Source organism: Mesorhizobium kowhaii (genome assembly GCF_042431665.1).
Taxonomy (GTDB): Bacteria; Pseudomonadota; Alphaproteobacteria; order Rhizobiales; family Rhizobiaceae; genus Mesorhizobium; species Mesorhizobium kowhaii.
The window spans coordinates 1-41,019 of sequence record NZ_JBHLYT010000037.1 but is presented as its reverse complement, the minus strand read 5'-3'; the positions used below and the strand labels follow the sequence as shown (position 1 = coordinate 41,019).

40 protein-coding genes and 1 pseudogene are annotated in these 41,019 nt (G+C 60.0%); 8 read left to right on the top strand and 33 right to left on the bottom strand.

The window, feature by feature from the left end:
* From ACFFNA_RS22725 to ACFFNA_RS22705, 5 genes are all read left to right on the top strand, one after another.
* Positions 1-219, top strand: a 219-nt coding sequence (locus ACFFNA_RS22725) for a hypothetical protein (RefSeq protein WP_378921791.1), incomplete at its 5' end; no start/stop codon positions are given.
* Positions 220-237: 18 nt separating this feature from the next.
* Positions 238-549 (top strand): PAAR domain-containing contractile injection system baseplate protein, encoded by a 312-nt coding sequence (locus ACFFNA_RS22720; RefSeq protein ID WP_378921789.1) that lies wholly within the window; start codon positions 238-240, stop codon positions 547-549.
* A gap of 531 nt (positions 550-1,080) precedes the next feature.
* The gene (locus ACFFNA_RS22715; protein WP_167392285.1) at positions 1,081-1,224 is read left to right on the top strand and encodes a hypothetical protein; all 144 of its coding nucleotides are present in this window, start codon (positions 1,081-1,083) and stop codon (positions 1,222-1,224) included.
* A gap of 314 nt (positions 1,225-1,538) precedes the next feature.
* Complete coding sequence (locus ACFFNA_RS22710; RefSeq protein WP_245331265.1) at positions 1,539-1,811, top strand: type II toxin-antitoxin system RelB/DinJ family antitoxin; 273 nt, start codon at positions 1,539-1,541, stop codon at positions 1,809-1,811.
* 18 nt (positions 1,812-1,829) lie between these two features.
* On the top strand, positions 1,830-2,144 hold the full coding sequence (locus ACFFNA_RS22705; protein WP_210200184.1) for a type II toxin-antitoxin system YafQ family toxin: 315 nt from the start codon (positions 1,830-1,832) through the stop codon (positions 2,142-2,144).
* Between the two features lie 325 nt (positions 2,145-2,469).
* Here the strand turns inward: ACFFNA_RS22705 and ACFFNA_RS22700 are convergent, their stop codons facing one another.
* The 14 genes from ACFFNA_RS22700 to ACFFNA_RS22635 form a co-directional block, all read right to left on the bottom strand.
* Positions 2,470-3,957 carry an NAD-dependent succinate-semialdehyde dehydrogenase gene (locus ACFFNA_RS22700; protein ID WP_095090173.1) on the bottom strand — a complete coding sequence of 496 codons (1,488 nt, stop codon included), beginning with the start codon at positions 3,955-3,957 and terminating at the stop codon, positions 2,470-2,472.
* A gap of 2 nt (positions 3,958-3,959) precedes the next feature.
* Positions 3,960-4,796 carry an HpcH/HpaI aldolase/citrate lyase family protein gene (locus ACFFNA_RS22695; protein WP_095090175.1) on the bottom strand — a complete coding sequence of 279 codons (837 nt, stop codon included), beginning with the start codon at positions 4,794-4,796 and terminating at the stop codon, positions 3,960-3,962.
* The gene (locus ACFFNA_RS22690) at positions 4,796-5,656 is read right to left on the bottom strand and encodes an HTD2 family dehydratase (protein ID WP_378921785.1); all 861 of its coding nucleotides are present in this window, start codon (positions 5,654-5,656) and stop codon (positions 4,796-4,798) included. The genes ACFFNA_RS22695 and ACFFNA_RS22690 overlap by 1 nt, the downstream gene beginning before the upstream one ends.
* A gap of 12 nt (positions 5,657-5,668) precedes the next feature.
* On the bottom strand, positions 5,669-6,826 hold the full coding sequence (locus ACFFNA_RS22685; RefSeq protein WP_095090180.1) for an acyl-CoA dehydrogenase family protein: 1,158 nt from the start codon (positions 6,824-6,826) through the stop codon (positions 5,669-5,671).
* Complete coding sequence (locus ACFFNA_RS22680) at positions 6,826-8,160, bottom strand: MmgE/PrpD family protein (protein WP_095090184.1); 1,335 nt, start codon at positions 8,158-8,160, stop codon at positions 6,826-6,828. Before ACFFNA_RS22680 ends, ACFFNA_RS22685 begins: the two co-directional genes overlap by 1 nt.
* Positions 8,157-9,323: a CaiB/BaiF CoA transferase family protein gene (locus ACFFNA_RS22675; protein ID WP_095090511.1), complete on the bottom strand. Its 1,167-nt coding sequence runs from the start codon at positions 9,321-9,323 to the stop codon at positions 8,157-8,159. Before ACFFNA_RS22675 ends, ACFFNA_RS22680 begins: the two co-directional genes overlap by 4 nt.
* Positions 9,324-9,443: 120 nt before the next feature.
* Positions 9,444-10,406 (bottom strand): LysR family transcriptional regulator, encoded by a 963-nt coding sequence (locus tag ACFFNA_RS22670; protein WP_378921782.1) that lies wholly within the window; start codon positions 10,404-10,406, stop codon positions 9,444-9,446.
* Positions 10,407-10,483: 77 nt separating this feature from the next.
* A complete protein-coding gene (locus tag ACFFNA_RS22665; protein WP_378921780.1) occupies positions 10,484-11,434 on the bottom strand; it encodes a LysR family transcriptional regulator in 951 nt (316 codons plus the stop codon).
* A 12-nt stretch (positions 11,435-11,446) separates the two neighbouring features.
* A complete protein-coding gene (locus ACFFNA_RS22660) occupies positions 11,447-13,324 on the bottom strand; it encodes a hypothetical protein (RefSeq protein ID WP_378921778.1) in 1,878 nt (625 codons plus the stop codon).
* A complete protein-coding gene (locus ACFFNA_RS22655; RefSeq protein ID WP_095090196.1) occupies positions 13,321-13,767 on the bottom strand; it encodes a hypothetical protein in 447 nt (148 codons plus the stop codon). The genes ACFFNA_RS22660 and ACFFNA_RS22655 overlap by 4 nt, the downstream gene beginning before the upstream one ends.
* Positions 13,768-13,795: 28 nt before the next feature.
* Positions 13,796-15,991 carry a flotillin family protein gene (locus ACFFNA_RS22650; protein ID WP_095090197.1) on the bottom strand — a complete coding sequence of 732 codons (2,196 nt, stop codon included), beginning with the start codon at positions 15,989-15,991 and terminating at the stop codon, positions 13,796-13,798.
* A gap of 60 nt (positions 15,992-16,051) precedes the next feature.
* On the bottom strand, positions 16,052-16,741 hold the full coding sequence (locus ACFFNA_RS22645) for a bacteriorhodopsin (RefSeq protein WP_095090198.1): 690 nt from the start codon (positions 16,739-16,741) through the stop codon (positions 16,052-16,054).
* 9 nt (positions 16,742-16,750) lie between these two features.
* Positions 16,751-18,154 carry an ABC transporter permease gene (locus tag ACFFNA_RS22640; protein ID WP_095090199.1) on the bottom strand — a complete coding sequence of 468 codons (1,404 nt, stop codon included), beginning with the start codon at positions 18,152-18,154 and terminating at the stop codon, positions 16,751-16,753.
* Positions 18,151-19,353 carry an ABC transporter permease subunit gene (locus tag ACFFNA_RS22635; protein WP_378921793.1) on the bottom strand — a complete coding sequence of 401 codons (1,203 nt, stop codon included), beginning with the start codon at positions 19,351-19,353 and terminating at the stop codon, positions 18,151-18,153. The genes ACFFNA_RS22640 and ACFFNA_RS22635 overlap by 4 nt, the downstream gene beginning before the upstream one ends.
* On the opposite strand from ACFFNA_RS22635, the gene ACFFNA_RS22630 reads away from it, so the two are divergent.
* On the top strand, positions 19,352-19,492 hold the full coding sequence (locus ACFFNA_RS22630; protein WP_378921795.1) for a hypothetical protein: 141 nt from the start codon (positions 19,352-19,354) through the stop codon (positions 19,490-19,492). The two genes, ACFFNA_RS22635 and ACFFNA_RS22630, sit on opposite strands and share 2 nt — an antisense overlap.
* 58 nt (positions 19,493-19,550) lie before the next feature.
* On the opposite strand, the gene ACFFNA_RS22625 is transcribed toward ACFFNA_RS22630, so the two are convergent.
* From ACFFNA_RS22625 to ACFFNA_RS22540, 18 genes are all read right to left on the bottom strand, one after another.
* A complete protein-coding gene (locus ACFFNA_RS22625; RefSeq protein WP_095090200.1) occupies positions 19,551-20,507 on the bottom strand; it encodes an alpha/beta fold hydrolase in 957 nt (318 codons plus the stop codon).
* A gap of 21 nt (positions 20,508-20,528) precedes the next feature.
* Positions 20,529-20,816 (bottom strand): hypothetical protein, encoded by a 288-nt coding sequence (locus tag ACFFNA_RS22620; protein WP_378921774.1) that lies wholly within the window; start codon positions 20,814-20,816, stop codon positions 20,529-20,531.
* 153 nt (positions 20,817-20,969) lie between these two features.
* A complete protein-coding gene (locus ACFFNA_RS22615; RefSeq protein ID WP_167392287.1) occupies positions 20,970-23,144 on the bottom strand; it encodes a YbhB/YbcL family Raf kinase inhibitor-like protein in 2,175 nt (724 codons plus the stop codon).
* Between the two features lie 97 nt (positions 23,145-23,241).
* Positions 23,242-24,402 carry an ABC transporter substrate-binding protein gene (locus tag ACFFNA_RS22610; protein ID WP_095090203.1) on the bottom strand — a complete coding sequence of 387 codons (1,161 nt, stop codon included), beginning with the start codon at positions 24,400-24,402 and terminating at the stop codon, positions 23,242-23,244.
* Positions 24,403-24,874: 472 nt separating this feature from the next.
* Positions 24,875-25,978, bottom strand: a complete 1,104-nt coding sequence (locus ACFFNA_RS22605; protein ID WP_143748876.1) for a cyclase family protein — start codon at positions 25,976-25,978, stop codon at positions 24,875-24,877.
* Positions 25,979-26,186: 208 nt separating this feature from the next.
* A complete protein-coding gene (locus ACFFNA_RS22600; RefSeq protein ID WP_095090206.1) occupies positions 26,187-26,411 on the bottom strand; it encodes a hypothetical protein in 225 nt (74 codons plus the stop codon).
* Positions 26,412-26,415: 4 nt separating this feature from the next.
* Positions 26,416-26,661, bottom strand: a complete 246-nt coding sequence (locus ACFFNA_RS22595) for a hypothetical protein (RefSeq protein ID WP_378921771.1) — start codon at positions 26,659-26,661, stop codon at positions 26,416-26,418.
* A gap of 96 nt (positions 26,662-26,757) precedes the next feature.
* Positions 26,758-28,182 (bottom strand): amidohydrolase family protein, encoded by a 1,425-nt coding sequence (locus tag ACFFNA_RS22590; RefSeq protein WP_167392288.1) that lies wholly within the window; start codon positions 28,180-28,182, stop codon positions 26,758-26,760.
* 199 nt (positions 28,183-28,381) lie between these two features.
* Positions 28,382-30,301 carry a TRAP transporter large permease gene (locus ACFFNA_RS22585; RefSeq protein ID WP_095090513.1) on the bottom strand — a complete coding sequence of 640 codons (1,920 nt, stop codon included), beginning with the start codon at positions 30,299-30,301 and terminating at the stop codon, positions 28,382-28,384.
* Positions 30,302-30,308: 7 nt separating this feature from the next.
* On the bottom strand, positions 30,309-31,361 hold the full coding sequence (locus ACFFNA_RS22580) for a TRAP transporter substrate-binding protein (RefSeq protein ID WP_095090209.1): 1,053 nt from the start codon (positions 31,359-31,361) through the stop codon (positions 30,309-30,311).
* A 431-nt stretch (positions 31,362-31,792) separates the two neighbouring features.
* On the bottom strand, positions 31,793-32,875 hold the full coding sequence (locus tag ACFFNA_RS22575) for an SDR family oxidoreductase (RefSeq protein WP_095090210.1): 1,083 nt from the start codon (positions 32,873-32,875) through the stop codon (positions 31,793-31,795).
* A 23-nt stretch (positions 32,876-32,898) separates the two neighbouring features.
* Positions 32,899-33,801, bottom strand: coding sequence for a carboxymuconolactone decarboxylase family protein (locus ACFFNA_RS22570; RefSeq protein ID WP_095090211.1), 903 nt, complete (start codon positions 33,799-33,801; stop codon positions 32,899-32,901).
* 48 nt (positions 33,802-33,849) lie between these two features.
* Positions 33,850-34,689: a fumarylacetoacetate hydrolase family protein gene (locus ACFFNA_RS22565; protein ID WP_095090212.1), complete on the bottom strand. Its 840-nt coding sequence runs from the start codon at positions 34,687-34,689 to the stop codon at positions 33,850-33,852.
* A 53-nt stretch (positions 34,690-34,742) separates the two neighbouring features.
* On the bottom strand, positions 34,743-36,152 hold the full coding sequence (locus tag ACFFNA_RS22560) for an FAD-binding oxidoreductase (RefSeq protein ID WP_378921767.1): 1,410 nt from the start codon (positions 36,150-36,152) through the stop codon (positions 34,743-34,745).
* Between the two features lie 99 nt (positions 36,153-36,251).
* Entirely contained in the window at positions 36,252-37,049 is a 798-nt protein-coding gene (locus ACFFNA_RS22555) for an IclR family transcriptional regulator (RefSeq protein WP_095090214.1), read from the bottom strand.
* A gap of 26 nt (positions 37,050-37,075) precedes the next feature.
* Entirely contained in the window at positions 37,076-37,960 is an 885-nt protein-coding gene (locus ACFFNA_RS22550) for a beta-keto acid cleavage family enzyme (protein WP_378921765.1), read from the bottom strand.
* A gap of 500 nt (positions 37,961-38,460) precedes the next feature.
* Positions 38,461-38,637, bottom strand: coding sequence for a hypothetical protein (locus ACFFNA_RS22545; protein ID WP_378921763.1), 177 nt, complete (start codon positions 38,635-38,637; stop codon positions 38,461-38,463).
* Between the two features lie 61 nt (positions 38,638-38,698).
* On the bottom strand, positions 38,699-39,190 hold the full coding sequence (locus tag ACFFNA_RS22540; protein ID WP_378921762.1) for a hypothetical protein: 492 nt from the start codon (positions 39,188-39,190) through the stop codon (positions 38,699-38,701).
* 325 nt (positions 39,191-39,515) lie between these two features.
* Here ACFFNA_RS22540 and ACFFNA_RS22535 point away from each other — a divergent pair, with 325 nt between their 5' ends.
* The gene (locus ACFFNA_RS22535) at positions 39,516-40,409 is read left to right on the top strand and encodes a Fic family protein (protein ID WP_378921760.1); all 894 of its coding nucleotides are present in this window, start codon (positions 39,516-39,518) and stop codon (positions 40,407-40,409) included.
* Positions 40,370-40,702, top strand: coding sequence for a hypothetical protein (locus tag ACFFNA_RS22530; RefSeq protein WP_378921758.1), 333 nt, complete (start codon positions 40,370-40,372; stop codon positions 40,700-40,702). The genes ACFFNA_RS22535 and ACFFNA_RS22530 overlap by 40 nt, the downstream gene beginning before the upstream one ends.
* Before the next feature lie 214 nt (positions 40,703-40,916).
* Here the strand turns inward: ACFFNA_RS22530 and ACFFNA_RS22525 are convergent.
* A pseudogene (locus ACFFNA_RS22525) lies at positions 40,917-41,019 on the bottom strand (IS5/IS1182 family transposase); the annotation flags it as partial.

The window sequence follows — 41,019 nt, the reverse complement described above, 5'->3', positions numbered from 1 at the left end:
GAGCACGAAAGCTTGATCATGTCACCGCTGTTGGCAAATGTCTCGTGGTGTTCTCGCGTCGGTCATTCGCGTCCTGAACAGCTCGGAAATGTCTGGTCGAATGGCCCTAGCCGCGGCGTCCGGGCTCCGTCGAAGTCGAGAACGGTCGTCGTGCCATCAGCTCATCTTGAAATCGCCGGATGGCTCCTGTGGATCTCGATCAACTTTCTGGGAGCATAATGGGACGGGACTGAGAAGATGGACATGGTTGGACAACTTGTTAGCCTCAAAGGCCACATGCATATCTGCCCCCTGGTCGAGCCTGGACCACGGCCGCATATCGGCGGCCCCGTGATCTTGACCGGTCAGAATTTTGTCTGCGTGGAGGGCGTTCCAATCGCCACCGTGAGCGACAGATGCCTATGTTCCGGCGCGCCGACAACCTCCGACAGCATTAAAGAAGGCTCTTCAATCGCGCGGATCAACGGCAAGAGGATTGCGCGGATGGGAGATTCCTGTTCACACGGTGGGCGCTTGGTTCAAGGCGTGCCGTGGATAACGTTCGAGTAACATCGCCGGCGAACGCGCTGGCGCCGACTCGAACTTCGAGACGCCGCGGCATCGTGCAGGGCAACGCCACGCCGCCGCTCGTGCCGATGCCGGAGGCGATGAAGCGAGAGCTTGAAGAATACCCCGGGCGTATTTGCGACCAATTCTGCGGCGGAGCGGGCAACAACTCAGGATGCGGGCGGCCGAGGCCGAGCACGACTGCGAGGACCACGTGATCGTTGCGATGCGCCAGACGGTGGTCTACTCCTGTGAGCTGAAATTAGACGATCTGGAATATTCAAACAGCTTGAAGGCTGTAGCCTCCCGCATTCAGCACCGGCAGACGTGGCGGCCGCGCAACGAGGGCACGCAAGCGCCGACGATACTTTAGTGGAGTGCGTACATAAATGGTCCCGTGCTCGCCACCCACGAACTGCCGTTGCAGAGAGGACGTGAAGCCGCTCCACGTTGGCACGGTGCCGTCGCCGACGTCCTCTTCCTCGATCGAGCGGGACGCAGTTTGCCGAGATGGACCGACGTGCTTGAGACGGCATGATCCGTGTCGTCTGGCGTCACTGGGTTAACAACGTCGGACGTCTGCGCCCCGGTAAGCTGGCAGATCCATTCCATAACATCGGCAGCAAACGCCACCAAACAGCGGCCGAAATCCTGATGGAGGTCGCACGGGACTTTTGAGGCCGATCGCGCTTCATGGTTTGCGATCAAAGGCTGGAGCTAACCAACCCGAGTGCTGGCTACATCGCCAACCATATGTCATTCATGCTCGATCTCCTGAAGGTGCCGCGTCCGCACGCAGGTGCCGTCGACGGCCGCAGACATCTTTGGGCAGTCGCAGCCTGGATTGCCGCCTTTCACTCCGGTAGGCGCAGGAGTCGCCACGAACTTCAATAGCCCTTGACTGTATCGCAATTGAGACACATATAGGGGGTCATATCGCCATTCGATGTGAGTGGGCCACCGGCGAGTTGTTCGTTATAAGGAGTCTTGATGTGGCTGCCACTAAAATGATTCATGTTCGGGTCGAAGATGACATTCGTGAAGAGGCTTCCTTGGTTCTTGGGTCGTTCGGTCTTTCGCTTTCGGATGCCGTTCGGGTGTTTCTTCATCGAGTTGTGGCGAGCCAAAGCTTTCCTCTCGAGCTCAAGGTTCCCAACGAAACAACCCGCGCCGCCCTGACGGAGGCTCGTGAGATCAGGAAGGCCCGTAAGGCTCGCTTTATGACACCGGATGAGCTTTTCGCCGAGCTGAACGGCAAGAAGTAAATTCAGCGAGCAAGCAGCTTGAAGAAACCGAGCGACGTCAGACGCACCTCCCTTCCAAGAGCATCGGAATACACCAGACAATTTCGAAAGGACTGGAACCGATACAATAAGGCCGGGAAAATGGATATGAGTCGCGCAATCGAATTGATGACGCTGATCATTCTGAAAAGGCCACTCGGCGCTGAGTGGGCCGACCACGAGCTCTCAGGTAGAGAGTGGAAAGTGGCGAGGGAAGCACATATCGGTGGTGACTTTCTCCTTGTCTATACTGCCGATGACGACTTCGTCGAATTTGTCAGGCTTGGCTCACATTCAGAGCTGTTTGGAAGATAAGGCGCGGCGCTGGCGCGCCCGACATCGCGATTTGTATACCGCAAAAAGGGCAGAGCCGCCCAAGGGAGATTGGGGGCTTTTGCTATCCAATGCCGCATATCTGCTTGTCACGAGCACAAGCGGTAGTTCTCGTCCAGGCTCGGGGATAATGGTTACCGCTTCGCGCGTCGAATAGAAAACCGCAATCGCCGCGGTAGTCCCATCCTCTTCGACGCGCTCAAGGTGGTATGCATCCCGCCGTTCCGGTCTATTTTTGTCAGTTAACTGTAAGCGGTTTCCGACGGCCGAACGCTCGCCCGCGAGTGGAGAAGGCTTGCGTTGCGCCTTAGCTCGTGAGCCCCCCAAAACACAAATATTTCAGGTCCAGGTAATCATCGACGCCGTATTTCGAACCTTCCCGGCCAAATCCTGACTGCTTGATACCCCCGAACGGCGCGACCTCAGTCGAAATGAGCCCGGTGTTGATGCCAACCATGCCATACTCCAAGGCCTCCGCGACGGCCCACACACGGCTCATGTCCTGGGCGTAGAAATAGGCCGCAAGCCCGAATTCGGTGTCATTTGCCATCTCAATGACGTCATTGACCGCATCGAAGCGGAACAAGGGCGCCAACGGCCCGAAAGTTTCTTCGCGGGCGACCGCCATCTTGGAGGTTACCCCGGTCAGGACAGTCGGCCAGATGAAATTGCCGCCAAGAGGGTGGTCTGGCCCACCCGCCACAATGCTGGCGCCCTGAGAGACTGCATTCTCAATGTGACGCCTGACCTTGGCCACGGCGCGGTCATCGACCAGCGGGCCGATCTCGGTGCCTTCCGCAAAGCCGTCACCAACTTTGAAGGCTTTGACGCGATGCGCGAGCTTGTCGGCGAACTCTTCGTAGATACCGCTCTGCACGTAAAGGCGATTGGCGCAGACACAGGTCTGGCCAGCATTGCGGAACTTGGAGACGAGGGCTCCTTCGACGGCCGCATCGACATCGGCGTCGTCGAAGACGATGAACGGTGCGTTGCCGCCCAGTTCCATGCTGAGCTTCATGACTTGCGCCGAGGCTTGCGCCATCAGGGTGCGGCCGACCTCGGTCGACCCGGTGAACGTGAGTTTGCGAACCTTCTCGTTTTCGCAAACCTCATCGCCGAAGTCCGAGCTCTTCGTGATCGGGACAACGCTCAATAGCCCGGACGGCACCCCTGCCCTTTCCGCAAGTACGGCGAGGGCCAAGGCGGAGAGTGGCGTCAGGGCTGCCGGTTTGAAGACGATCGAGCAGCCCACCGCCAGCGCCGGAGCGATCTTGCGCGCCACCATCGCCGAGGGAAAATTCCAGGGCGTAACAGCGCCGACGACCCCGACAGGTTGCTTGATCACGACGATCCGCTTGTCACGGGCATGACCGGGGATAGTGTCGCCATAGACGCGCTTGGCCTCTTCGCCGAACCACTCGATGTAGGACGCGCCATAGAGGATCTCGCCCTTGGACTCGGCGAACGGCTTCCCCATTTCAGCGGTCAGGATCGTCGCCAGGTCATCAAGATTGGCGATCGTCAGATCATACCAGCGCCGAATGACTGCAGCGCGCTCCTTGCCGGTACGGGCAGCCCACTCCTTCTGGACGACATAGGCCACATCGATCGCATTGGCGATGTCGGCTCGGGTAAAATCGGGCAGCCTGGCCAGCACTTCGCTGGTCGAAGGGTTGGTGACCTCGAAGGTTTGTCCGGACCGGGATTGGCCGAGCCACTCCTTGCCGATCAATCCCGCTTCCCGGATCAGATCCTTGTCCTTGATCTTGTTGAGGAGTGTCGCTGATACGGCCATGGTTAGACACCTTCACTGAGTTGCGAACGGCCCCGCGCGAGAAGTGCCCGGGCCTGGGCGATAATGGGAGCGTCGATCATCTTGCCGTCGACAAGGCGCGCTGCGCCGTCCCGGGCCGCGTCGACGACGCGCTGCGCCCAGCGCAGTTGCTGTTCACTCGGCTGGAAAGCCGAGATGACATGGGAAGTCTGGGCAGGGTGTATGCAAAGCTTCCCGCCGGCCCCATGATCTAAGGCCTGCTGGCATTCGGTGGCCAGTCTGGCGGTGTCCGTGACCTCGAAGGATGGGCCATCCAACGGCAGGGGCATGCCGGCGGCCCTGCTCGCCACCGCCAGCCGCATCATGGCATGCGCTTTGAGGTCATTGGAGGCGGGCACACCCAAGTCCAGCGCAAAATCTGCGGGTCCGAAGGCCAGTCTCGCGACATGCGAATGAGCGGCCAGCGCCCCCGCCGCCTGCAGCCCTCGCGCCGTCTCGATCAGCGCCATGATCTCGATGTCGTCACCCAAAATCCGAACCATCGCGTCGAGGATCGCCGCGGACTCCGCTTTTGGCAGGCAGATGCGCCGAAGCCCGAGCGCCCCGACTGCAGCAAGGTCAGTCGTGTACCAGCTGCTGTCTTGGCTGTTGATCCGAACGTAGGTGGGGTTCCGCAATGTCAGGGCATGGTGAAGGTTGGACCGGGCGCCATCCTTGGCGGCGGGCGCAACGGCGTCCTCAAGATCGATAATAATCGCGTCGGCTCCGGACCGGTCGGCCTTTTCAAAACGCTCTGGCCGGTCGGCCGGAACGAACAAAGGCGCGACAGGCGTAAAATGCAAGTCACCCTGCGCAGACATCAGGCCACACCCCGGTCGATATCGGCTTCCATGTGCACGGCGCCGCTCCCGCCTTGCGTCCAGAGTCGCTGACCATCGATGCCGACCCTGACGGTCAGTTCACGGTCTACAATCGCCGGAGCTATCCCGCGGTAGCGAAACGTCAGGGGTATACCGGCGCCTTGGGACGCCGCGAGGTTGAGGAGAAGCGTTGCCTGGAGGGGGCCATGGACAACCAACCCCTCATAGCCTTCAGCCTCGGTCGCGTAAGGCAGATCGTAGTGGATACGGTGACCGTTAAAGGTGATCGCAGAGTAGCGGAAGAGCAACGTGGACGAAGGAACGACAGACCACACTTGCGCTGCTGGCCGGATTGCCGTGGGCTCGGCCGGTGAGGTGTTTCGAGACACGCCATTTCCCGAGATCGCAGCTTCCCGATAAACGATGTCCTGCCGTTCACTCAGTGCGAGACCACGATCGGAATGATAAGCGTGGCCGACCGCGACGAACCAGAGTTCACCGGATCGGCCTTGCTTGCGCACTATGTCCAGGATGGTGGACGCCTTGCGGACTTTGTCACCGACCCTAAGGTGATCATGCAGCTGAAGTTCACCACCAGCCCACATGCGGCGCGGCAGCGGCACAGGCGGCAACGACAGGTTCTTGGCGGGGTGTCCGTCAGCACCCAACTGGTCCATGCCGGCGATTGCCGGCGACAGGCACCAATGGATGCCCAACGAGGCGGCATCTGCGGGCAGCGGCGCTAGATGCGGTTCGAAAATGGCGCGGAAGCTCATCACGAGGCGCTCCGAAACGACATCGATGCTTTCGCTCTGACGGCCAATCCATTCTGCCGATAGCTTCTGTTCGGTCGCGTCCACTGGCCTTTACCGTCAGTACGAACGTGGCATCCCGAGCACATGCTCGGAGAGGTAGGACAGGATGAGGTTCGTCGAGATCGGCGCAACCTGGTAAAGCCTGGTCTCGCGAAACTTGCGTTCGACGTCATATTCTTCAGCGAATCCGAAACCGCCATGCGTCTGGATACAGGCGTTCGCGGCTTCATTGGAAGCATCAGCAGCCAGCATCTTGGCCATGTTCGCTTCAGCGCCGCAGTCCTGACCGGCCTCATAGAGCCGCGTGGCTTCGCGGACCATGAGTTCGGCTGCACGCATGTTCGCGTAAGCCTTAGCGATGGGAAACTGGACGCCTTGGTTGGCGCCGATGGCCCGGCCGAAGACGTTGCGGTCGCATGCGTAAGTGGAAGCCTTGTTGATCAGCCACTTGGCGTCGCCGACACATTCGGCGGCGATCAGGATCCGCTCGGCATTCATCCCGGAGAGGATATACCGGAAACCCTTGCCTTCCTCACCGATCAGGTTTTCGGCAGGGATCTTCACATTATCGAAAAAGACCTCCGTCGTGGAATGGTTCATCATCGTCCGGATCGGCCGGATTGAGAGACCCTGCTTGAGTGCTTCCTGCATATCAAGAATGAACACAGATAGGCCGTCAGTGCGCTTTGCGACCTGATCCTTCGGGGTGGTCCGGGCGAGCAGCAGCATGAGATCCGAGTACTCGGCCCGGCTGGTCCAGATTTTCTGACCGTTGACCACGTAGTGATCGCCGTTCTTCCGTGCGAAGGTACGGATTGAAGTGGTGTCGGTGCCGCTGGTCGGCTCGGTTACACCGAACGCCTGCAGCCTCAATTCTCCGGAGGCGATTTGCGGAAGATAGCACTGCTTCTGCGATTCATTGCCGTGGCGAAGCACCGTGCCCATGACATACATCTGCGCATGGCAAGCCGCACCATTGCATCCCGCCCGTTGAATCTCCTCGAGCACGGCGGCCGCTGCCGAAAGCGTCAAGCCCGACCCGCCATATTCCTCGGGGATCAGCGTCGCAAGGTAGCCGGCCTCGGTCAACGCGTTGACGAAATCCACGGGGTAGGCGCGGCCGGCATCGAGCTTGCGCCAGTATTCGCCCGGAAACCGCTCGCAGAGCCGGCGCACGGCGTCGCGGATGTCCTCGTTGTCAAAGTCCTTGAACATCAGGCGCTCCGCGCGGCATGAACCTGGGGAGGCGCGTCCCCAGCGGTTTCAAACAGACCCAGCGAGCGCACCGGACGGTTGTCGGTAAGGCCCAGGATAGCGCCGATCAGGTCGTCGGCACGGGCTTGCGAAGTGCCGCCGGCGACGAGCTGCGTGCGCGCCTTCTGAGACAGCTCGGCTGCCGTCACCGGGTTATCGGGATCGCCCTTGGCGTCGTGTCGGGCGGCGAAAAAGCGTCTGCCGGAAGCCGTCTCGACGATCACCTCGGCACCCCACGATTCCGGATAGGCGGCATCGATCGACGGCGCCAGCTCGACCCTGACCTTCTTGCGTTCGCCGACCATTCGTTGCCGTGCATCAGCATCGAAGCTGGCCTGATCGACGCGGCCGTCCGCGAGCGCTATCGCCACCGTGTGCTGCAGCGAGAATTTGGCACTGTACGGATCTTCCGGAATGGGCCGGTCGCACACGTCAAGGGCCGCCCGGTAAGCCCCGACATGAACCCTTGCGATGGCTTCCCCGGCGATCTCGTTGTGCAAGGCGATCGCGCCGTCGATCGCCGGATGGGTGTGTCTGCAGCACGGCCATGGCTTGATCGAGGTCTTGATCAGTTGCCAGGCCCGCTCAGGCCCTGCCGTGACGGCCTCCGGAATCGGGTCCGGACACAGACCGGCGTAGAAGCCCTTCTCGCCTTCCAGGATGTTCTGCGCGCCCGTGAATCCTTCCTTGGCCAGGAACGAAGCGATGACGCCTGATTCCGCAGCCCTGGCGGTGTGGAGATGCTTGCTCATGGCGCCTTCGGCAAGGAACTCCCAAAGACCCGATGACTGGGTACCCGCATTCCCAAGCGCCCATACGGTCCTGGTGTCGTCGAGGCCGAGGAGCTCCGCCACGGCAAACGCCGCACCGAACGGCCCGCAGGTCGAGGTGTTGTGCCAGACCCGGTAATGCTTCTTGCCGACGGAGGTGCCGACCCGGCAGCAGGCCTCGTATCCTGCGAGAACCGCGCGAAGAAACGCTTTACCGCCAAGATCGTGGTCGTGGGCTACCGCCCAGGCCGCAGGAATGACGACACTGCCGGGATGGGTCACCGAGTCCCGGTGGAGGTCATCCATCTCCAAGATATGTGCTAGGCCGCCCAGGTAGAACGCCTTGCGGGCGGTATCGGTTTGCGCCGGCGGGGCGACCACCTTCAGCATGCGGGCGGGCTCGGTTGGCAATGCGCCGAGGGCGCAGCCGAGCGTATCCAGGACGAATAGCGATGCCCATTCGAGGTCGCGGTCGGTCACTGGCTTTTCACGGATCAACCGTGTCAGGTCGCGGGTCAAGCTCATAGTGCTGCATTTCCTATCCGTTTGGGACCTACCATATCTGGAGGACCGAACTCTTGCCGCAAAGCCCCATCGTGTTCCCCGAGCGAAGGCACACTGCCAAGCACGGGACGCATGCCATTGACAGTGACCGGCGGCGCAAACAGCTCAACCGGACCAACTGCGGTCTCAACCGATACTTTGGTGGCACTGCGATGCACCGCCAGTTCCGCCATGGTCGACACACGGCCATAGGCAATTCTGACGTTGTCAAGCAATTCGCATAATGCAGACATGGTGTAGGTCGCCAAGATCGCCTGCACGCATGCGTCAAGCGGCTCGCGGTTTTTGATGCGAAGCACGTTGCGCTCGAATCTCGGGTCCGTTGCAACCGACGGCCGGCGCAGGACACTGTCGCAGAAGACGACCCATTCGCGTTCGTTCTGGACGGCGATCAGGATTTCCCCGTCACTCACCTGAAACAGCCCGTAGGGCGCGATCGAGGGGTGGGCGAGCCCAAGCCGCCGCGGCTCCTTGCCACCGTAGTGGCGCGCCAGATATGGCACGTTCATGTATTCGGCGAGGGTGTCGAAAAGGGAAAGCTGCAGGTGAGCCCCGTCCCCAGTTCGGCTGCGCATGATCAGGGCTTCGAGGATAGCGGCGTAGGCCCCCTGTCCCGTAGCGATATCGGAGATCGATATGCCGACCCGGGTCGGGCCAGAAGTTGCGGACCCAGTGACCCCCGCCAAGCCCGCTTCCGCCTGGATCAGCAGATCGTAGGCTTTCCGCTCGTGGTCGGGTGTTCCGGGTGCGTAGCCACCGATGTCACACACGATTAGCCTGGGGAACCGCCGCCTGAGGTCGGCGCTGCCGATGCCCAACCTGTCGGTTGCGCCAGGTGCGAGGTTCTGGACGAACACGTCGGCGGTGGCGAGCATGGATTCGACCAGCGCAAGATCATCCGGCTGCTTCAGATCGACGGTGCAGGATTGCTTGCCGCGGTTGTTCCAGATGAAATAGCTGGAGAGGCCGTGAACATAATCGTCATAGCCGCGCGCGAAGTCGCCCTCGGGGCGCTCGAGCTTGATGACCCGCGCGCCCGCGTCGGCCAGACGGGACGTCGCCAAAGGCGCGGCCACGGCTTGCTCCAGCGAGATGACGGTCGTTCCCTCCAGCGCGCCTGGCATGGCTCGCTCCTTATGCTGCTTTTCCGATACCATCGCACCGGAAGGGGTCCTTCCGTCAAATAGCGTTTTGTAATGGGAGGTATAGCGAAACGGTACAGTCGGCCGCCCGCCTGCAGCACCCTAGCCGAAGAGGTTGGGTCGCTGGTTTTCGTTGGGTAGCTCTGCGCTCCAGACCTGGTCCTTGACCAGCTGGCGAAGGATCTCCCACGATAGCTGCCCGACGGCGCGGGGCGCTGTCTGCAACGCCCGTTCGGTCGAGTAAGCCAGGTACACTTTACGTGTAATTGGCGGGTTTTGGAAACTCCACGCCCGAAACAAGCCGGCCTGCGCCTCAGCGTTGATCGCCATCCGCGGCAGGATCCCGTAACCGATGCCACGTGTCACCAATCTCTTGATTTGGGTGTAGGAGTCGATTTCGATCGCCGGGTTGATGGCGACCTGGACTGACGTTGCCACGGCTTCGATCAGTTCTCGCAGGCCGTGGCCCGGGCCCGGCACAACGAGGGGCAGTCCGGCGACGTCACGAAGCTCCACAGAAGAGCCCTGCAAGTCGGCCTGGCCCTGCATCGACGGGCCGGCAAAGAGACAGATTTCCTCGGACAAGCCGTGATGTACCGCGAGCCCCCGGGGATCCGAAGTTGCATAAATCATCGCGAGGTCAACCTCCCCGCGCTTCAACCATTCCAGAATGTAGCCGCTCATCGCCTCAACGATGCGGATGCGCACCTCGGGGAACCGCTCGCGGGCGGCCTCGATCAGCGGCGCCGCAAGAAGCTCGCTCACTGTACCCGGTAGGCCGAAACGCACTTCGCCGCGAGGGGCTATGGCGGCGCCCCGGACACTGTCGTTAATTTCGGCAAACTCGGCAAGGATGCGCTTGGCATGCACCATCAGCCGCGTGCCCGCTTCGGTCGCACTGACGCCGTGCGGCCCGCGATGCAGGAGAGCAAGGCCAAGCTCCTCTTCCATGTGCCTGACATGCTGGCTCAACGCGGGTTGTGCTACATGAAGCTGCGTCGCGGCTTTCGAGAACGAGCCGCTCTCGACGACCTTGGAAAAATATCTTAGCTGCCGAAGATCCAAAACGCCTCCCTACGCTCTACGGAGGGCTAGCGTATAACATTTCGTTATTGAGGGAACGACAAAAACCGGCGGTCCGTCTATCCCTGTCCCAACAAGACCACGTCGGCGCTGCCCATGGATCTTTTGATCCGTCCCGCCTGCCGGCGGACTTCGTCAATCAAGGCGGTGAGCACCACTTTCCGGGGGCTGCCTCCCTGGGGCCGCACCACGGCTATAGTGCGGACCATGGCGCTGTCGGCGATCGCATAAGCGCTCAGCACGTGCCCGGCCAGTTCACGCGTGACGCTCGAGTGCGGCAGAATGGTTGCGTACTGGGTGGTTTTGTCCGCAATGACAGCTTTTACGGCGTTGAGCGAGTCGAGTTCGAGTTCCGGCTGCAGCGCGATGCCACGCTCGCGATAGACCCGATCGATGATCCGCCGCAGTTCATGGATTTCGCTCGGCAATATCAACTTTAACCGGCTGATGTCACTCAGCTGGCGCGGCGCGTCGACCTGAGCGCGGGTATAAGAGGTTACCAGCACGAGGCGCTCTGCGAACAGATCCACGATGTCGAGCTGATCCGTCGCACTCGGCCGATAGGTGAGCGCAGCGTCGAGGCGGCCGCCGCGCATGAGACTGGCAAGGTCGCCGCTGTAGGCTTCGACAACATTCAGCGTCACACCCTGATACTGGGCTTCAACAAAATTGCGTATGTCTTCCAGAAACAGCGGCACAATGGTCGGGCATATGCCAAGTGAGATCTCGCCTTTGAGCTTATCCGAGCGCTGGCGCACCTCACGGACCGCATGATCGAGCCCATCGATGTGCAGGCGCGACTGGCCAAGGAGGAACCGTCCTTCGGCCGTAGGCTCGGCACCGCGCCCACTTCGGTTAATCAACGAGATACCGACTTCCTTTTCGAGCAGCTTGATTTGTCGCGTCAGGGACGGCTGGGCGACCCCTATGGATTGGGACGCGCGGGAGAAGCCGCCGTGCTCGCAAACCGCGATGAAATAGCGCAGACGCCTGAGGTCGATGCCTTCCATGCCCTGCCCCGGTTACCGGCCGGTCACGCGGTCGAGGAGCCGTGCGATCCACGGGGTCGAAACTGGCTCTAACAATGGGTTCACCTCCGGCACGAGGACGATCCCGTGGCTAGGACGTTCATCGATAACGGACAGGCGTCCTTGATAGGCCAACCACCACACGATGAATACGCCGACAAACCAGAACAGGACCTGCCAGATCAGCAGCGAAGGCACTCCCGGTGCCACCACCGTGCCAGCAAAAATCGGCTCGCTGAAAAATGTGTTGCCGAGGATTGCACCGGGGCCGAGCGCGAAAAACGCCCACAGAAGTGTCAGGGCCCATTTGGCCGTTGTGGCCGCCTGGCTCCCGTTACGCGCCGGCTGGCTCTCCTCAAAGGCGTCATGGAGGCGATCCCTGCGATCCCGCTCGGCGCCGCTGCGAGTAAACAGGGACACAAGGAGGCACGCCGTAAAATTGGTCGCAAGTCCCCATCCCGCCGAATGGACCGACAAGGGCCAGCGACCCCATGGCAGGTCGACGAAGAGCCGCTCGAACAGCACCAGCCCAAAGCTCTCGGTGAACACCACACAAAGGCTTCCGACAATCAAACCGGCCAGAACACCGCTGCGGCTGATCCAACGCATCCAGCACAACCCGAGCACCGCAGGCAGCAGCTGCATGGACAGGCTGAGCGTGAGGGATGAGAAGATTGTAGCGCTGAGGGGCGCAAAGCTCGCGACGGCAGCGACTGCTCCGTAGACGAGCGCCAGGGTCACGCGCGCGGCAAACCGCGTCGAACGCTGGTCCATGCCCGGGATAATGTATCGTGACGTCAGCTCGATGGTGCACACCGATGCACCTGATCCGGCAAAGAATGCGACGGCGATCTGGCTCGACGCGACCAGAAGAAGTGTAAAGCCCACCGCCACCATCGGATCGAGCGTTGCCAGTCGTGTCGTGAAGGCTGTCAGCGAGCCACTGGCCGCAATCTCCGCGGCCAGAACCGGCCCGATCAGTATCAGGGTGCCAGCCGCGAGGCCCGCGATCATCCAGACCTGGCCAAATGCAAGGCCGCGGCGCGGCGCACTTGTCACGCCCAGAAAGCTGAAGCCGGGACTGATGGCGATGCCGCCCAGAGACAGGGCGAACGTCAGTCCCGCGAAGGTGGTCCAGAGCCCCCCGGCCGGCAGCTCCTTGCCAATGCCGGCGCTAAACTGGATCACGCCCGGGATCTTGTCCGGCAGCACACCGCTGGCTGTACCAATCCCGTTGACGGCGAATGCCAATTTGTCGAGCGTAATGCCCGTGAACCCGCCGAAAAATACCATGAGGGCCAGGACCAGCAGGGACTGGGCGGCGACAAGATAGGCAATCCCGCGCCAGCCTCCGATCACGCTGCAGAGGAACAGGACGAACGCGATCGACCAGATTGCGAGACCGGACGGAACGTCGTTGGCGGTCGCGGCGCTCACCAGGGCACCCGCCTGAGACAGGCACATCGCTGCAAAGGGGATGCTGAAAAGGAACAGCACGAGCAGCAAATAGATGCGAAGGGTCGTGCTACCGAAGTAATCGCCCAGCAGGTCACCAAGCGTGCGCAGCGAGGTCAGCCGGGCGGCAAGCCAGACCCGCTTCTGCGTGATGGCAGCGCAAAGGGCGATACAGATGAGACCGACTGCAACCTGGTTATATTGAAGGCCGAAGGTGGCGAGTAAAAGCAGGTGATCGGGAAGGCTGAGGCTGGCCAAGGTGATGCCGGCGCCGGCGAAGATGGTCACCCATGGCGGCAATGCCAGGCCCGCGTCGACGAAATCACCGGGTTGCTGGGTGTGACGGCCGCTGATGGTCGCAAGGTAAAGGCCCAGGACCGCGACAATGCCGAGCACGGAAACCAAGAGCGGGGTCATATATGGTCTCCCGGCGAGCGTGAGCGGAAGTCCCGGATAACGTCGAACGCTGCGAAGGCCTGCCGTGCCCCGTACCGGGTGATCAGGTAGAAAACGACCACGGCCCCCGTTGTGATAAAACCGATGCTCAGCGGCAAGAAGTTGTGCGCGGCAAACGACGCGCTAACCAGCGAGAGGACAACGAACAACACAAGCGCGAGTCCGTAGATGACCAGGCCGAGCCCCAGTTCTCGGGGCGAGAAACCCGTCCCGTAGACCACATTGACGATCACGTGGGCGACAAAGCCTGCCAGAATGGCCGCGAACCCGGCAAGGATATAGGGTGTTCCGCCCCGGCCAAATCCATACTCAAACAGGATCGCGGCGGGCATGGCCGCTGCCAACCAGCAGGCCATGACCAAGGCGTGGCGGTCCAGCGCTTCGTTTTTGCCGAGCGGGGTCATCGGTTGCTCTCGCTAGTTTCGTACGCGCTCAGTCGTCCTTGTCCTTCGGCGCATCCGGACCCTGGAAGTTCCGGAACGACATGCCGCCGGCGCTTCCGAGGTTTTCGATCGGCAGTCCCAGGTCCTTCATGAGACCGTCTACGAAGGCGACCTGAGTGCGATACTTCATGGCGGAATTCACCACACGGTCTGTCATGTTGCCGCCGCCAGAGCCGCCCTCTCCCCCGCCACCCATCTCGGACGGGCTGTTGAGACCCGGCAGCCCGTCGACCTGGAGGATCTTGATCGATTCGATGTTTTCCATCGGCTTGACCGTTTCGCGGATGATGCTCGGCAGATTGCTGACGAGGTTTTCGTAGATGGCACTGCGTCTGCTGGCATCCGAACGGGTGTTTTCGGACTCGTTGAGCATGCGCTTCCCGGCGGCGTCCTTGGCATAGCGGACCTCGGCCGCATTGGAGTCGGCGATTTCCGCCAGCGCCCTGAGTTCCGTGGCTTCCTTCTCGGCCTTTGCCGAAGAAACGACGCGTTGGGCGTCACGCTCGACCCTGGACGAGGACTGAATGAGCTCGATCCGCTTGATGCGTTCGGCCACCTCTTCTTCGCGTGCGCTGTTGACCTGCTCTTCCTGTTCAACCTGTTTTTTCAGGGCTTCCGCAGCCTCGGTCTTTGCGTAGGCTTCCTCGATCGACTTGTTGATCACCGCGATCAGGCGCTCCTTGTCGATGATTTCGACTTCCTTCTGCTGCTCGATCTCAAACTTATCGACAAACTTCCGCGCAGCGATGCGCAACTCGTCGATCTGGCGGTTGGCGGCGATCGACGCGTCCTGAATCTCCTGAAACGCCTTGGTTTCGGCGAGCTTGATCTTCTGGTTTTTCTCGATCTCGAGCTGCACGATTTCCTCGTCGACCCTCAATCGTTCGACATCGACATCGTAACGTTTCTTCAGGCGCGCCTTTTCCTGGTCAGCCTCAGCAAGTTCGTTGCTGATGCGAACCTCTTTCGACTTCGCCACGGCGAGCAATTCAATGGTTTTATCGGTTTCAATACGGTGCGACTCGGTTATCCGCTGGTTCTCCAGTTTGGCCTGGTCGATCTCTGCCGATGACGTCGTCTCGATGATCGACAGCTCCTGACGCGAACGGATTTCAAACTCCTTCACATGCTGCTCGTTGTCGATCCGCTCCGCCTCAACTTCCCGGCGGTTCTGGATCCTCTGCATCTCGAGCTCACGGCGCGACATAATCTCCGTCAATTCGGTCTCTTGCTGTTTCCTGATCTCCAATGACCGCACCTCCGACTGAGTGTTGATCCGTTCGGAATCGATGAGCCGGTCCTTGGCGATACGAATCCGCTCGCCTTCTTGTTCGCTGCGGATCCTGGCGTTCTGAATACTGATTGTGGAACTAGATCTCTCGGCCTCAATCTCGGCCAGTTGGGCGGCTTTACGGATTTCGATCGCTTGCGTCTGTTCGATGCGGGCGTATTCGAGGTCACGCTCGATCTCCAGAGACCGCTGCTCGGTCTCGAAATCCTTGAGCTTGATGCCGATCCGCGATTCGTTTTCGATGCGGTTGCGAAGCTGGCGGCGCTCTTCGATCTGCTCGGTCAGCTGCGTCAGGCCTTCGGCATCGAACGCATTGGAGGGATCAAATACGGAGATGTCGGTCTGGTTGAGGCTCGTCAGAGAGGCATTTTCAAGCTCGAGGCCATTCGACCCCAGGGTCGTCGCCGCCAGGGCGGCCGCCTCACTCATGTAGCGGCCGCGATTGGTGTGGATTTCATCCATGGTCATCGTGGAGGCGATGGCCGACATCGCATCGATGAACCGGCCCTGAACGATCTCCTTCAGCGCGGCAGGGTTCTGGGTGCGGTCACCGAGGGTGCGGGCCGCAGTCGACACCCCGGCTTCCGTCGGCACCACCCGCACGAAGAACTCGGCGATGATGTCGATGCGCATTTTGTTCCTGGTGATCAGGGATTGCTCGCCGAGCCTCCGGATCTCCACCGGGATCGCGTTCATGTTGACGCGCGTGATGTCGTGGACAATCGGGATGATCAGCGCACCACCGCCCATGACCACCCGCTCGCCGCCGAGGCCGGTTCGGACGAAGGACTGGTCTTTTGACGAGTGTCTGTAAAGCCAGTGCAGCAGATAGACACCGATCGCGATGATGATCGTTATGAGAATAACGACTGCGATCACATCAGAGCCATTCATGGGACGATCCTCCACTTAACCGCGGGCGCCGAGCAGGTTGGCGCGAAAGATTGACAGCCTTCAGAAACGCTCCTCGCCGGCGACGGCGAGGACGATCATTGAGACAGCGATGAGATTGATAAGGTCAGCAACGGTGTAGAGCACAATGATCGGTGCCACGTGTCCCGTGCCGATAACGACATCCACGAAATGCAGGATCGGGTAAATCACCCAACCGATGGTCATGATCAGCCTGATCCAGAAATAACCGAGCCGGATGGGCCGCGTCGACTTGCCAACGGCATCTGCCATGGCGCCGAAATACAATTCACCCAGGATATAAAGCCAGAACGCGATCGACAGCAGCACGCCAAGGGTTGGGTTGAAAAGCCGTGCATCACCGAGGTAGCGAGCAAGCACCATCAGGATTGCCGCGGCCAGTGTCCGCCAGAACACGCCCACGGGCACTTTCCCTGCAATGCAGGTAAAGAAAAACACCGATGCGACCTGCATCGGCTGGACCACGAACCACGCGACGTAGCGTGAGGCGGCGCTGAGCTGCTGGCCCACCAGCCAGATGTTGGAGGCAGCATAGTATTCAAGGCCCGACGCCAGGAGCGCAACGGCTGACAGCGCCAGGGGAACCCGCCAGCGCTCTGACGTCCATGTCAGGCCCAGCATTGCCAGGGCAGCTGTGGCAAACATGGCAAGGGTTGCAACGCTGAGCGCGGTGCTGACCACGGCGCTGGACTGAAAGAGTGTTCCAAACATGGGCTTTCCCTAGACCTGGGCTCTGATGTGAGGGGCGCGGCCGTAGAGCGCGACCATCGGCAGGATCAGAAGACCGAAAATGAATTGTTGCCATTCGTATTTGAGCCCGATGCCAATCAGGAAGGCGCTCAGGACTTGCAGGACGAGTACCCCGATCACGGTGTAGCCATAGCCGCCATATCCGCCCATGAGCGACGTCCCGCCGATCACGACTGCGGCCAGGGTTGTGAAAAGATACTGGTCGCCGACCCCGATGAAGCCACCCCCGCTCCAACCGAGCAGGAGCGCCCCGGTCAACGCCGCGGAGAAGCCGCTGATGGTGTAGGCGAGTGTCCAGTATTTGAACTCGGAGACGCCGATCAGCTTGGCCGAGCGGCGATTGCCGCCCAGGGCGTAGATGTAGCGGCCGAAGGCGGAATAACGCAGGCCAACGATGACTATGACCGCGATGACAATCCACAACAGGATCGTTGGCGGGACAGCCAGGCCGAAGGTACGACCGTTCATGGCGGCGAGATTTTGCAGCCATTTCGGAACGGTCCCAAAGACGTTGCCGCCAAAGGACGATCCAATGCTGGTCAGAATCTGGACAAGCCCAGCGATTGCAAATCCCATTCCGAGGGTGAGGATCAATGCCTGACCTTGCAGGCGGTAGGACAGAACGCCGTTCAAGAAACCCAAGGCACCGCCGATGATCAGCACGAACACCACCGCGAGCCAGGGCGGTACGCCAAGACCGATCAGGAACAAAAGCCCTATGTTGGACGCGCCGATAACAAACGGGATCGAGAGGTCCAAGCCGCCGAGCAACGCCACCAGCGTTTGCCCGACGCAGGCAATGCCCAGGAAGGCTGCAAACAGCAAAATTGCTTTGATGTTGGCTGCGGAGAGGAACCCGTTGATCGTAAAGGAACTGATCACAATCAGCGCCAGCAGCACAATCAGTCCAATAAAGGCGCTGCGGCCATGGGCGAAACGGTTACCGACCTTGAACGCAAAGACCAGGATCGCTTCCAGCAGCAGGAAGGCTATCAGGTTGCCAAGGGATCTGAAGGACGGGACCGTGGCCGTGATCAGCAGATACACGATCAACATCACCGCCATGGTGATGATCAGAACTCGGTTGCCGGCCCAGACGCCACCGGCGCCAGCCGGGGCTGCAGTGTCGGTTTCAAGAGACGAAGATCGGGACTCGAAGATGACGGCGACGTAGTTGATCAGCCAGAACAGCACGGCGGCCAGAACGATGGTGTAGAGGATGACGATCTGGGCGCTGAGCCCCTGCCAAAAACCCAGGCTGAAGCTGATCGCCGCCACCACGAACGTGACGGCGAGGTTAAGCCACACCAAGGCGCGCGAATGGGGGATGAAGAGACCGCCATTGCGGCCGCCGTCGCCGAAAGTCTGACTCATGGCCCGATCCCCAACGATTGTCCTGTCGCCAGAATTCCGGCCGCGTGGCTTTGCTGGCCGACGACCAGGAAGAGGAGCAGGATGAGTGCCGAGACGAAGACATAGATGAAGGCGCCAAGGCGCACGGAAACCGCTTCAGCTACGATGACGCGGACAGTGAACGTCAGCACGGCCAAGATGACGGCGAAGCCGAAGACGATCTTTTGCAGCGGCGTGAGATCGGGCAGAGCCGGCCCGCTTCCCGACTGTACGGGCAGCAGCAGATAGCGGGTCATCACGTCCGGATTGGACTTGAAGGCCTCGCCGGCGACGGCCACGCCATAGGTATCGCGGGTGCTGATGTACAGCATGATCCCGACGACCACGCAGCCCAGGACCGCGAAGGCCGCAAAGGGTGAAATGAAGTGGAGGTATCGCCCGATGATGGGGACCAGAAGGGTCAGCAAGAGCGACAGAACGAGGATCAGCCCGTAGAAAAGCTGCGTCACAAAGGCTTGCGTGGAACCGAAATTGAACGTGGCAAGAACATAGCCGATAAGAAAGAGGTTGAGCGCGCCCAGCAGCCCGCCAGCCACGCCACCGCGTCCACCGGACAGGCTGACCCCGCCCAGCACCAGGGCGGTCACTGCCGTCAGCGTCATGGTGGTGCCCTGTGTCGGATCTCCTGACGAAATCAGGGCGGTATAGCAGATCGCGCCCAAGCCAACGAAGAGACCTGCGATGATGTGAGCCCCAATACGCACCACGTTGATGCGGACGCCGCTCGTATAAGCCGCACGCTCATCGTAGCCCATCAAACGCAAATTCGCGTAAAACGACGTCGTGGTGAACAGCAGCCAGGCCGCGATAGCCAGCAGCACGATCAGCAAGATCGGTGAAAAGATCGTGTTGCCGAGGCCCCAGGACGACATCCAGTCCGGTGCGGTGCCGCCAGGTCTTGGGAGGATGACGAGGTTGATCCCGGTCAGGGCCAGAAAGCCACTGAGCGCTACAATGATCGGCTGGACGCGCACGAAAATGATGATGAGGGCAAAGAAGAGCTGATAGAGAACGCCAATCCCCAGGGCGACCAGAAAGACGCCAAAGGGACCCGTGACGATGCCAAGGCCATTGAGCTTGACGATCGTGACGTTGATGAAGGCGAGCAAGGGTCCGACCGCAAGGTCGACTGTCCCACGTCCCGCCACAGCCAGGGCCATGAGTGAGAATGTCGCCAGGATCAGGGGCGCCGACACGATGATCGCGCTACCGAACCCCGACAAGGACACAAGGTTCGGCCCCCTGATGACCGCGGTACTCAAGAGCAGCGCGATCAGCAGGATCGGGACCAACAGGTAGGTGTTCTGGGAACCCCTGGACTGGGACATCAACATTTGTCTTTCGTTGCTAGCGCAACCTAGAACTCGATGACCTTCCGGCCTTCACTGGTCCGCTCACTGCGAGCGGTCGACCGAGTTTCGGAAATGCTCCGTCCGGAAAGGGCGTTGCTGCCCTGGCCGCGCCGTTCGGGATCCGCACCAAGGATCTTCTTCAGCACCGGCGTGATCACTTCCTTGAATTTTGCCGGGTCTTCCGAGGTCGGGAAGTGGCCGCCGCCAAAGATGATGCATTCCGAATTCTTGACTTTTTCGGCCGTGCGCTGGGTCATTTCCGGCGTGCAGGCGAAGTCATACTCACCGGTAAGGAAATAGATCGGCACCTTCCCAGAAATCTTCTGGCATTGATCCCGGAAGTCAGAATCGACGCTGTAAAAGTACAGATCGCCCTTGAAGATGCCGGGACCGCCCTGCGCGTAGTACCACCAGGTTTCCCACCGATAGTCGTCCGGCGAGAGCGGTGCCATGAGGCCGAACACCGAAGTCGCAACCACCTCGCCGCCATGGATATGGGGGTGATGCAGCGCGTCGATCCACCATCCCGGCGAGTAGTCGCATGCCTCTAGCGCGATAAAGGCCGAAAACTCGCTCTCATAGCGCAATGCCAGCGCCAGGCAGATGTTGCCGCCCATCGACTGGCCCATGAGGACCGGCTTGCGCAGTTCGAGGGCCCGACAGAACGCCACGATGAACTCGCAGTAAAATTTGGTTGTGAGTTTGTACTCGTCTTCCATCAGGTGAAAGTCTGCAGGCGGGATCGACTTGCCGTGCCAGGGCATGTCGAAAGCGATAACGCGGAAATTCAGGCTGATGTCCGGGTCGCACAACTGGTGCCGATACTGGCGCCCGTCCGTGCCGGCCGTGTGCAGGCAGACCATCGGAATGCCCTCGCCGTGTTCCTCGTAATAGGTGCGGTACGTCTTGCCTTCGCACTGGACGTAGACGTAGCGCCCAACGATTGGATCGTGTGTATTCATGACAACTCTCCTGCGCTGCCGTTAAACTTGTCGCATCAGCGAGAGCATGCGCGTCAGCGCCCGCAGATTTTGCCAGAAGGGGAGCGAATTGCCCTCGATAATCAGCTGCTTGTGCAGCGGATGCGCCATCGCCCATATGTCGTTGAACATCGGCGGTGGGATTTCCTGGGCAAATTTCGACCAGGCGCTGCTCGGCGCCTTGAGCCAAAATTCGACTCCCATGTCATTCGCAGTGAGGCCTTGCGCAATCTTCTGGATCTTGCCGCCCCGGACGTCGACGAGATACTCCGTGTCGTCGAAGCCGAGCACGAACTTACTCGTGAAAAACCGCCCTACTACCGGCAAAATGCGGTCGTCATTGACCTTCCTTGCCCATCGCTCGATCCACTCCAGATCAAAGCTGCTCCTGCTTCCATATCTACTCATGCGATCCTCCTGATTGGGGAATTACTTGCCCGGTTTTTACGCGGGCAGAGACTTCTTTGCTGGCCCGTAGACTGCCACGAACGACGCTGCATCGATGGCCACCGGCATGACCGCAGCCGCAAATGCGCCAAGATCGGCGTCGGCCGGCAACTCGACCTTGTCCGCCTTGAGCGCATAGAGCGTGAAAAAGTACCGGTGAGCCCTGTCCGGTGGCCAAGGGCCGCCATATCCCTTGCCGAACCCTGGGATCTTGAATGTCACGAAGTCGCTGTTGAACTCAGCGGCGCCGTGCGTCAGCCGCAAGCTGCCGCTGGCGCCTTCTGGGAGCTCACGAACCTCGACCGGAATGTTCGCCACCAGCCAGTGCGCAAACGAGCGGGGGAAATTAAATGCTTCCGGCAGATCAGGATCGGTGACGGCCAAGGCAAAGCTGCGCGTGCCTTCCGGCGGCCCAGACCAAACAAGTCTCGGCGAAAGCCGGTTGTCCTCGGTGAACCGGTCCGGGATGACGCTACCAGGCGCGATATCAGGACAACTCAGCATGAAAGATGGGGTTGCCGCCATATGGTTTACCTCCTTGTTCAGCAGCGTCACAGGCCTCGGCACCGGCCTGCCCTGCTCAAGTCTGGGATTGTGACTCTCGGCGACAGTCGCCGGCTTGCCTGGGCCATTCTCGTTGGCGGCCTCGCCGGGCAAGCGCGCCGTCGCGCGGCGGCCGAACATGGCGTTGAGGATGGCATGGCCATCGAAAGGCGGTTCGAAATCCGCCGATATGGCGCCATTGCGAAACACGTGAACCCGCGTGCACAGGTTCAGAAATTCCTCCAGTTCACTGGACAGGAAAACCACGGCGTTGCCGCGCGCAGCGAATTCCTTCAGGTTGCGGTAGAGATCGAGCTTGGCCCCGACGTCGATGCCGCGGGCAGGATCGTTGAGCACCAGAACCACCGGTTTTTCCGCGAAGGCCCTGGCAATCAGTACCTTCTGCTGGTTACCGCCGGACAGCGACGTGATGAGGTTCTCCGGGCTCCCCATCTTAACGGCCAGTTTGCTGGATTCCCACTCAAACACCGGCGTCAGCTTGGTGCGGTTAATGAAGTTGAGCACCCCGCCCGAGCGGAATTCGCGATACACCGGAAGCAGCAGGTTCTCGTAAATGCTCAGATTGGGAAAGGTGCCCTCTTTCTTGCGATCGCCGCTGACATAGCTGATGTTATTGCGTCGCGCCGATGCGAGATCCGTGACCTCACTGGCCTTGCCGTCGTTGACCACCACCAACCGGCCGGCGATCGGAGACTGGATGCCAGCGATGCATCTTACGAAATCCGCCTGCCCCTGCCCATCCAGCCCGGTAATCCCGACGACCTCGCCAGGATACACGGTGAATCTCACGGGGGCAGCGTCTGACCAGACCCGAAAATCGGTTGCGCGGAGGACCGGCCGATCGCCGCGCCGCGTCGGCAACGGCTGATCACGATTTGTGCCGCTGCGCTCGGCACCGGCAATCAGTTCGAGAATCCTGGCCTCGGTAATCTCTTCCTTCGCCAGCCTGCCGACATCCACGCCGTCGCGCAAAACCGTCGCACGGTCGGCGATACGCACCAGCTCGGCGATCCGGTGGGTGACGATCAGGATGCTTGCCCCCCGTTGCTTGAGCTGCCGCATCTTGCGGAACAGCCTTTCCGTGGAATCGAAGTCGAGCGCGGCCGAGGACTCGTCGAGAATCAGGACTTTGGGATCAGTCAGGAGAGCCCTGGCTATCGTCACCCATTGTCTGACGCTCAGGGGTAGTTCGCCCACCAAACCGGAGAGATTGATGTCAAAGCCGAGGAGTTCGCGCATCAATGCGGATGCCTTGGCTTCTTTTTCTTCCCGGTTCATGGACGAACCCAAAAGGCCATCCGCGCCCAGATAGAGGTTATCCAGCACCGAGCACTCGTCCGCGACGAGCACCTCCTGAAAGACATTTGAGATGCCCAGCTGGCGCGCCTCGTGCGGAGACGTTGCCGACTTTCCGAGTATCGACACCTGGCCACTGTCCGGTATCAGTACGCCGGAGATGACCTTCGCCAGCGTGCTCTTGCCCGAGCCGTTGCCGCCAATGATCGCATGAACCTCCCCAGCGTAGGCCGTCAGGTTGCAACCGCCGAGCGCTACAGTCGGCCCGAAGGTCTTCCTGACCGATGAGAGTTCAACCGTGGGGTACGACATCATAGGTCCAGTTGGCCGACGTTGGTCGGCTAGACTTGCACGGAATGAAGGAAATGCCACCCCGTCACCGCTGACGGGGTGGCCAGACCTCTTTCGGTCAGTTCGCCTTGAAGGCTTCGGGATCGGCCGGACGCAGGAAAAACTGGTCCAGGTAATCCTTGCTTGCCCAGTTTTGGGCACCAACGTTGTACCAGCCATCGGAATCTTCGCTGCAATCAGCCGGGACGGCCTTTTCAAGCTGGTCGTAGGTCATGGTCTGCGGCTTGGTCAGGATCGACTGGATCTTCGGGCCTTGGCCCTCGAGCGTGCGCATCATGACATTCCAGCCGAACTCGAAGTCGTCCCCCGGAGGCCAGGCATGGATCGCCTGCGAGATGAAATCCTTGTTGTTGCGCCAGTAGCAAAGCGCGCCGATCTCACCGCCGATCGAGAACGGGACCATATCGCGGCCGCTTTGCTGCAGTGCGCGCAAGGCGCCCAGTTCAGATGCCGACTGTATGATGATGCCGTTCAGATCGCCTGGATTGGTGGCCAGCCACTTCTGGATTTCCGACTGGGCAACCTGATCGGTCCACATGCCGGCAACCTGGCCCACGACCTTGATGTCCGGGTACTTCGCCAGGGCCTTCAGAACGCCGACGTTCTGTGAGTCGGAAGCAGACGCGCCCGGAATGCCTTCGACCACCAGGACATTGCCCTTGCCGTTGATCTGCTTGGCCATCCATTCGCCGAGCATGCTGCCACCCACGACGAAGTTCGCCGAAGTGTTCACCGCATAAGGCGAGGTGAGATAGCCAACGGCAGAGAAAACCGGGACGTCACGCTGGTGGGCATATTCGACGGTCTGGTTCAGTGACGTCGGGTTCGAGCAGCAGACGATGATCGCGTCGACGCCCTGGTCAACCAACTGCCGCATCTGCTGAATCTGCGTGGAGTCGTTCAGATTGGACTGGGTGATGATCACGTCCTTGATCAGGCCGAGCTTCTTCCATTTCGGAATAATCTCTTCCTGGAGCCGCTTCATGACGTCGGCGCGCCAGGTGTTACCAGCATAGGAGCTGGCGTAGCCGATCGTCCAAGGCGGACCCTTCTTGGGCTTCCAGTCGCGGTAGGCGCTTTCCGCGAGCGGCTGCATCGGATCCATCATGTCTTTGCTATAGAGCTCATCCTGGATGCTCTTGGGCAGCTCATCCACGCCACCGGCAAATGCAGGGGTGACGCTAGCGATCGTTGCGACAACGGCAAGCGATCGCAACATGGTTGCGAATGTCGTCAATTTATCCTCCCTTAGTGCCGGGCGTTGAGCCGTGGGCACGCTGAGTTCAGTGGAACCCGTGGGGGACTATCGGGCAATCAGGACTTTGGAGGTAATACATTTTTCAAATGCGCTCTATACGCTTTCGCTATGGACCTGCCCCCGCGTCGCGGCTCTCGTTTCAGGGAGAGGCCGGGCACTTACACCACCCGCATGGAGGCCTGCTCACCTGTCGCGGAGGTCGACGAGATGGTACGTGAACTCGATGCAGAAACCGACTGCCGCTGGTATCGATTTGCTTCGTCATTCGTGACCTTTGAGATGGGGCAAGGGTAGCTTGGGTGAGGTCGGAGCGTCGCACCTGTCGCTTGCTGACCCAAGATACAAGGGCGTGCGAAGCTGGTTTCAGGCCGGCAGCGATCCGATTTGAGCGGTTGGATGAATGCTGCTTGCGGGGCCTCAACACCTCCCGGAGTTACTTGATCGCCAGCGCGTTCGGCGGCGAACCAACGCCTCCGACAAGGTTCAACGGCTTGGCTGTCAGCAGGAACTCATACACGCCATCCCGCGCGCAATCCGCGGCCAGCTCGTCAAGTTTCCACATCTCGCCGAGACAGACGCCGAGAAGCGCAATGAGATCGGGATGCATCAGGCGCCCGACATTTGTTTCGAATGGCGACGTCGGGATGCTCGGCATCACCTCGACCACGACGGTATCGCTTGCGAGGACTGAGAAGTGGTTGTCCCAAATCCAAGCCAGCATCTCGCGCGACTGTTCGACACCGCAGAATGTGCGCTCCTTGATGATCCAAGCCCTATCCTCCGTCGTCAGATCGTTCAGGAAATGTCTGGCCCAGCCGGTATGCAGCAGAAGGATATCGCCTCGTTCGAACGAGATGCCCTGGGCCTCGGCCGCTCCCTCCAGATCACTGAGCGCAATCACGGAGTTGGTGGCGAGATCCAGAGGTCGCCCTTGCTCCTCAAGATATCGCTGGACATCGAGAAGCACGCCCCGGCCCGCAATTCCTTTCTGGGCAATGTGCTGAACCCCGAGCGCCGGCGAGCCCGCCTCCACTGCTGACGCTGGCACGTTTCCATAGAATCCGTGGATCTTGTGGCGATGGTGCCGCAGACCGTCGATCTGCGAGCTGCCTTGCAAAAAGAAGTCGCTGACGAAATCGTCATAGACTTGACCGTCATGGCGCGACACGACGGTGTGCTGAATTCCTCGACGGTAGGGGGAAACCGGCGGCGCGAACGCGTTCAACTCGTAGTCCAGATTGAAGGTTGCGCCACGCTTCACCAATGAGGCGGCGCTGACGACGGCCTCCGGAGACAGAAGATTGATCGTCCCGATATGATCATCGTCACCGAAGACGCCCCAGCCCGAACCAGCCGGGCCATCCGTGCGAGCCATGATCTCTGAGTAACTGGGCAAATTCGGATAGGGTGCTCTCATCGGTCTTTCCTCCTCACGGGTGGCTGATGCATTTTTATCTTGGCTGTCGAGCGCGTACGCGATCCCGCGGATGCGCTCTGAGCATTCGGCACAATCAAGCGCCTTTGCCGACAGTCCCACGACCAGCGCTTCGAGCGATCCCGCACCTTGATCAAGTTTTGACTAAACTGTCCCTTTAGTCAAGACAGTGTCCCACTTAATGCCGTCGAAAAGACTGAGGTGGCGGCGCCGCGGCCGCTTCCCAGTGGTGGCTCCAGCAGCCCCATGACTCGAAGCCAGCCGCTTCGCCCCCTGCCCATGCCGGGCCAACAATTCTGGGCGACATGCGTTAGAGCGACAGGAGCTCACCCAGGGTCACATTGACCCGGATGATTGCGTATCCTTCGCTGTCAACCTGATCTCGACCGTCGACCGAAAGCTGTGATGCCGATCTGTTTCTGATCAGTTGCCAGTCGTCCGCGGTGGTGGCGGGCGGCATGGGGCCGTCCTTTGGAATCACAAGTCTGAATGCCGGCAGATGTTTGTAGAGATAGTCGCAATAATGTTCGGCCATTCGCCTATCTCCTTGACGACGCAGCGATACGCGCACCAGGAATGTCTTCTGACCGTATATCCTGTTGATAGGCGCCAAAGCCCTGACGCTCGATGTCCTTCATCACCTCGGCATGGACTTTGTCATAAGGCCGCTCCTCCTTGCACTTCCAGTCAATGGGATCCAAACCCGAGGGAAAGGAGCTGCCGCTCTTCAAGACCAGGCGGAAGCTCGGCCGCCTGAGGTGAAGGAAATAGCTGTAGGTGGACATGTCTTCCTCCATAGTTGTTCGTTTTCATCTCTACGCTGCCCAGGCGGGCCGACGGGTCGCGTGCTCCCTGTACGCAGGTACTCAGTCAGTCGGTGATCACAGGTGGTCGAATCCACTGTCTGCCAGCCGTCTCTTCACCGCAGGACCAAGCTGAGAGCCCCCTTTTGCGACGAGCCAGTCTCGGCTTTTTGTGACACCATCGATGACTGCGTTCAGATCGAAATTCGTGAGGACACCATTCTTCTTCACGATCTTGCCGGCGATCAGGACAGTCTCGACATCGGCGGGGGTGGCTAAAAGGACGATCGTCGACAGGGGATTGTTGAGGGGCGAAAGGCGGACCGATCGGGTATTCAAAAGCACGATATCGGCTGATTTGCCGACTTCGAGCGTACCTGTCCTGTCCGACAGGCCGAGGGCGGCAGCTCCCCGCGCTGTCGCCATCTCCAATATGTCGGCCGTTGTGATGTCCCAAGGCTCGACACCCTTGTCTGCAAGGGTTGCCTCATATCCCAACATCCCCCGCAGTGAGCTTAACGTCGACCGCATCGTGCCGAACATGTCACCTGCTACGAAAATCACGGAGTCCGTTGATAACGCCGGCCTTGTCCCGTGGCTCAAGGCGTTTTGAGTCGCGGGCATTCCAAATCCGACAAACATTTCAGCGCAGGGAGAAATCGAAATATGGCCACCTGTACCAGCGATAAGATCGTACTCGTCGGGGGCTAGATTGTTGCAATGAATATAAACCGTGCCCGGCCACAGAAGATCGTCCTGCTGTAGCAATCTGATCGGGTAGGTGCGTCCTCCCCAAAGCCCTCCTCCGATCCCGCCATCCGTGGCGATCCGCAGGCCGAGTTCACGTGCCAGGTGCCAGTCATGAACTCGCACCACGCGCTGGACGAGCTGTGGCGCCCGAGCAGCGAAGGCCATGGTCACGAGCGCCTCGTCATCCGAAAGCTTCTTGCGCAGACGTCGCACGTCGGAAGGATGCTTACGATCGCTGTTCGACCACCAAAGCGGCGCATCGGTGTCATTTGGTGCGCTGTGCGCGAAAACGGCTCGCATGCCCGACGCCTGCAAGGCCGCGACCGAGGCGTCGGCATGTTCGGGGCTGTTCAGAATATGAACCCAGTCCAACACAGTTGTGATGCCGCAGTCGATCAGTTCCAGGGCGCCGGCCAGGGTCGCGGCGTAGACATCTTGCGGACGGAAAAAAGGAACCAGCGCTTCGCGCAGCTGATGTCTGTACTCCGGCGCGATCATGTCGGAACACATTCCCCGCAAAGTCGTCTGCCACAGATGCCGGTGTGAATCGATCAGCCCTGGCATGACGATTGCGTGGCGCGCATCGACAACATCGCACTCTGCCGGCACGCTTCGTTCGCCGGAGGGCGCAATGGCCACGATCTTTTCACCGCTCAGCCAGACATCGTGACTTGGCAAGGGAGCTTGTGCCGAGCGGCCAGTCACAACCGTTCCGCCAAGAATAACCCTGGTCATTTTGTCTTGCACAAGCATCTCATTCTGCTCCATTGCCGCCGGCGAACCATTGTGTGTGCGAGCGCCGAGCCGGGCCGCTGTTGTGGAGGACGATGTGCCTCGCGCCAACGAATGCGTCGCAGCAATGCAGTCTCGCGGCCGGCCAAGCCAAAATCCCCAACCCACCTCCTGAAATCATTGCGACACCTGGGGAACCGGCAAATCTTTAGAATTTCGGCTACCAGATCACGCCAATTTCTTCGACGACAATTGGACCAACCGCGACCAGGACAATCCCCACAAAGATGACACCGAGATAGGGCCATATCGCTTTCATGACCACGGCCGGTTCGACGCGGCAAATGGCGCAGGCCGTGTAGAAGCCGACGCCAAAAGGCGGGGCGAAAAGCCCAAGGCCCATGGCCATCACCGTAACCAGCGCAAAGTGCACCTCGGATACACCCAGGGACTTGGCAACCGGGAAAAGCAGAGGTCCAAGGAGGACAATGGCCGGAATGCCCTCCAGGATGCTCCCCAGAATGATGAACACGATGATGGATATCACCAGGAACCCGTAAGTTCCGCAAGGGAGTGTACCCGCCACGCCGGCAAGGATCGATGAGAAGCCGGACTGGACGAAGCCCCAAGCCATGGCGTTCGCGGAGGCCAAGATTATGAAAATGACCCCCGTCAACGCCGATGCGTCCTTTAGCGACGCATAGAGGCGGCGCCAGTCGAAGCGGCGTTCGATCAGCAGAGTCAGGATCAGGACATAGGCAATGCCGACCGTCGCCACCTCGGTCGCGGTGGCGATGCCCTCGACCACCGCGCCTCGGATCAGGAATGGCAGAACCAGCACGGGCACTGCGACGATCGCCAGTTTGCCGATCTTGCCCCAGCTTGCCTTCTCGGACTGGTCCTCGCCCGATCTTGCGGCCCGGAACCGGGCCAGCACACAAAGAAGGGCCGCGAGGGCAAGCGCCGGATACCAGCCGGCCGCAAACAAGGCGCCGATCGAAACGCCGGTTACGGCCCCGGTCATGATGAGGATCAGGCTTGGCGGAATTGTCTCCGACATGGCGCAGGATGCGGCGAGCAGACCGACGATTTCGCCGTCATTGGCGCCGCGGCGGCGCATTTCCGGCACGAGGACCGGGGCGATCGCCGCCATGTCGGCAGCCTTCGACCCGGAAATGCCTGACAGAAGAGCCATGCCGCCGATAAGCACATAGGATAAGCCGCCCCTCACATGGCCGACCAACGCCACGAGAAGCTTGACCATGTTGTTGGCCATGCCGGAAATGACCAGCAGCGCACCAAGCGCGATGAACAGCGGAGCCGAAAGAAGCAGGATGTGAGCCATCCCCGTTTCCATCCGGGCCGGCACGATGTCGAGTGGGGCGTGTGTGGCAAACAAGACATAGGCCATTGCCGCAATCGCGAAGCAGAAAGCGATTGGCAGGCCAATCGCTATGCAGGCCCCGACGAGCCCGATGAAGAAGACGACCAGGTTCAGATTGCCCAAGCCAGAAAATTCGTCTTGGAGCATCCAGGCTGCCGCCATGACGGCTGCGACCGTTCCAAATGCCGCAAGCGTCGTCGACCGATTGTCAGCCGTGATTTTCTGGATCAGGGTACCAAGAGCCAAGATCGCGATCAACCCGAGCCCGACAATCAACGCACCCGTTTGCCAGGCGGGTGAGATCTCAAGCACGGGCGTCATCAAGCCAAGGTCCGCTCTTGCATCCTTGAGCGCATAGAACGCCAAAGGCCCCGCCACGAGCGCCGTGAGGATGAGACATACCATTTCGAGGAACGCCCTCGCCCTGATCGGCAGCGCGTCCGACAGAACGCTTAGCCTCAGATGCTGACCGGCATGAAAGGCAACTACCGCACCCAGCATGGCTTGCCAGATGAGAATGAGCTCGGCCAGTTCGTCCGACCAGATCAGCGGCGAGCGAAGGACGTATCGGAAGAAGACCGCGGCCGACAATAGGACGATCTCGCCAATCAGGAGGATGGCGCCTGCATGGGCAGCCAACGCCACCACCAGATCCAAAATCCTGGACAGCGAGTCTCTCTTGGGCATGCCGACGGTTTTTGCCTCATGGCATTGAACGATTGCGTCGAGTGTCTTTCCGTCGTCGGCCGCGGTCATGGTCATCTCATCCCAGCTTTCCGACTGCGCCTTCGAGGACACCCCATGCCTCCGCGCCGATTTGTTTTTTCCAGTCTGAATAGAACTGGGTTCCTTGCAGTGTCTTGCGATACACGCCCGGGCCAGGGCTGCCGAACTGCAGCCCTTTCTGATCGAGATCCGTCCGCACCGCGGCGACCTGCGTTGCTATGTCCTTGCGCTGTTGCAGAGCGGCCTTCTGGAAATTGCGAGCCACCACCTGACGAATATCCTCCGGCAGTCTCTCCCAAGCGGCGCGGTTTGCCACAGGCACCCAGCCGTCCCAGGTGTGGGAGGTAAGCGTGCAGAACTTCTGTACCTCATAGAACTTGTAGCTGGCGACCACCGTCAGCGGATTCTCTTGCGCATCCACCGTCCCGGTCTGCAGCGCTGAATAGAGATCACCGAAAGCGATCGGAGTGGGCGAGGCGCCGAGCGCACTGAACAGCGACGTCAGGAATGGAGTTGGGGGCGTCCTGATCCGGACCCCTTTCAGGTCTGCGGGCTGCGCAAACAATCCGTTGTTCGACGTTACATGGCGAAAACCGATGTCATGGATGCCATCCACGACGGCCAGTTCGCCGTGCTCGGCGATCACTTTGGCCACATATTTGCCCAGATCACCGTCGATGGCCTTCCAGACTTGGTCGTAGTTCTCGAAAATGAATCCCAACGTCGGCAAACCGGCTCGCCGATCGAGCGTGGAAAGTATCCCGAAGGACGAGGTCAGGAATTCAAGGGCGCCGGACCTGACCTGATTGAGCGTCTCGACTGGGTTACCCAAGGCGCCATTGGGAAAGCCCTGGATCTGCAACCGGCCATTCGTCTCCTCGGCAATCGTCGCGGCGGCTTCCAACATCCGCTTCGGCAGCGGCTGATCGTCGCGAAGCTCGAGGCCAAGCTTGTAGTTGAACTCGGCCGCACGTGCGTTGCGGATAATGAACGGACTGGCAATGGCTATGCCACCCAGCTTCAGAACGTTCCTTCGAGACATTGTTTGCATTGACAGTCCTCCCTTGATCGCGAGCGACATGCCCGCCATTTCTGTTTCTAGATGGCGCGGCGCGGTCTACGGCGCCCTACCCGCATCCAGCTCCTCCGTGCAGGCCATGAAGTCACCCCTGCGGGTCCAAGCGGCTCTGCGGCTCACTGCCAATTCGATTTTCCGTGCCAATCCCGAAGTCGGGCACCAGGTCTCGGCCTCATGCCAGGCGGCAAGGTCCTTCGATGAAACCAAAGGCAGTTAGCCCGGCGTCAGCCGACAAGCCGGCAGCGTTGACCTTCGGTTTGACCAAGCGGGATACAAATCACCGCGCTCCTCCCTACTTGTCCCACATACCGGGACGATGACCCAATTTAGCAGATAGGCACGAAAACGTCAACGTTCTTGGATTGAAAGAACCACCGGAGTAACTGAAAAGTGCAGAGCATTCGCGGGCGCAGGCACGAGCCAAAAAGCTGCCCTCGGGTGCGTCAGGGGGGTAGAATACGTGCCGTTTGCATTCGCTTCAGCCAGTGCAAAATGGCGTCTTCCGTGTCCGTACAGTCACTAAAACCGGCCTTGCGCAGCTTGATTGGGCTCATCAGCCTGTCGAAGGGGCGCTCGCGCCCATAGCCCAGAGTCAGATCCGCAGTCTGCCAGGAAGCACCGACGATTTCGTTCATGGACAGGATTTTGAGGCTGTGAGCTGCCACAATGCGATCCCACCAGTCCGAAAAGAGCGGCATCTGCTCGCTTAGCTTCATAGGCTCGTCATCGCCGACCGGCATGTTGAAGTGGGCGGCGATCGAGGGCCAGAGGTCACGCCAGACGACGGCGTCTCCATTGACGACATTGAATGTCTCGCCCGCCGCCTCAGGCCGTGTGGCGCAGAACTCCGCAGCGCCCGCAATGAGCCGGCTGTCGGCACAGGCGGTCACATAGGCGCCGCCGCCTGGGAACGTCAATGGCCGTCCCATCTCGCGCATGACGCTGGCATAGACACCCAGCGCCGCGACAATGTTCATTGGACTGCGCAAGGCATCGCCGAGAATAAGCTGCGGCCGCAGGACCGAGAAGGCCCAACCCGCCTCGGCGGAGCGAGCCCGCAAATAGTCCTCCTGCTGCCAGTAGAAGATATGATGCGACATCCGCGGCCAGCGTTCCTTGGCCGGAACCGGCACCCGCCCGAGGTGCGAACCATAGGCCTTGCCGCCCTGCAGGATCGTGACGTGGCTCAGTTCGGATGTCGCCTCGACGCTTTCCACGACGTTCTGCAGCATCTGCAGGTTGATGCCCGCCTGCGACGTGCTGCGCCAGCCCGTCTCCAGATCCTCCTCTTCGTAGAGAGCGGCATAGAGGATATGGGTGATCCTTGGTGCCCCCTTGAATGCGTTGAGGCAGGCGTCGCGGTCGGTCAGGTCGACCGCAATGTGATAACTCGCCTGCGCCAACGGAGGGCGGCGGGACAAAGCCACAACGTCCCATCCGGGCAAGAACGAGAAATGTTCGGTGGCGGCCGCCCCCACAAGGCCCGTTGCCCCAACGATCAGTATCCTGCGCTCGCCCACTGTCATTTCTCCCGTTGGTGCTCCGACGCCTAGAACGAGGCGCCGGATTCCTCTTCGACGATCTTCGCGAGATCGCGGAACCGCTCCGGCACGATGTTCGGATGGCCGACCGTCACAACGGACTGGAACAGCACCTCAAGAACCTCGCGTGCCGAAGCGCCTTGCTTGATGGCCGTGCGCATGTGGTGGCGGGTCTGGACGATTTCTCCAATGGCGAGAGTGTTGCCAACCATGCACAGGAGCCGGGTCCGGTGATCGAGAACCTGTCGACCGTACATGTCGCTGTAGCCGAAATCGTAGAAGGCGTGCGTGAAGTTTTCGTCGAGAGATTCGAGGAAGGTCGCGTTGTTCAGCGTGTGTAGCGGCCGAAGCACCAGCGCGATGCTGATCCCGTGCCAGCCATACTTCTTCAACAGGGAATCTGCCCGTGGATCCTTTGAATCGACCGGATGCCAGGTTTGGCGCTCGGCCTCCAGGCTTCGTTCCGCATTGCGTTGGCCCGGTTGCAGGGCCTTCGCGCTGACGCCGTCGAGCAGACCGCGTGCGCCGGCCTCCTCGGCGAATATCTCCAGCGGCTCGTCCACGATCGACTCGCCGCCGTAGATCGAGCACTGGAGTATGACCTCGAGAACTTCGTTGAGATTTAGTCCGTGGTTGCAGGCGGCAATCACGGTTTCGCGCAGTCGGGCGTGCCGGCGGGACATGGTGAACTGGCCGACCATGACGAGCAGCCGGGTGCGGACGTCCAGCACCGGGCGGCCAAACAGTCGGGCGGCATAGGTCAATACAGCCTCTGCGAAGGCAGGGTCGATGCGACGGCGCAGTTCAAAGCGCTCGCGCACGCCCGGCTGGAATTGTTCGACCACAGCAAGCAGGGCCTCGATCTTGGAATCGCCCTTATTGTGTCCTTGCGCCATCACATCGTCCTCCATCTGGCTTTAGGCAGCAGGTTCGACCGCCCGAAATATGTTGACCTGGATTCACGCTGCGTCCTCGACTGGGTTGCGCAGCAGGCCAACGCGGTCGATCTCGACTTCGACCACGTCACCCGCCTTCATCCACAGGGGAGGTTCCCGCTTCATGCCCACCCCGCCGGGTGTGCCTGTTACGATGACGTCGCCGACCTCGAGCCGGGTGAAGGTGGAGCAGTAGGCGATGATCGTAGGGATGTCGAAAATCATATGGCCGAGGGTCGACTTCTGCACCGTTTCGCCGTTCAGGCGCGTTTCGATCTGCAGGTTGTCGAGCGGGCCGACCTCGTCCGGTGTCACAAGCCAGGGTCCGAAAGCGCCTGTGCCGATGAAGTTCTTTCCGGGCACGAATTGCGAGGTGTGGCGCTGCCAATCCCGGATCGATCCGTCATTGTAGCAGGCATAGCCAGCAATATGACTGAAGGCATCCTCCTCACGAATGGATCGGCCGCCCTTTCCGATCACCAGGGCCAGTTCGCCCTCATAGTCGAATTCGATCGACTCTTTCGGGCGAAGCAGTGGCCTGCCATGCCCGACTTGGACATTGGCAAAACGGGTGAATAGCGTCGGATGTCCCACGACGGCCCGCCCCGCTTCTTTCCTGTGCTCCTCGTAATTCAGCCCGACGCAGATGATCTTGTCGGGGTCGGGGATAACAGGAAGGTACTCGATATCTGCTAGGGGCAGACGGCGCGCAAGGGCGCCGAGAGATGCCAGATCGCTCTTGTCCGACATGGCCTGTCGAAGTGTCGAGGGAGCACCATCGACCAAGCCAATTGCCAATGCATAATCGCCAGAAACGACGCCCCAGGTCGGCAATCCGGAAGCAAAAAAACTGAGATACTTCATGTAGGCTCCATTCAGGTATTCGCGACTTCGCCAAGACCCGCCAGACTGTTTGGTCAGATAACTTTTCCAGGATTTAAGATGTTCATGGGGTCGAATGCCGCCTTGATGGAGCGCATCATTGCCAATTCGTGAGCCGTCTTGTAGCGCTTCAACTCACCCCGTTTCAGCTGGCCGATGCCGTGTTCGGCACTTATCGACCCACCGAGCGCATGGACGGCGTCGTGCACCATCACATAAATCCGATCATGGCTGCGCTGTAGGGCATCCTCTGCGAACCTCGGAGAGGGGCCGACGTTGTAGTGAAGGTTACCGTCGCCAAGATGCCCAAACGGCATTACCGACAGGCCAGGGAATGTCGTCGAAAGGTTCCGGTCCATTTCCTCGACGAATTCGGGGATTTTCGAGATCGGAAGCGCGATGTCGTGCTTGATGCCTTTGCCGCCCTTGGCCTGCGCTAGCGTGATGCTTTCGCGAAGATGCCAAAAGGCCCGCTCCTGTTCCACGCTCGTCGCAATGGTCGCGTCGCAAATCTCACCCGCCTCCAAAGCGTCGCCCAGCATGGTTTCTAGGCACTCGCCCAGCCCTTCCCGGTCCTGGCTGCCGGACAGTTCCAGCAAGGCGAACCAGGGCGCATCGACTGAGGAGCCGTCGAAAGGCAGATGTTGCTGCGGAAATTGTGATGTGACCAGTTTCAGGCACTCATTCGCCATGACCTCGAATGCCGTCAAACTCAACCCAATTTGCGTCTGAAGTCGGATGAGCAGCTGGACACAGCTCGCCATCCCGTTTGTCGCCACAAGCGCCGTCTGGGTCATTCGGGGCAGCGGGAAAAGCTTCAGCGTAGCGGTCGTGATAATGCCTAGCGTCCCTTCGCTGCCCACGAACAATGACTTCAGGTCGTACCCCGTGTTGTCCTTTCGCAGGCCGCCAAGCCCGTTCCATATCTCCCCGTCAGCGGTGACGACTTCGAGACCCAGCGTCAGTTCGCGTATTGTGCCGTACCGCAACACCTGCGATCCGCCGGCATTGCTGGCAAGATTGCCACCAATTGTGCAGCTGCCTTCCGCCGCAAGCGATAGCGGGAACAATCGATCCCGGTCGCGGCAATATTCCTGAAGGGTCTGCAGCACGCAGCCAGCTTGGACGGTGACCGTGTTGTTTTCAGGATCGAAGCCGCAGACACGGCTCAACCGCGACATTGACACGACCACGGCCTTGCCACTCGCGTCAGGCGTGGCGCCACCTACCAGCCCGGTGTTGCCGCCCTGGGGAACGATCGGGATTTCCGAGCTGGCGCAAAGTGCCACGATCCCGGCCACTTGCTCGGTGGTCGCAGGCCGCACCACGCACTGCGCGGCGCCTTGATATACTCCTCGCCAATCGGTCAGGTAAGGTGCCGCGTCGTTGCCTGTTAGAACATTTGCGGCGCCGAGCATCGACCGGAAATTAGACAGTAAGTCCATGGTGCCTCGCCAAACTGTAGGCAAGCGTCGTCGTGCGACGCATTCTGAGGCGCATCGCATTGACACCCGCCGATCATCCTTCGCTGGGACTGACCCTTGCTAAATGCGCTCCACGCCGATGGCAGTCAGCATGGATGAAAGCGCCTCGGCGTGCTTGCTCACGCAAAGGCCAATTTTGTCGAGCCCTTCTGGAGGTATCCGGTTCTTGGGAACCGAGACCGTCAGTGCTCCGATCACTCGATCGCCCGAACGAACGGCCGCAGCCGCTCCGCCGACGCCGACCACACGCTCTTCGATACTCGTCGCATAACCATTCTTCCTCGCCAGGGCGACACTGGCCTTCAATTCTGTCAGAGAGCTCTGAGTGTTCGGGGTGTAGACCTTCATATCGAGCTTACCCAAATCGAAGTCTGGCAAGGCCGCGAGAATAGCCTTGCCGACGGCACCCGCATGAAGCGGTATCGTCGAGCCAAGCGCCTGGATGTATCGCACCGGATGATCGCTCTCGATCCGGTGGACATAAGTGGCATGGCCGTCCGCCTCGGAAAACGTGGCGAGATAGCAGGTCTCACCCAGCTCCTGAACCAGGTCCTTCATGATCACATGTGCAATCTGAAGGACAGGCACGACACCGAACACCCGCGCCGCCAGCATCAGCATTCGCGGGCCGACGACATAACTGCCGCTCTCGGATTGTTGAACGAAGTCGCTACGAGAGAGGGCCTGGAGAATCCGGTGCGTCGAACTGCGGCTGTTGTCGGTCGCTTGCGCTATGGCACGGATGCTCAAGCCCTCGGATTTCTCCGTGAGGGCAAAGAGAGTATCCGCAACGAGATTGATCAGCCCGCCAGACTGGGCAGTCTCGTCCTGCGCCGTGCTCGTCCCGTCTTCGTCCAAGGCACTCCCTTTCTATTCCTTTGACCTCAAGCCGCCTTCAGCCCTATGATCTCACGGGCCTCTTGCGGACTGGCGATTTCGCGCCCCAGCATATGTGCCAGGGCAACCACCTTGTCCACTAGTCGCGCGCAGCTGTCGGCTAGCTCGCCGGGATTCAGATATGGGTTGTCCTCGTAACCTACCCGTACATGTCCGCCCATCGAAATCGCCATTGCAAGAATGTTCCAGTGACGCAGGGGATCCATGCAACTGACGTTCCACACGACGCCTTCCGGCAGGCAATCAATCAAATAGAGCAGGCCGCGCTCTGTGCATGGGGTCCAGGAGCCGCCGGACCATCCAATGAACAGTGTCGTCCAGATTCGCTCATCGAGCAGACCCTCTTCCATCAGCTTGCGCATGTTCCAAAGAGCGCCGGTATGGAAGGTTTCAAGCTCCATTTTTACGCCATGCTGCCGCGTCGCCTGGGCGTAGTCGCGCAGTTCGTCCAGCGGATGAAGAGCGTAAATCGCGTTCGGCGGATAATTCTTGTCAGGCTGAAAATATTCGTCGTGAGCATTGAACGCGACAGCCATCATGTCAGGCCCAAGCTTCATCAACGGAACCCGGTCGTCGAGCCTCGCGCCAGCAATGCCGTACTGGATGATGCAATCCGCCTTTTCTTTGATGCCTTCCGTCATCTCCCACCAACCATCGACGTCAAGGCGGCTCAGCTTCTTGCCGTCTTCCTGGATCTTGTCTTCAAGCCGTCGCACTCCGTGAAGGTGGGCAACGGCTGCTCCGGCGTTCAGGCAGCGCACATACTCGTCGGCAATCAGCGGCACATTCTCGCGCGTCGACGGCATACAGAAATGATTTGCCGGATAAGAGACCCGCGAGTCATAGGCCGCCGTAATAATCAGTTTTTCCAAGTCGATCTCCTCCCTAGCTGCCGGGCTCTTCAGCAATTCAAGCTATGCGTCCGCACTATCAGATGGGACACTGTCTTGTCAACCGGGACATATGAAAAGTGACATAATCGATTGAGTGTAGGCGGAGAAGCCTCCGTCTCCTTAGCGCGGTTTCGCATTCTGCCTATCTTTGCCAGTGGTGTCCCAAAGGGTGACGAACAGTTTCAGAGCGCGTGAGACATCCTGCACCGTGAAAACGAGGCTTGGGACCCAGCACTCTGCCATTCGCCAACGGGAACCCGGATCGACCCAGCATGCTAGCTCAAGCACCGGTGCTTCAATTTTTGCTCAGGTTGCGGCTCCTGGGCGGATCAAAGGGGACTGAAAAGCTTGGTGGTTCGCCAGCGTTTCCCAGCAGGCGCGGTAGACTGTCTCTGCTTCACCTGCACATTTCTGGTTGAAAATCGCACCACAGGTTTGACACGATCTGATCGAGCTCACCGGCTACACAGCGGTCGGTCTCATCCGTTCCACATCGTCGAGCAGAGCAGAGCCTGCATGTGCTCTGCTAAGTCCATCTCGCCGCGCGCCGTGGTCTCCAAAAGATATCGGGCCTTAGCCAATGGATCGCCTTCTCCGACTGCAGGATAAGCGAGTTCAAACAAGCCGAGCGAGCCGAGCAGTGCATTGGCGATCATGTCGACAGTGCCCTTCGTCTCCCTCAACCCGCGTCCGAAGTCGGTCAAATACCGTGGGGGATCAGGTTTCGAATAGAGGCCGGCGACGCCGGCCCAATTTGGATGAGCGATTTCGCTCAGGCTGTCGTACCCGGCACGCACCCCCGGCACCGCCTTGTCCATCCTGTTGATGCAGCTCAGGATTTGCATGGCCTGTGGTCCGTCCGCCCATTTCCTCGAGCCAACGAGAAGCCCGTATCAGCAGATCGTTTAGCTGCTGTGGTGAATGGGTATGCCGCGCATCAAGAATCTCCCAGAGTTTCCATACAAGGGCAGCATTTTCAGTAAGGGAACGCGTCAATAGGGCCGCAACGCTCAGATCCTCACGCTCAAGCGCATTGCATGCGTTGCGCGCAAGTTCTTCGCTTCGCCAGATCAGCGCCTCACGTGCACAAAGCAATTGGAACGGCGCCTTTGAGCGCACGCCCAAGGCCGCGGCCTCGATACGACGCGGCAGATTATCGCCCAGCCTGGTCGCGAACTCGCGCGCTTCGACAATTTCAGCAGAAACCATGTTTGAGGCTGCCTCTATTTTCCTGCCTCTATTCTATCTGAGTCCCGCCAATCGGCGAAGATCGGCCAAAACATCGGCCACATGGTCCTCCCGATTGCAGTTTTGTGCATGGTTATCAGTGAAATAGGCGTCCCGAACATCGGCCATCATGATCATCATCGTCGGGCGGCATCAATGGTGTCCAAGTTGGCGGCGGTGATGGTGCCGAGGCCCGCGCAAGTCGGCAGGATGCCGATGATCGGCCAGAAGATCGGCCAAATGTTCTGGAATATTAGAAATATATATTTATAATTCCGTATTTAGCGGAAACCAAGATCGGCCAATTATGGAAGAGAGCGTACAGCGCATCGAACCGGCACGCCTGACGGATGTATCCGAATCAATGTCGGATGCGCTGGCGGAGCTATCGGCTACATCGGCTATTTTGGGCCAAAGCTTGCACCCGCGTACCGCTGCCAATCTCGCCGATCTCGTGCGCATCATGAACACCTACTACAGCAACCTGATCGAGGGCCATGATACGCGCCCGCGCGACATCGAACGGGCGTTGGCCGGAAACTTCGATCGAGACGAGAATCGTCGCAACCTGCAGCTCGAGGCGGCCGCCCATGTTCGCCTGCAAGCGGAGATCGACCGTATGGCCGCCGAGGGGCGGTTGCGGGAGCCGGCATCGGTAGATTTTCTGCGATGGCTGCATGCGGAATTTTATCGCGATGCGGAAGCGCCCATGCTGACCATCAAGGGCGCCGGCCGTGAATTTGTCATGGCGCCAGGCCAGTGGCGATCGAAGCCAGAGCATGACGTCGCTGTCGGCCGGCATGAGCCGCCTTCGAGCGAGCGTGTCGACGATTTCATGCAGTACTTTGCCATGCGCTATCGCTTCGACAAGCTGGGCAAGGCCGGGCGCATCCTGGCCATTCCTGCTGCGCATCACCGTTTCAACTACATTCACCCCTTCCCCGACGGCAACGGTCGCGTCAGCCGATTGATGAGCCACGCCATGGCCCATGAGGCCGGGATTGCTGCGCATGGACTGTGGTCGATCTCGCGCGGTCTGGCACGCGGCGCGAAAAGCCGCACGGACTACAAGCGCATGATGGATCATGCCGATATGCCCCGCCAAGGGGATCTCGTCGGACGCGGCAACCTCTCCGAACGCGTGCTCGGTGATTTTACCTTATGGTTCCTGCAGGTGTGCATCGATCAGGTGAGCTTCTGACAGGTCTGTTCGATCTCGATACGCTTGCCAAGCGGCTGCATAGCTATGTGGAGCGCAGCGGCGTGAAGCCCGAAGCATCTCGTTTCCTGCAAGAAGCGCTTATGCGCGGCGAATTTGACCGCGGCGAAGGATCCCGCATAAGCGGACTGCCCGAGCGCACGGCGCGAAGGGTGTTTAATGAGGTGATCGGGCTTGGTCTGCTAGCGTCTGACACGCCCAAAGGTCCGGTTTCGCTGCGCTTCCCTGCGGACGCTCTGGACGCGCTGTTTCCGAAGCTGTTTCCGGAAACCTAGCCAACTTGCAACCAGAGGGATCAAATCGGACGCTTCTTGGTCATCCCACAATCCGGTGTGAACCGGTCGAAAGGCGAGCCGTCGCTGAAAGTCCATCTCTGCGACACCCACAACATGGCTCAGTGGGGTCAGAATATCGATGAATCCCTAGTATCCAAGCCTATGGGCTAAGTCCTGGGGAGACCTCAATATGGGCAATCCACCTAGTCTTAGTCTAGGCCGCAGACTCATAATGCCGCAACCAGATGCGAACTGAAGCGAGTTTGATTGCTGCGAGAAAGTTGAGCGGGTCTCGGTCGTATCGTGTGGCGATTCCC

What these genes read in the sequence shown, in the direction of transcription:
- ACFFNA_RS22720 (WP_378921789.1), top strand. Translation starts at nt 238, where the DNA reads ATGGACATGGTTGGACAACTTGTTAGCCTCAAAGGCCACATGCATATC.
- ACFFNA_RS22715 (WP_167392285.1), top strand. Translation starts at nt 1,081, where the DNA reads ATGATCCGTGTCGTCTGGCGTCACTGGGTTAACAACGTCGGACGTCTG.
- ACFFNA_RS22700 (WP_095090173.1), bottom strand. Translation starts at nt 3,957, where the DNA reads ATGGCCGTATCAGCGACACTCCTCAACAAGATCAAGGACAAGGATCTG.
- ACFFNA_RS22695 (WP_095090175.1), bottom strand. Translation starts at nt 4,796, where the DNA reads ATGTCTGCGCAGGGTGACTTGCATTTTACGCCTGTCGCGCCTTTGTTC.
- ACFFNA_RS22685 (WP_095090180.1), bottom strand. Translation starts at nt 6,826, where the DNA reads ATGTTCAAGGACTTTGACAACGAGGACATCCGCGACGCCGTGCGCCGG.
- ACFFNA_RS22680 (WP_095090184.1), bottom strand. Translation starts at nt 8,160, where the DNA reads ATGAGCTTGACCCGCGACCTGACACGGTTGATCCGTGAAAAGCCAGTG.
- ACFFNA_RS22675 (WP_095090511.1), bottom strand. Translation starts at nt 9,323, where the DNA reads ATGCCAGGCGCGCTGGAGGGAACGACCGTCATCTCGCTGGAGCAAGCC.
- ACFFNA_RS22665 (WP_378921780.1), bottom strand. Translation starts at nt 11,434, where the DNA reads ATGGAAGGCATCGACCTCAGGCGTCTGCGCTATTTCATCGCGGTTTGC.
- ACFFNA_RS22660 (WP_378921778.1), bottom strand. Translation starts at nt 13,324, where the DNA reads ATGACCCCGCTCTTGGTTTCCGTGCTCGGCATTGTCGCGGTCCTGGGC.
- ACFFNA_RS22655 (WP_095090196.1), bottom strand. Translation starts at nt 13,767, where the DNA reads ATGACCCCGCTCGGCAAAAACGAAGCGCTGGACCGCCACGCCTTGGTC.
- ACFFNA_RS22650 (WP_095090197.1), bottom strand. Translation starts at nt 15,991, where the DNA reads ATGAATGGCTCTGATGTGATCGCAGTCGTTATTCTCATAACGATCATC.
- ACFFNA_RS22645 (WP_095090198.1), bottom strand. Translation starts at nt 16,741, where the DNA reads ATGTTTGGAACACTCTTTCAGTCCAGCGCCGTGGTCAGCACCGCGCTC.
- ACFFNA_RS22640 (WP_095090199.1), bottom strand. Translation starts at nt 18,154, where the DNA reads ATGAGTCAGACTTTCGGCGACGGCGGCCGCAATGGCGGTCTCTTCATC.
- ACFFNA_RS22630 (WP_378921795.1), top strand. Translation starts at nt 19,352, where the DNA reads ATGAGTGAGAATGTCGCCAGGATCAGGGGCGCCGACACGATGATCGCG.
- ACFFNA_RS22635 (WP_378921793.1), bottom strand. Translation starts at nt 19,353, where the DNA reads ATGGCCCTGGCTGTGGCGGGACGTGGGACAGTCGACCTTGCGGTCGGA.
- ACFFNA_RS22625 (WP_095090200.1), bottom strand. Translation starts at nt 20,507, where the DNA reads ATGAATACACACGATCCAATCGTTGGGCGCTACGTCTACGTCCAGTGC.
- ACFFNA_RS22615 (WP_167392287.1), bottom strand. Translation starts at nt 23,144, where the DNA reads ATGTCGTACCCCACGGTTGAACTCTCATCGGTCAGGAAGACCTTCGGG.
- ACFFNA_RS22610 (WP_095090203.1), bottom strand. Translation starts at nt 24,402, where the DNA reads ATGTTGCGATCGCTTGCCGTTGTCGCAACGATCGCTAGCGTCACCCCT.
- ACFFNA_RS22600 (WP_095090206.1), bottom strand. Translation starts at nt 26,411, where the DNA reads ATGGCCGAACATTATTGCGACTATCTCTACAAACATCTGCCGGCATTC.
- ACFFNA_RS22595 (WP_378921771.1), bottom strand. Translation starts at nt 26,661, where the DNA reads ATGTCCACCTACAGCTATTTCCTTCACCTCAGGCGGCCGAGCTTCCGC.
- ACFFNA_RS22590 (WP_167392288.1), bottom strand. Translation starts at nt 28,182, where the DNA reads ATGCTTGTGCAAGACAAAATGACCAGGGTTATTCTTGGCGGAACGGTT.
- ACFFNA_RS22585 (WP_095090513.1), bottom strand. Translation starts at nt 30,301, where the DNA reads ATGACCGCGGCCGACGACGGAAAGACACTCGACGCAATCGTTCAATGC.
- ACFFNA_RS22580 (WP_095090209.1), bottom strand. Translation starts at nt 31,361, where the DNA reads ATGGCGGGCATGTCGCTCGCGATCAAGGGAGGACTGTCAATGCAAACA.
- ACFFNA_RS22575 (WP_095090210.1), bottom strand. Translation starts at nt 32,875, where the DNA reads ATGACAGTGGGCGAGCGCAGGATACTGATCGTTGGGGCAACGGGCCTT.
- ACFFNA_RS22570 (WP_095090211.1), bottom strand. Translation starts at nt 33,801, where the DNA reads ATGGAGGACGATGTGATGGCGCAAGGACACAATAAGGGCGATTCCAAG.
- ACFFNA_RS22565 (WP_095090212.1), bottom strand. Translation starts at nt 34,689, where the DNA reads ATGAAGTATCTCAGTTTTTTTGCTTCCGGATTGCCGACCTGGGGCGTC.
- ACFFNA_RS22560 (WP_378921767.1), bottom strand. Translation starts at nt 36,152, where the DNA reads ATGGACTTACTGTCTAATTTCCGGTCGATGCTCGGCGCCGCAAATGTT.
- ACFFNA_RS22545 (WP_378921763.1), bottom strand. Translation starts at nt 38,637, where the DNA reads ATGATCGCCAATGCACTGCTCGGCTCGCTCGGCTTGTTTGAACTCGCT.
- ACFFNA_RS22540 (WP_378921762.1), bottom strand. Translation starts at nt 39,190, where the DNA reads ATGGTTTCTGCTGAAATTGTCGAAGCGCGCGAGTTCGCGACCAGGCTG.
- ACFFNA_RS22535 (WP_378921760.1), top strand. Translation starts at nt 39,516, where the DNA reads ATGGAAGAGAGCGTACAGCGCATCGAACCGGCACGCCTGACGGATGTA.
- ACFFNA_RS22530 (WP_378921758.1), top strand. Translation starts at nt 40,370, where the DNA reads ATGGTTCCTGCAGGTGTGCATCGATCAGGTGAGCTTCTGACAGGTCTG.